This window comes from Pseudoduganella rivuli, assembly GCF_009674485.1.
Taxonomy (GTDB): domain Bacteria; phylum Pseudomonadota; class Gammaproteobacteria; order Burkholderiales; family Burkholderiaceae_D; genus Rugamonas; species Rugamonas rivuli_B.
This window is the reverse complement of the sequence record NZ_WKJJ01000014.1, coordinates 113,616-171,286: the sequence shown is the minus strand read 5'-3', so window position 1 is coordinate 171,286 and position 57,671 is coordinate 113,616. Positions and strand designations below refer to the sequence as shown.

44 protein-coding genes (2 of these 44 cut by a window edge) are annotated in these 57,671 nt (G+C 62.7%); 26 read left to right on the top strand and 18 right to left on the bottom strand.

The features are described from left to right. A protein-coding gene (locus GJ700_RS22060; protein ID WP_371868068.1) for an AMP nucleosidase crosses the window boundary here: on the top strand, nucleotides 1–1,145 show its 3' portion. Its footprint begins 343 nt before the window's first position; the window shows 1,145 of its 1,488 coding nt (coding positions 344–1,488); the start codon falls outside the window, past its left edge; it ends in the stop codon at nucleotides 1,143–1,145. 147 nt (nucleotides 1,146–1,292) lie between these two features. Here the strand turns inward: GJ700_RS22060 and GJ700_RS22055 are convergent, their stop codons facing one another. Continuing rightward, entirely contained in the window at nucleotides 1,293–3,083 is a 1,791-nt protein-coding gene (locus tag GJ700_RS22055; RefSeq protein WP_154377921.1) for a thiamine pyrophosphate-requiring protein, read from the bottom strand. A 155-nt stretch (nucleotides 3,084–3,238) separates the two neighbouring features. Between GJ700_RS22055 and GJ700_RS22050 the strand changes: the two genes are divergently transcribed. Next, a complete protein-coding gene (locus GJ700_RS22050) occupies nucleotides 3,239–4,378 on the top strand; it encodes an HAF repeat-containing protein (protein ID WP_154377919.1) in 1,140 nt (379 codons plus the stop codon). A gap of 9 nt (nucleotides 4,379–4,387) precedes the next feature. On the opposite strand, the gene GJ700_RS22045 is transcribed toward GJ700_RS22050, so the two are convergent. Next, nucleotides 4,388–6,463: a TonB-dependent receptor gene (locus GJ700_RS22045; RefSeq protein WP_154377917.1), complete on the bottom strand. Its 2,076-nt coding sequence runs from the start codon at nucleotides 6,461–6,463 to the stop codon at nucleotides 4,388–4,390. A 265-nt stretch (nucleotides 6,464–6,728) separates the two neighbouring features. On the opposite strand from GJ700_RS22045, the gene GJ700_RS22040 reads away from it, so the two are divergent. From GJ700_RS22040 to GJ700_RS22015, 6 genes are read left to right on the top strand one after another with little or no spacing between them, the layout of a single operon-like run. Beyond that, nucleotides 6,729–7,937, top strand: a complete 1,209-nt coding sequence (locus GJ700_RS22040) for an ATP-grasp domain-containing protein (protein ID WP_154377915.1) — start codon at nucleotides 6,729–6,731, stop codon at nucleotides 7,935–7,937. After that, nucleotides 7,934–9,715, top strand: coding sequence for an IucA/IucC family protein (locus tag GJ700_RS22035; RefSeq protein ID WP_154377913.1), 1,782 nt, complete (start codon nucleotides 7,934–7,936; stop codon nucleotides 9,713–9,715). Before GJ700_RS22040 ends, GJ700_RS22035 begins: the two co-directional genes overlap by 4 nt. Continuing rightward, the gene (locus tag GJ700_RS22030; RefSeq protein ID WP_229507166.1) at nucleotides 9,712–10,941 is read left to right on the top strand and encodes an MFS transporter; all 1,230 of its coding nucleotides are present in this window, start codon (nucleotides 9,712–9,714) and stop codon (nucleotides 10,939–10,941) included. Before GJ700_RS22035 ends, GJ700_RS22030 begins: the two co-directional genes overlap by 4 nt. Beyond that, complete coding sequence (locus GJ700_RS22025; protein WP_154377911.1) at nucleotides 10,928–12,733, top strand: IucA/IucC family protein; 1,806 nt, start codon at nucleotides 10,928–10,930, stop codon at nucleotides 12,731–12,733. Before GJ700_RS22030 ends, GJ700_RS22025 begins: the two co-directional genes overlap by 14 nt. Continuing rightward, nucleotides 12,724–13,977, top strand: a complete 1,254-nt coding sequence (locus tag GJ700_RS22020; protein WP_154377909.1) for a type III PLP-dependent enzyme — start codon at nucleotides 12,724–12,726, stop codon at nucleotides 13,975–13,977. The genes GJ700_RS22025 and GJ700_RS22020 overlap by 10 nt, the downstream gene beginning before the upstream one ends. After that, complete coding sequence (locus GJ700_RS22015) at nucleotides 13,964–14,731, top strand: HpcH/HpaI aldolase family protein (RefSeq protein WP_154377907.1); 768 nt, start codon at nucleotides 13,964–13,966, stop codon at nucleotides 14,729–14,731. Before GJ700_RS22020 ends, GJ700_RS22015 begins: the two co-directional genes overlap by 14 nt. Nucleotides 14,732–14,739: 8 nt before the next feature. Here GJ700_RS22015 and GJ700_RS22010 read toward each other — a convergent pair whose 3' ends face one another. Continuing rightward, nucleotides 14,740–15,534 (bottom strand): substrate-binding periplasmic protein, encoded by a 795-nt coding sequence (locus GJ700_RS22010; RefSeq protein WP_154377905.1) that lies wholly within the window; start codon nucleotides 15,532–15,534, stop codon nucleotides 14,740–14,742. Nucleotides 15,535–15,604: 70 nt separating this feature from the next. Then, on the bottom strand, nucleotides 15,605–16,825 hold the full coding sequence (locus tag GJ700_RS22005) for an MFS transporter (protein WP_154377903.1): 1,221 nt from the start codon (nucleotides 16,823–16,825) through the stop codon (nucleotides 15,605–15,607). A gap of 137 nt (nucleotides 16,826–16,962) precedes the next feature. Between GJ700_RS22005 and GJ700_RS22000 the strand changes: the two genes are divergently transcribed. The 5 genes from GJ700_RS22000 (at nucleotide 16,963) to GJ700_RS21980 (ending at nucleotide 25,061) form a co-directional block, all read left to right on the top strand. Beyond that, nucleotides 16,963–18,276, top strand: a complete 1,314-nt coding sequence (locus tag GJ700_RS22000) for an HD-GYP domain-containing protein (RefSeq protein ID WP_154377901.1) — start codon at nucleotides 16,963–16,965, stop codon at nucleotides 18,274–18,276. A gap of 290 nt (nucleotides 18,277–18,566) precedes the next feature. Continuing rightward, nucleotides 18,567–21,446, top strand: a complete 2,880-nt coding sequence (locus GJ700_RS21995) for a TonB-dependent receptor (RefSeq protein WP_154377899.1) — start codon at nucleotides 18,567–18,569, stop codon at nucleotides 21,444–21,446. A gap of 201 nt (nucleotides 21,447–21,647) precedes the next feature. Beyond that, nucleotides 21,648–22,988, top strand: a complete 1,341-nt coding sequence (locus tag GJ700_RS21990; RefSeq protein ID WP_154377897.1) for an MFS transporter — start codon at nucleotides 21,648–21,650, stop codon at nucleotides 22,986–22,988. A gap of 33 nt (nucleotides 22,989–23,021) precedes the next feature. Then, complete coding sequence (locus tag GJ700_RS21985; RefSeq protein WP_154377895.1) at nucleotides 23,022–23,978, top strand: glycoside hydrolase family 43 protein; 957 nt, start codon at nucleotides 23,022–23,024, stop codon at nucleotides 23,976–23,978. 9 nt (nucleotides 23,979–23,987) lie between these two features. Then, nucleotides 23,988–25,061 carry an aldose epimerase family protein gene (locus GJ700_RS21980; RefSeq protein ID WP_154377893.1) on the top strand — a complete coding sequence of 358 codons (1,074 nt, stop codon included), beginning with the start codon at nucleotides 23,988–23,990 and terminating at the stop codon, nucleotides 25,059–25,061. A gap of 136 nt (nucleotides 25,062–25,197) precedes the next feature. Here the strand turns inward: GJ700_RS21980 and GJ700_RS35595 are convergent, their stop codons facing one another. From GJ700_RS35595 to GJ700_RS21960, 4 genes are all read right to left on the bottom strand, one after another. After that, nucleotides 25,198–25,878, bottom strand: a complete 681-nt coding sequence (locus tag GJ700_RS35595; RefSeq protein ID WP_229507165.1) for a GNAT family N-acetyltransferase — start codon at nucleotides 25,876–25,878, stop codon at nucleotides 25,198–25,200. A gap of 156 nt (nucleotides 25,879–26,034) precedes the next feature. Further along, the gene (locus GJ700_RS21970; protein WP_154377891.1) at nucleotides 26,035–27,249 is read right to left on the bottom strand and encodes a BT3233 family polysaccharide utilization protein; all 1,215 of its coding nucleotides are present in this window, start codon (nucleotides 27,247–27,249) and stop codon (nucleotides 26,035–26,037) included. Nucleotides 27,250–27,261: 12 nt separating this feature from the next. Further along, nucleotides 27,262–28,668, bottom strand: a complete 1,407-nt coding sequence (locus tag GJ700_RS21965) for a glycoside hydrolase family 88/105 protein (protein WP_154377889.1) — start codon at nucleotides 28,666–28,668, stop codon at nucleotides 27,262–27,264. A 190-nt stretch (nucleotides 28,669–28,858) separates the two neighbouring features. Beyond that, entirely contained in the window at nucleotides 28,859–29,560 is a 702-nt protein-coding gene (locus GJ700_RS21960) for a FadR/GntR family transcriptional regulator (RefSeq protein ID WP_154377888.1), read from the bottom strand. 101 nt (nucleotides 29,561–29,661) lie between these two features. On the opposite strand from GJ700_RS21960, the gene GJ700_RS21955 reads away from it, so the two are divergent. The 13 genes from GJ700_RS21955 to GJ700_RS21895 all read left to right on the top strand — a co-directional run bounded on the left by GJ700_RS21955 (nucleotide 29,662) and on the right by GJ700_RS21895 (nucleotide 45,774). Continuing rightward, on the top strand, nucleotides 29,662–30,288 hold the full coding sequence (locus GJ700_RS21955; RefSeq protein ID WP_154377886.1) for a VOC family protein: 627 nt from the start codon (nucleotides 29,662–29,664) through the stop codon (nucleotides 30,286–30,288). Nucleotides 30,289–30,296: 8 nt separating this feature from the next. Next, entirely contained in the window at nucleotides 30,297–30,653 is a 357-nt protein-coding gene (locus GJ700_RS21950; RefSeq protein ID WP_154378034.1) for a translation initiation factor Sui1, read from the top strand. 116 nt (nucleotides 30,654–30,769) lie between these two features. Continuing rightward, complete coding sequence (locus GJ700_RS21945) at nucleotides 30,770–31,129, top strand: hypothetical protein (RefSeq protein ID WP_154377884.1); 360 nt, start codon at nucleotides 30,770–30,772, stop codon at nucleotides 31,127–31,129. Between the two features lie 133 nt (nucleotides 31,130–31,262). Next, nucleotides 31,263–31,622 (top strand): hypothetical protein, encoded by a 360-nt coding sequence (locus GJ700_RS21940; RefSeq protein WP_154377882.1) that lies wholly within the window; start codon nucleotides 31,263–31,265, stop codon nucleotides 31,620–31,622. A gap of 199 nt (nucleotides 31,623–31,821) precedes the next feature. After that, the gene (locus tag GJ700_RS21935) at nucleotides 31,822–33,564 is read left to right on the top strand and encodes an IlvD/Edd family dehydratase (protein ID WP_154377880.1); all 1,743 of its coding nucleotides are present in this window, start codon (nucleotides 31,822–31,824) and stop codon (nucleotides 33,562–33,564) included. A 16-nt stretch (nucleotides 33,565–33,580) separates the two neighbouring features. Beyond that, nucleotides 33,581–34,573 (top strand): AraD1 family protein, encoded by a 993-nt coding sequence (gene araD1 / locus GJ700_RS21930; RefSeq protein WP_154377878.1) that lies wholly within the window; start codon nucleotides 33,581–33,583, stop codon nucleotides 34,571–34,573. Continuing rightward, nucleotides 34,570–36,159 (top strand): aldehyde dehydrogenase (NADP(+)), encoded by a 1,590-nt coding sequence (locus GJ700_RS21925; RefSeq protein WP_371868067.1) that lies wholly within the window; start codon nucleotides 34,570–34,572, stop codon nucleotides 36,157–36,159. Before araD1 ends, GJ700_RS21925 begins: the two co-directional genes overlap by 4 nt. Nucleotides 36,160–36,337: 178 nt before the next feature. Next, nucleotides 36,338–37,105: an SDR family NAD(P)-dependent oxidoreductase gene (locus GJ700_RS21920; RefSeq protein ID WP_154377876.1), complete on the top strand. Its 768-nt coding sequence runs from the start codon at nucleotides 36,338–36,340 to the stop codon at nucleotides 37,103–37,105. A gap of 108 nt (nucleotides 37,106–37,213) precedes the next feature. After that, nucleotides 37,214–39,157, top strand: a complete 1,944-nt coding sequence (locus GJ700_RS21915) for a glycoside hydrolase family 97 protein (RefSeq protein ID WP_229507164.1) — start codon at nucleotides 37,214–37,216, stop codon at nucleotides 39,155–39,157. 32 nt (nucleotides 39,158–39,189) lie between these two features. Next, on the top strand, nucleotides 39,190–40,725 hold the full coding sequence (locus tag GJ700_RS21910) for an alpha-N-arabinofuranosidase (protein ID WP_371868066.1): 1,536 nt from the start codon (nucleotides 39,190–39,192) through the stop codon (nucleotides 40,723–40,725). 3 nt (nucleotides 40,726–40,728) lie between these two features. Beyond that, nucleotides 40,729–42,294, top strand: a complete 1,566-nt coding sequence (locus GJ700_RS21905; protein ID WP_371868065.1) for a glycoside hydrolase family 43 protein — start codon at nucleotides 40,729–40,731, stop codon at nucleotides 42,292–42,294. A gap of 103 nt (nucleotides 42,295–42,397) precedes the next feature. Continuing rightward, complete coding sequence (locus tag GJ700_RS21900) at nucleotides 42,398–43,405, top strand: arabinan endo-1,5-alpha-L-arabinosidase (RefSeq protein ID WP_154377872.1); 1,008 nt, start codon at nucleotides 42,398–42,400, stop codon at nucleotides 43,403–43,405. Nucleotides 43,406–43,410: 5 nt separating this feature from the next. Continuing rightward, nucleotides 43,411–45,774 (top strand): glycoside hydrolase family 127 protein, encoded by a 2,364-nt coding sequence (locus GJ700_RS21895; protein WP_154377870.1) that lies wholly within the window; start codon nucleotides 43,411–43,413, stop codon nucleotides 45,772–45,774. Between the two features lie 50 nt (nucleotides 45,775–45,824). On the opposite strand, the gene GJ700_RS21890 is transcribed toward GJ700_RS21895, so the two are convergent. From GJ700_RS21890 to GJ700_RS21845, 10 genes are all read right to left on the bottom strand, one after another. Next, nucleotides 45,825–47,207, bottom strand: coding sequence for an extracellular solute-binding protein (locus GJ700_RS21890; RefSeq protein WP_229507163.1), 1,383 nt, complete (start codon nucleotides 47,205–47,207; stop codon nucleotides 45,825–45,827). After that, nucleotides 47,207–48,040 (bottom strand): carbohydrate ABC transporter permease, encoded by an 834-nt coding sequence (locus GJ700_RS21885; RefSeq protein WP_154377868.1) that lies wholly within the window; start codon nucleotides 48,038–48,040, stop codon nucleotides 47,207–47,209. The genes GJ700_RS21890 and GJ700_RS21885 overlap by 1 nt, the downstream gene beginning before the upstream one ends. Then, a complete protein-coding gene (locus GJ700_RS21880; RefSeq protein WP_154377866.1) occupies nucleotides 48,037–48,921 on the bottom strand; it encodes a carbohydrate ABC transporter permease in 885 nt (294 codons plus the stop codon). Before GJ700_RS21880 ends, GJ700_RS21885 begins: the two co-directional genes overlap by 4 nt. Then, nucleotides 48,918–50,036: an ABC transporter ATP-binding protein gene (locus GJ700_RS21875; protein WP_229507162.1), complete on the bottom strand. Its 1,119-nt coding sequence runs from the start codon at nucleotides 50,034–50,036 to the stop codon at nucleotides 48,918–48,920. Before GJ700_RS21875 ends, GJ700_RS21880 begins: the two co-directional genes overlap by 4 nt. Before the next feature lie 7 nt (nucleotides 50,037–50,043). Then, complete coding sequence (locus GJ700_RS21870; RefSeq protein ID WP_154377865.1) at nucleotides 50,044–50,499, bottom strand: hypothetical protein; 456 nt, start codon at nucleotides 50,497–50,499, stop codon at nucleotides 50,044–50,046. After that, on the bottom strand, nucleotides 50,496–52,190 hold the full coding sequence (locus tag GJ700_RS21865) for a hypothetical protein (RefSeq protein WP_154377863.1): 1,695 nt from the start codon (nucleotides 52,188–52,190) through the stop codon (nucleotides 50,496–50,498). Before GJ700_RS21865 ends, GJ700_RS21870 begins: the two co-directional genes overlap by 4 nt. Before the next feature lie 118 nt (nucleotides 52,191–52,308). Then, the gene (locus GJ700_RS21860; protein ID WP_154377861.1) at nucleotides 52,309–54,468 is read right to left on the bottom strand and encodes a peptidase domain-containing ABC transporter; all 2,160 of its coding nucleotides are present in this window, start codon (nucleotides 54,466–54,468) and stop codon (nucleotides 52,309–52,311) included. Nucleotides 54,469–54,490: 22 nt separating this feature from the next. After that, complete coding sequence (locus GJ700_RS21855; protein ID WP_154377859.1) at nucleotides 54,491–55,738, bottom strand: HlyD family secretion protein; 1,248 nt, start codon at nucleotides 55,736–55,738, stop codon at nucleotides 54,491–54,493. Further along, nucleotides 55,735–57,114 (bottom strand): hypothetical protein, encoded by a 1,380-nt coding sequence (locus GJ700_RS21850; protein WP_154377857.1) that lies wholly within the window; start codon nucleotides 57,112–57,114, stop codon nucleotides 55,735–55,737. The genes GJ700_RS21855 and GJ700_RS21850 overlap by 4 nt, the downstream gene beginning before the upstream one ends. A gap of 3 nt (nucleotides 57,115–57,117) precedes the next feature. Further along, on the bottom strand, nucleotides 57,118–57,671 hold the 3' portion of the coding sequence (locus tag GJ700_RS21845; protein WP_371868064.1) for an ABC transporter ATP-binding protein. Its footprint extends 148 nt past the window's final position; only the last 554 of its 702 coding nucleotides appear in the window; its start codon lies beyond the right edge, outside the window; the stop codon is at nucleotides 57,118–57,120.

Here is a 57,671-nt window from a genome sequence, read left to right as displayed (position 1 = left end):
TGAGTTCGCAGCCGATCCCGATCCACTTTTCGTTCGCGGAGCACGACCATATCGAAGGCAGCATGGGACCGGAGCGGCGCCTGCTGATGCGCGACGTGTTCGACTTGCCGAACCTGGCGGCCATGGATGACGGTATCGCCAACGGCACGCACGAAGCACCGTTCGGCGAAGCGCAGCCGCTGTCGCTGTTCACGGCGCCCCGCGTCGATTATTCGCTGCAGCGCTTGCGCCATTACACCGGCACGTCGCCCGCGCATTTCCAGAAGTTCGTGCTGTTCACCAATTACCAGTTCTACGTCGATGAATTCATTCGCCTGGGGCACGCGCTGATGCAGGCGCCGGCGGCCGGCGACGACGATTACATTGCGTTCGTCGAGCCGGGCAATATCGTCACGCGCCGCGTGGGGACCGCCGCGCATCCGGACGATGCGCTCGGCGTGGCGCCGCCACGGCTGCCGCAAATGCCGGGCTACCACCTGGTGCGCGGCGACGGCACCGGCATCACGATGGTCAATATCGGCGTCGGTCCCGCCAACGCGAAAACCATCACCGACCATATCGCCGTGCTGCGTCCCCATGCGTGGCTGATGCTGGGCCACTGCGCGGGTTTGCGCAATTCGCAGCAATTGGGCGACTACGTGCTGGCGCACGGCTATGTGCGGGAAGATCACGTGCTCGACGAAGACTTGCCGTTATGGGTACCGATCCCGCCGCTGGCCGAAGTGCAGGTGGCGATTGAAAAAGCCGTGGCCGATGTGACCCAGTTGTCGGGCCTGGAACTGAAGCGCGTGATGCGCACGGGGACCGTGGCCAGCACGGATAACCGCAACTGGGAATTGCTGCCGCAACGTACGCCAGAGCGCCGCTTCAGCCAGAGCCGCGCCGTGGCGCTGGATATGGAAAGCGCCACCATCGCCGCCAACGGCTTCCGTTTCCGCGTGCCGTACGGGACCTTGCTGTGCGTCAGCGACAAGCCGATGCACGGCGAACTGAAATTGCCGGGCATGGCCAACCAGTTTTACCGCGAGCGGGTCGACCAGCATTTGCAGATCGGGATCCGGACGGTGGAGCTGCTGAGGGGCCTCGGTGTGGACCGATTACATAGCCGCAAGCTGCGCAGCTTTGCCGAAGTGGCGTTTCAATAACCGGAGGCCGGTGACCTCAACTCCGTAGGGCGGTTTCCGCCGGGCGGAAGCCGCCATGCATGCGCAGCCAATACAGCATGCGTGAGTGGTGGCGCCGGCATGGCGCAACCGACAGGACGAACGTTATCGCCCGGGATACAGCGCGAGTCAATGTGCTTTGGGCGGGAACCACGCATCCCACGTTTCCCGCATGGTCGCCTTGATGACGCCTACGGATTCCGCATCGCCCTTGAACAGCGCGGAGAAAAACGCGCCCGCCTGTTTCAGGGACACGCCCGGCGGCAACGGCGGCACGTTCGGGTCCGTCACCATCTCCAGCAAACACGGCTTGTCGCACGCCAGCGCCACGCTCCACGCGGGACCCACGTCGTCCGGTTGCGTCACCTTGATGCCTTTCAATCCCAGCATTTCCGCATACGCCGCGTAGGGGAAATCCGGCAAGCCCTGCGACGGCGCATAGCGGGGATCGCCCGCCGTGGCCCGCTGTTCCCATGTGACGAGGTTCAAGTCGTTATTGTTGAGCACCATGACGACCAGGCGCGGGTCTTGCCACTGGCGCCACAGGCGTGCCACGGTGATCAAGCCATTGATGCCATTCATTTGCATGGCGCCGTCGCCCGCCAGCGCAATCACCGGGCGGCCGGGAAACGCGAACTTGGCCGCCACCGCGTACGGCACGGCCGGCCCCATGGTGGCCAGGCCGCCCGACAGGCTGGCCATCATGCCGCGCCGCAATTTCACGTCGCGCGCATACCAGTTGGCCGATGAGCCGGAATCGACCGTGACGATCGCATCGTCCGGCAGGCGCGACGACAGTTCCCAGAACACGCGCTGCGGGTTGACGGGATCCGCCGCATTCATCGCGCGCGCTTCCAGCACTTGCCACCAGCGCGCCACGTTGCGCTCGATCTGCTCGCGCCAGCCACGGTCTTGCTGGCGCTTCAGCAGCGGGATCAAGGCCCGCAGCGTGGCTTGTGCATCGCCGATGAGGTTGTATTCCATCGGATAACGCAGGCTGGTGCGGCTGGCGTCGATTTCGATTTGCACGCCCCGCGCATGGCCTTCCTTCGGCAGGTATTCGGCGTAGGGGAAGGACGAGCCCACCATCAGCAGCGTGTCGCATTCCGCCATCATGTCATGGCTGGGCTTGGTGCCCAGCAAGCCAATGGCGCCCGTCACATAGGGCAAATCGTCCGGCACCGCGGCCTTGCCCAGCAACGCTTTCGCGATGCCCGCCCCGAGGATGTCCGCCACTTCGATCAGCTCATCGGTGGCGTGCAGCGCGCCGGCGCCGGCCAGGATCGCCACCTTTCTGCCGCTGTTGAGGATATCGGCGGCCGCCTGCAACGCTTCGGCGGGCGGTTGCAGGCTGCGCCGCAGGGCGCCGATGCCGGTGTGCACGCTGCCGTGTTCGCGGGGTGGCTTCGCCACGGCGGGCAATTCCTGCACGTCGTTGGGAAAGATGATGCACGTGACGGTGCGCTGTTCCTGCGCGATGCGCATGGCGCGGTCGACCAGGTGGCGTACCTGGGCCGAATCGGTGGCCATCTGCACGTAGGCGCCCGCGACGTCCTTGAACAGCGTCAGCAAATCCACTTCCTGCTGGTAGTCGCCGCCCAGCGCCATGCGCTGCTGCTGGCCGACGATGGCCACCACCGGCTGGTGATCCATTTTCGCGTCATACAGGCCGTTCAGCAGGTGGATCGCGCCGGGGCCGGACGTGGCCAGGCAGACACCGGTTTCGCCCGTGAATTTCGCGTGGGCGGTGGCCATGAAGGCAGCCATTTCCTCGTGGCGCGGCTGGACGAATTCGATCGTCTCCTGCCGCCCGAATGCGCCGACGATGCCGTTGATGCCATCGCCCGGATAACCGTAGACGCGCCGCACGCCCCACTGTGCCAGCCGCTGCAACAGGAAATCTCCCACCGTACTGCCCATGATGCGCTCCCGAGATATTTGTTGCGGCCATGGTAGGAGGGGCAATCGTGCGGTGGCGCACGGAACGGCGGCAGGGCCGCGACCGTCAAAAACTTAAGAAGATCTTCATGCACCACACGTTATATTTTGGCAACTGAAGATTCTGGAGAATTCCCATGCGCAAGACCTCATTGGTCGCCACCCTGGCCGCCATCCTGCTGACGCTCCCGCTATCCGCGTCCGCCGCCACCGGCCGTCCCGGCTTTGGCGAATTGCCGGGCGAAAGCAGCCAGGCCTACGACGCCAACCGCGCCGGCCAGGTGGTCGGCATGATCGAGGGCGAGGATGGCAGGCGCCGTGCCGTGCTGTACGAATACGGCAAGGTGACGGAACTGGGCACCTTGGGTGGCTCGGACAGCGAGGCGCGCGCCATCAATGCGTCCGGCATGATCACGGGCGCCGCGCAAAACAAGGAAGGGCGCTGGCGGGCGTTCATTTATGAAGTCAGGAAAGGCATGACGGATTTGGGTTCGCTGGGTGGCGGCGGGTCGTCGGCCGTGGCGATCAATGCGTCGGGCCAGGTGGTGGGGCACTCCGATTTGCCCAATGGCGACTTCCACGCGTTCGTGACGGAAGACGGCGTCATGAAAGACCTGGGCACATTGGGCGGCAAGACCAGCTATGCGTCCGCCGTCAACACGGCCGGCATGGTGGTGGGCACGGCGCAAAACCCCGACGGTTTCCGCCGCGCATTCCTGTCCGTTCCCGGCCAGCCGATGCGCGAAGTGCCGGGACTGGGCGGGCGCATCAGCATGGCCAGCGCCATCAATGACGCGGGTCTGGTGGCGGGCGCGGCGGAAACGCCGGAGCGGCGCTGGCACGCGTTCACCTGGGACGGCAAGCGCCTCGTCGACATCGGCGCGCTGCTGCCGAAAGGTGTCAACAGTTTCGCCACCGGCATCAATGCCGCGGGCCACGTGGCGGGCACGGTGACGGCCGAAGGGTATCAGCCGCTGACCTTTGTCTACAAGGATGGCAAGGTGTCGGTGCACCCGCGCGAAGCGGGGCTGTACTTGACCAGCAAGATCAGCGACAGCGGGCTGGTGGTCGGATCGAAGTTCACGGGCCAGCGGCTGGCCGCTTACGCCGTCGATGAAACCGCGCCGGTACAGAAAACCAGCCTGCTGGACTGGGCCATCCGCCTCGGCATCGCAGCCGGCGTGGCCCTGACGGCGTGGCGCGTGCGGCGCCGCACCGAGGGGCCGATGTTCCCCTCGTCGCAGGTGAAGATCATCGCCAACCGATTCACAAGGTAGCCGGGACGCTCAGAAGCGGTAGCGCGCCGTCAACTGCACGGCGCGCGGCGCGCCCGGCAGCATCAGGTGCTTGCTGCTGCCGTGGCCCGAGCTGATGTACGCGCGGTCGAACAGGTTCGTCACGTTCAGTTGCAGCTCCAGCGCCCGGGCGCGGTAGTATGCCATCGCATCGGCCGTCGTATAGCCGGGCAAGGTCACCGTGTTGCCCGGGTTGGCAAAGCGGTCGCCCACGTAATTGACACCGCCGCCCACACCCCAGTTGGCGGCCAGCGCCTTCGTCAGCCACAGGTTGGCGCTGTGTTCCGGCGTCAGCGTGGGACGCTTGCCCTGCACCAGTTGGCCATCGTCTTTGGCGATGGATTTGACCATGCGGCCATCGAGCCACGCATAGCCGGACCAGATTTGCCAGCCGTCGCCGAGGTCTCCGCTGAGCGTAAGTTCCAGTCCGTCGGTGCGCTGCGTGCCCATGGAAATCACGCGGCTGGTGGCGGGATCAGTGGATTTCATGTTGGTGCGTTCGAGGCGGAACAGCGAGGCGCCTGCCGTGGCGCGGCCGCCGAACAAGTCGATTTTCGCGCCCACTTCATGGTTGGTGGTGCGTTCCGGCGCCAGGTCGGCATTGCTGGCGGCCAGCGCGAAGTTTTCGCCGGACGGCTGGAACGATTTACTGAACGACGCGTAATACGACTGCTCCTGTGACGGCTGGTACACCAGGCCGGCGCGCGGGCTCCACGCGCGGTCGGTGCGCGCCAGGTCGGGCTGGCCGGCGCGGCGGTCGTGGGTTTCCTGTTTGAAGCGGTCGTAGCGCACGCCGGCCAGCACTTTCCAGTGGTCGGCAATGGCAGCCAGGTCTTGCACATAGACGCTGCCGGTGCCGAACTCGGACAGGCTGTTGGCGGTCGGGGCGCCGCCCGCCGTGAACGGCACCGTGGCGGGCTGCGGGTTGAACAGCGAGACCGTGGCCGCGTTGGCTTGCGAGCGCACCAGCTGGTCCTTGTCCTGGCGGCCGAATTCCACGCCATACAGCACCTGGTGCGCGATGCCGGCGAACTGTACGCGCTGTGTCAGTTCGGTCTGGTTGAACCAGCCATCCTCATCGCGCAGCACGTTGCCGCGGGTGAGCGACACGGTTTTTACAGTCTCATTGACGGAACCGATCAGCGTATTGTTGCGGTCCAGCTTGTAGTTGAAGGCGCGGAATGCGTTGCGCAGCGACAGCGTATCGCTGAAGCGGTGGTCCAGCGTGAAGCCCAGCGCATGCACGCGCGCTTCGCTGTAGTCGAATTTGTCGGCCTGTGCGGAGCCGTAATACGTGTTGGCCGGCACGTCCACGGGGCGGCCCTGGTACGACGGAATGCCGAAGTCGGTCAGGCGCTTGTCGTGCAGGTATTCGCCCTGCACCAGCAGGGCCGTGGCCTGGCCCAGGCGCAATTGCACCGATGGCGACAGCGCTTCCCGTTCAAGGAATTGCTGGTCGCGGTAACTGTCGGCGCGCTCGATGGCGCCCGTGACGCGGAATGCCGCGCCGGGGCTGTCGAGCCGGCGGCCCAGGTCGACTTCGGCGCGGCGGCCGTGGTGGCTGCCGACGCGCAAGGTGGCTTCGCTGACGTCGGCGCCGGGTTTCTTGCTGATGCGGTTGATCATGCCGCCGGACGACCCGCGGCCATACAGCACCGACGCGGGGCCCTTCAGCACTTCCACCTGTTCGATATTGGACAAGTCGCGGAAATACAGCGCGTCGTCGCGCAGCCCGTCAATGAACTGGTCTGATATCGCGGAAAAACCCCGGATGGTGACCTGGTCGCGCTGGCCGTCGCCGGTCGACAAGCCGACGCCGGGCACGGATTTCAACACGTCCTGCAGCGATGCCGCGCCCTGGTCGCGCAGCAACGCTTGCGGCACCACGTTGACGGTCTGTGGAATGTCGCGCAGCGGCGCGTCCAGCTTGGCGGCGCTGGTGGAGGACGGGTTGTACGCGGTGTCGGCAGTGGCCGTTACGGTGACGGCAGGCAGCGTGGTGTCGGCGGCGAAGGCGGGGGGGCTGGCGGCCAGCAGCAGCGCCAGGGGGATTTTTTTGAGTCGCATGGCAAGTTCCGAGTGGTGGAAGCTGGCTGGCGGCGATGCTGGCTTGCTGAATGAGAATTATTAGCATTATGCGCAACATCGAACATTTTCACAAGTTGCCATTGCAATTGAGACTCATTCGCATTAATATGGCTGCATCGTTGCCATTCAAGCCATAGTGCTTGTTTGGTAACGCCTTTCTTCAGCCAGCTATTTCCCTATGGGACAGCCAGTCGACCATGCAGCACGGTGGCGACGCCGGCCGTGCCTACTCTCAGGGAAAAACATGCAAGAACTGATCATCCTGGCCCATGTGCCAACCGACTCCGTCAACCTCGGCTTCCTGCCGGCCGCCCGCGCGCTGGGCTTGTCCGTGGTGCTGGTGACCGACCATGCCGATGCCCACCGCGCGCATTTCAGCCGTCCGGATTTGCCGGCCTATCCCGACGACATCGTCGCCTGCGACGTATTCAATCCGCTGGCGGTGATCGGCATGCTGACTTGCCGCGACCAGGCGCCGGCCGCCGTGTTTTCCAACAGCGACCACCTGCAGGCGGGCACCGCGCTGGTGGCGGATTACTTCGGCCTGCCGCACAAGGACTGGCACGTCGCGTACCGCGCCAAGAACAAGGCGGAAATGCGCAGCCGGCTGCGCGGGCAGGGGCTGGACCCGCTGTGGTACGGGCTGGCTTGCCATGCCGCCGACGTACGGCGCCTCGCTGCGGAAGCGCCATTCCCGTGCATCGTCAAGCCGCGCGAAGGCGTGGCGAGCCAGCTGGTCAGCCTGGCCGGCACGGCGGCGGAACTGGAAGCGCAGTGCGCGGCCATCTGGACCACGCAGCCCGGCTTGCCGCTGCTGCTGGAGGAGTACATCGCGGGTCCGCTGTATACGCTGGAAACCCTGGGCGATGGCCATGATATGTGCGTGCTGGGCGGCTTCGAAGTGACGCTGTCGCCGCCGCCGCATTTCGTGGAACTGGAAGCGCGCTGGGGCACCGGCCTGCCGCCGGAAGCACAAGCGCGCGTGCTGGACATGGTGCGCGCCTTCGGCGTCGGCTTCGGCGCCTGCCATACGGAATTCGTCATGAGTCCCACGGGACCGCGCCTGATTGAAATCAATTACCGCAACATTGGCGATTACCGCGAATTCCTGTTGCAGGAAACGCTGGGCATCCCGTTGTTTGAAACCGTGTTGCGGCTGTACCTGGGTCAGCCGCTGCCAGCGCTGCAGCGGGCATCCAACGCCGCGCATATCCGCTATTTCACGGCGCTCTCCGAAGGTACTGTACAGGCGTGCCCGGAAGCGTATGAACACCGAAGTGATGGTGTGCGCCTGCAATACCAGCCGCTGCGCGCGGTCGGCGACGTGATCGCGCTCAGCCACTCCAACAAGGATTACGTCGGCGTGTTGCGCGGCGTCGGCGGCAATGCGGCCGAACTGGCCCGTGCGATGGACTCCGCCGGCCAGGCCCTGCGCTGGGAGATCGCGGCATGAGGGACGTGACCGATCACCGCACCGTGGCGCAAGATACGATCGCCGCCAGGGTGCTCGATGCGCTGCTGCGTGAAGATGTCCGTGGCTGCGTCAGCCAGGCGGCGTTGCACGACGATGGTCCGGCGTCGGCATCCGGGCATGCCGGTCCCTGGCTGGCAGTCTCGCACCTGGGCGATGGCGTGCTGTGGATGCCGGTGCAGGCCGCGTCGTTCATGCAGGACTGGCGCAGCGCCGGCTGGCCGATCCTGCATGGCGCCGATGGCGCGTGGCGTGCGCTGGATGCGATAGAGGGTGTGCTGGCCGTGTTCGCGTCCGGCGTGGCCGGTGACGGCGCCGCGCTGTTTGGCGCCTTTGCCGATGAGTGCAGGCTGGCGGCGGAACACCGCGTACTGGCCGATGCGGAGCGCGGCCGCTGGTTTGCGCAGCCGCCCGAGCAGCCGGACGATTGGGCCGCGTCGCTGCTGCATTACGACCGCCTTGCTTCATTCCACGACCACCCGCTGTATCCGACCGCGCGCGCCAAGCTGGGTTTCGACGCGGATAACCTGGCCGCCTATGGCCCGGAACACCAGCGCCCATTTGCGCTGCGCTGGCTGGCGCTGCCCCGCGCGCTGGTGCACGGCAGCGGCCATCCGCCGCCCGCCGCACCGTGGCCGGCGTTTGCCGACGTCGGCCTGGACCCGTCGCTGGCCGCCAGCCACGCGCTGATGCCGGTGCACCCGTTCGTGTGGGATGGCGAATTGCAGGCCATGCTGGACGGCGCCGGGCTGGCGCACAGCGCCATACGTGCGCCGCGCGCGTTCCTGACAGTCTTGCCGACACTGTCCGTGCGCACTGTCGTGCTGTGCGACGCGCCGCAGTGGCACGTGAAAGTGCCGCTGACGATACGCACGCTGGGGGCGAAGAATATCCGCACCATCAAGCCTTCGACGATCGCCGACGGCCACAGCGTGCAAACCTTGCTGGGCACGATTGTGGCGGACGAGCCCGCGCTGGCGGGCCGCGTGCTGTTGACGGACGAGCGCCACGGCGTCCATGCGGACGGCCGCAATTTCCTCGGCTATATCCTGCGCCGCTATCCGTCCGAAGCGCTGCACGGCGCCGACGTGGTCCCGGTTGCCGCGCTGGCGGCCCCGGCGCCGGAAGGTGGCCTGGTGGCGCAACAACTGGCGCGGCGCTGGTTCGGCGGCGACCTGTCCGCGCTGTTCGGCGCTTACCTGGACTTGACGCTGGAACTGCACCTGACGTTGTGGCTGCGCTATGGCGTGGCGCTGGAATCGAACCAGCAGAATTCCGTGCTGGTGTTCGACCGCGCGCAGGGCAGGCCGCGCCTGCGGCTGCTGCTCAAGGATAACGACGCGGCGCGCATCCACGTGGCCTGGCTGGCGGGGCGCCGGCCGGACCTGGCGCGGCACGTGGCATCGCTGCACGACGCGCGCATTGCCGTGGACGACGAGCTGCCGCTGGCGCAAATGTTCACCACGATTACCTTGCAGCTCAACATCGCGGCGCCGGTGGAAAGCCTGGCGCCCGCGCTGGAGTTGCCGCCCGCCGCGCTGTACCGCCAGGTGCGCGACCGCGTGGAGGCGCACCTGGCGCGGCTGGCCGCCGATGGTGAAGACACGGCGCTGGCGCGCCGCGTGCTGCTGGACGACGAGCGCCTGTACCTGAAGCGCCTGCTGGTGGCCGCCACGCTGGCGGGAAAAAGCGAGACGGGGGCGGCCGACGTCAACAAGTTCTACGGCCACAGCGCGCCCAACTTCCTGAGGCAGCCATGATGGCGCCGGCCGCCGTGCGGCCCGGGCAGGCCCGGGTCGTCGGCGCGGTGATGGCGTGCCATTTCGTCGCCGCGTTCGCCGCGCTGGGCATGCCGCCATTCTTCTCGCTGATCCTCAGCCGCTCGCTGCACAGCGACGCGGCATGGCTGGCGGGCTGGCTGTACATCGTGCCGACGTTCTTCACGGCCTTGAGCAGCCCGTGGTGGGGCCGGCTGGCGGACCGTTATGGCAAGAAGCGTTTGCTGCTGCGCGCGCAGTTCGGCCTGGCCGCGAGCTTCGCGCTGGCCGGCGTGGCGCAGGATACGGCCACCTTTGCCCTGGCGCTGGTGCTGCAAGGCTTGCTGGGTGGGACCTTTTCCGCTTCCAACGCGTACCTGGCCACCGTGGTCCAGGGCCCGGCGCTGATGCGCAGCCTGACGTGGATGCAGTGGTCGGCGCGCGCCGCGCTGTTCGCCGCGCCGGCGGCGCTGGGCGTGGCGCTGCCGCTGGTGGCAGCGCCGCTGGCGCTGTACCGCTGGCTGGCGTTGCTGCCGCTGGCGGCCGCGCTGTGCATCTGGTGGATGCCGGAGTTCGGCAATCCGCAGGCGGGCGCACGCGCGGCGGGTGCGGTGGCGGCGCAGGCCGCGCCATCCGCCCCTGCCGCCAGCGCACGCCAGCTGTACGCGTTGCAATGGCTGTTCGTGTTCGCCACTGTGCTGACCTTCCCGTACTGCGTGCCCTGGCTGCATGAAGCGGCAGGGGCCAGCGTGGCGCAAGCCAGCCTGCTGTTTGGCCTGCCGCACCTGGTGTACCTGGCGTGCGCGATCCCGCTGACGCGCTGGCTGGGACGCGCGCGCCTGTTGGCGACGCTGGGTGCAGCCTTCGCCTTGCTGGCCGTGGCGCTGCCGGCGCAGGCGTGGTCCGCCGCGCATGGCTGGCCCGCGCTGGCGGCTTGGCGCGTAGCCATGGGGTTGGGCATGACGGCTGCCTACCTGGCGCTGCATGGCCTGATCGCCGCCATGGTCAACGGCGGCAACGCCGGCCGCACGTTCGGCTGGTTCGAAAGCAGTTCCAAATGGGGCGCCGTGGCGGCAGGACTGGGCGCCGGCGTGCTGGTGCAGGCGGCCGGCATGCGCGCCCCTTTCATTGCAGGCGGAGTGGCCATGCTGGCCGCAGCCTGCTTCACCGCGTGGATAGCCTCCAGCCAGTTCCACATGAATAACCGGAGTCGACATGCAAACGATTAAACAAACTGCAGCCGCGCAGCGCGCTGCACACCTGGCCGGGCGGCGCGCACTGGAAGTGCTGCTCAATTGCTATTGCCGCGAAGTGGCGCAGCCCCGTGGCGAACTGACTGTGGGGCCGCTGTTCGGGCAAAACGATTGGCCGCAATCGGTGCGGCTGGCGCTGCATGGGGGCGGCGCCGCGCAGCGCGCCATGCACATCGTCCTGCCGCGATCGCAGGCGCGCCTGCTGGTGGTGGTGGCGCGGCCTTCGGCGACCGGCAATTACCGCTACCGCTCGCCGCTGTATTGCAAGGCCGAAGCGCAGCCGTGGGTGCTGCTGGACTGGCGCGCGCTGGCGGGCGCGCTGTTGCGGGAACTGGCGCTGCAAACAGGCACGCCGTACAACGATGAATTGATGCGGCAGATTGCCGACAGCGTCGGCGTCACCACGGCGCTGGCGGAATATGGCCGGGCGGCGCCGTTCTCCGCGCGCCCGGAACAGGCGTTCATCGAATCCGAGCAATCGCTGTTGTATGGCCATCCGTTCCACCCCGCGCCGAAGAGCCGGCAGGGCGTGGACGCCGCCGACATGCTGCGCCATGCGCCGGAAACCGGGGCGCGCTTCCCGCTGCATTATTTTGCCGTGCGGCGCGATTGCGTGCGCCAGCAGTCGCTGCTCGATATGCCTTGCGATGCCCTGGTGGCGGCGCAGGCGCCGTCCGCGCTGGCGGCCGACGATGGTTATGCGCTGATCCCCGTGCATCCGTGGCAAGCCGGTTACCTGCTGGCGCTGCCGGCCGTGCAGGCGGCGCTGGACGACGGCCGATTGCGCGACCTGGGCGCGCAGGGCGGCGACTATTTCCCGACGTCGTCGATCCGCACGCTGTATGCGCCGGAGAACCCGTATTTCTACAAGTGTTCGCTGAATATCCGCATCACCAATTGCGTGCGCAAGAATGCCCATTACGAGCTGGAAGGGGCGCTCGAAGTGACCCGCGTCATGCGCGCGCTGATGCCGTCGCTGCGCAGCCGCTTCCCCGGCCTGGGCGTGCTGGAAGAACCGGCGTACATGACGGTGGACCTGCAAATGGCGGACGAAGGGGCGGGGCGCGAAGTCAGCGAAGGTTTCGGCATGATCCTGCGCCGCAATTGGTCCGGCAGCGTACGGCCGGGCGTGGCGCCGCTGCTGGCGGGCGCCCTGTTCGGCAACCATGATGATGGCGCGCAGCGGCTGCGCGAAGCCGTGGCGCAGGCGGAGGCGGTGGAACAGTGGTTCTCACGCTACGTGGAATTGCTGATGTATCCGGTGCTGTATTGCTACTTCGAGCATGGCGTGATCTTCGAGCCACATTTGCAGAACGTGCTGGTGGGGCTCGACGCGACGGGGCCCGCCCAGGTATGGCTGCGCGACTTCGAAGGCGTCAAGCTGGCGCGCGAACACTACAGCGCCCAGCAACTCGATGGTGTCAGCGAAGCGGCGCGCAATGCGCTGTGGTACAGCCTGGAACTGGGCTGGCAACGCATCGCCTACTGCCTCTTCGTCAATAACTTCTGCGAAGCGGTCATGCACCTGGCCGGCGACGATGGGGCCATGGAAGCGCGCCTGTGGGGCACCGTGCGGGGCCACGTGCAGCGTTACCAGCGCCTGCATGGCAGTACGGCGTCGGTGCAACGCCTGGACGCCTTGCTGGATGGCGAACCGCTGCCGGGCAAGACCAATTTGCTGAACCGCTTCTTCAAACGGGCCGACCGCGCCACCACCTATGTCCCGGTGGCCAACCCGATGGCGGGAAAGGAGGAGCCATGGTATTGAACCGGCATCCGGATCCCGCGCGGGCCGCGGCCCATGTGCGTGCGGCGCTGGCGCGGCAGACGGAAGAAGGCGGCGGCGATCCGCTGTGCGCCTACCTGTACGACTTGCCCGCGCTGCGGGAACACGCGGCCGGCGTCGCCGCCGCGCTGCCCCCTGGCTGCGAATTGTTTTATGCCGTCAAAGCCAATGCGGAATTACCCATCCTGCATACGTTGGCGCCGCTGGTGGCGGGATTCGAAGTGTCGTCGGGCGGCGAACTGGCGTGGGTGCGGCAGCATTTCCCGGAGCGCCCCGTGATCTTCAGCGGCCCGGGCAAGCTGGACAGCGAGCTGGGGGCGGCGCTGGCGCAGCAGGTCGAGTGCGTGCACGTGGAAAGCCTGCACGAGATCGACCGGCTGGCCGCGCTGGCGGCGCGGCGCGGTGTCACGCAGGACGTGCTATTGCGCGTCAACCTGGCGCTGGATGCGCTGGCGCCGACGCGGCTGATGATGGGCGGGCGGCCCACGCCGTTCGGTGTGCCGTCCGCCGCGCTGCCGGCCGGCCTGGCGCGCCTGCGCGACTATCCGCAACTGCGGCTGCGCGGTTTCCACTTCCACTTGCTGTCGCACCAGCTCGACGCGCAGGCGCACCTGGCGATGATCGCGGCCTGCCTGCGCCAGGTGCGCGCATGGTGCGAGGCGTACCGGCTCGACGTCGGCCAGGTCAACGTGGGCGGCGGCATCGGCGTCAATTACACCGACCCGGCCGCGCAATTCGACTGGAACGGCTTTTGCGCCGGGCTGTCCGGCGTGCTGCAATCCGACGGCATGCCGGGCGTGACGCTGCGCTTTGAAATGGGCCGCTTCATTTCAGCGTGGTGCGGCTGGTATGCGGCGCAAGTCATCGACGTCAAGGACAGCTATGGCAAGACGTTTGTTGTCGTGCGCGGCGGCACCCACCACTTCCGCACGCCGCAGGCGCAGGGACTCAGCCACCCGTTCCACGTGCTGCCGGTGGACGCCTGGCCCTATGCGTGGCCGCGTCCGCAAGCGGGTGATGGTCCCGTCACCGTGGTGGGGCAACTGTGCACGCCGAAAGATGTGCTGGCCTTCGATGCGCCGGTCGCGCGCGTGCGGTGCGGCGACGTGTTGCTGTTCCCGCTGGCCGGCGCCTATGCGTGGCACATTTCGCACCACGATTTCCTGCGTCACCCGCATCCTCAACAATGGTACCTGCCGCTGGAGGACGACCATGCTGCGGGCTAACCCCCTGTTGCAGGCGTTAGCGGATGGGCGTGCGATTCACGGTGTGCTCAATGCGATGCCGTCCGCGCTGATGGTGGAAATGGCGGGCTATGCCGGCTACGACTTCGTCATCCTCGACATGGAGCATGTGTGCGTCAATCCGGAAACGCTGGAACACATGGTGCGCGCGGCCGAATGCGCGGGCATCACGCCGCTGGTGCGGGTGCCGGGGCCGGACGAGGGCGCGATCCTGCGCGCGCTCGATTGCGGCGCCATGGGCATCGTGGTGCCGCGCGTGCGGGGCCGCGCCGATGCGGAACTGGCGGTGGCGGCCAGCCGCTATTGCCCGCTGGGACGGCGCGGCGTCAGCGGCGGCCGCACCACGGGGTTCGGACGGTTGCCGCTGGCGCAATACATGGAGCAGGCCAACCGCAACGTCCTGGTGGTGGCGATGATCGAAGACCGGGACGGAGCGGATGCCATTGACGACATCCTGGCCGTGCCGGGTATCGGCATGGTGCTGGAGGGGGCGATGGACTTGTCGCAGTCGCTGGGTGTACCCGGCCAGGCGCAGCATCCGGCCGTGCAGGAAGCCATCGCGGCGGTGGCGCGGGCGTGCCGGGCGCGGGGTGTGCCGTATTGCGCCATGCCGCGCGTGGCGGGCCAATACGCCATGTGGCGCGAGCGGGGCGTCCACGCGTTCCTGCTGGGCGATGACCGCGGCATCGCCTTCCGCGCGCTGAAAGCCCACCGGGACAACGCGCCCGGCAACTGAAAGGCCTGTTACCGCGCGCAGGCGGGGACCACGATATCCGTCTTGTGCGCCATCGCTTGCCAGTCCGGGTTGCAGGGCAGGGTGGCCAGCGCTTCGTTGATGGCGGCCATCAATTCCGGCCGGTCGCGCGCCACGAACACGTGGCGCGCGAAGCTGTTCGGGCCCGGCGTGCGCACGTAGGACAGCTTGCCGGCAAACTCCGCTTCCGAGGCGACGTTGCGGTACATGAAACGGTTCATTTGCGTGAAGTCGATCCGGCCCGCCAGCAGCTTGCGCAGGTTCGAATGTTCATCGTTGGTCAGGTCGAGCTGGATCACGCCGTCCGCGATCATGGTTTCCAGTCCCATGTAGCGGTAGCCGCGTATGGTGCCATAGCGTTTGCCCTTCAGGTCGGACAGCAGGCGCACCGGCGGTGGCGTGGCGCCGGCAAATACCAGCACGTTGTAATCCTCGAAGATGGGCGTGCTCCACAGGTAGCGCGAGCGGCCGTCGTCATCGATGAAATTCGGCGCCAGCATCAGGCCCACCGCGTCGAAATGCAGCGGCGCATCCAGGTGCGCACGCAGCAGCCGCATGCGGGGCAAGTGCTGCAATTCGAATTTATAGCGGCCTTTCAATTGCTGGTTCAGGTGCCGCACCAGGATGTCGCACAGGCCGCTGCCATCCGGATAGAGGAACGGCGGGTAGCGGTACGTGTTAATCGCGGTCAGCGCGATTTCCCCGGCGACCGCGCAACTGCCCGCCAGCAGCAGGAAGCAAGCGGTGCACAGGGCGGCAAGCAGGCGTGTCGGTCGCGATGTCATGGGCGGGCTTGATCGGGTTGGGCACAGAACAGTATAGGACAGGAAACAACGGGAAACATCGGGAACATTGTCAGTGGCGTATCGCCAGCAGATAGCAAGCCAGCGACGCCAGCGCGGCCACCAGCAACACCAGCAGCAACACGGCGGGCGAGCCGGCTTGCACCAGCGCCGCCACGGCCAGCGGTCCCGCCGCGCGCGACAGCAGCGACGGTCCGGCCAGCGCGCCGGAAATCGCGCCGTAATGGCGCCGCCCGAACAGCATTTGCGGGATCGTGCCCCGCACGATGGTGAGGATGCCGTTGCTCATCCCGTACAGCACGCAAAACGCGGCGGCAGCCCAGCCGTGGCGGCCGAACAGCAACAGAGCCAGCAGCGCAGCCGGCAGGGCGCCAAAGGTGATCTTGCCGATGGTTTGCGGCAGCGCGCGGCGGCCCACGGTCATTTCGCCAATACGTCCCGCCACCTGCATCGGCCCCACCAGCGCGGCCAGCGCCACGGCCACGCCGGCCGCGTGGCCATATTGTTGCAGCAGCGGGATCAGGTGCACGGACAGCGCGGCAAAAATAAAGCTGTTGGCTGAAAACGCGAAGCCCAGTTTCCAGAACGCGGGGTGGCGCACGGCTTCGGCCAGCGTGTGGTCGCGCGGGGCGGTATCCGGCGTGGCGGCTGTTGTCGCTGTGGCAGCGGCGGAAGTAGCGGAAGCCGTGCCGGGATTGGCGACCGGCGGCAGGCGCTCCCCCGGTTGCAGCAGCAAATGCAGCGGCATGCATACCAGCCAGTGCGCCACGCCATAGCACAGCCATGTCTCGCGCCAGCCGAGCGAACCCAGCAAATGTTGTGTCAGCGGCCAGGACACGGTGCTGGCGAAGCCGCCGAACAAGGTCAGCGTGGAAATCGCTTGCCGGCTTTGCATGCCGAATTCGCGGTTAATGGTGGCGAACGCGGCTTCGTACATGGTCATCGCCATGGCCACGCCCAGCACCGTCCAGGCTGCGTAATACGCCGCCACCGTGTGCACATTGCTGAGCGCCGCGAAACCCGCACCGCACAGCAGGGAACCCGCGCCCATCACCCAGCGTCCTCCGTGGCGGTCGATCAGCATGCCGACCGGTGTGGCCGCGGCGCCCGACACCAGCAAGCTCCATGAAAACGCGCCGATCACGGTTTCGCTGCGCCAACCCAGGTCGTTGGCCATGGCGGGCGCCAGGATGGCGATCGCGTAATACAGCGCGCCCCACGACATGATTTGCGTACAAGCCAGGATTGCGAGATTGATGCGGCGGAAAGGCATGAGCAATAAACAAATGACAAAGGGCAAGTGTATCTTGTTATCGTTTTCGCGATTCCAACAAATTTATTAAATTGCAGCATCGTCGCAATTGGCATAGCATGAAACCGGATTGGTTTCCGTATGGAATGAGGGACAGTATGCTGAAGAAGATTTCCGTACATCAATTGAAGCTCGGTATGTATATCGAGAAAATAGTCGGTTCCTGGATTGCCTCGCCGTTCTGGCAAAAGCATATATTGCTGGAACGGCTCGAGGATTTACAGCGCATACAGGCCAGCACCATCAAGGAAGTGTGGGTCGATTTCAGCAAGTCGCGCCCGTCGGCGCCAACGCCGCAAGGAAGCGATGCCGGCCACGGTGACGCCGATGCGCCGGACGAAGACGGTGACGTCGAAGCGGAAGGCGATGCGCCTGAGACCGTCGTATCTGCCGCAACGCCTGCCCCTGCACCGGCGCCACGTCCCGCGCGTGCCCCGCTGCGCTCGATCGCGCCCGTCAGCATGGCCAGTGAACTCAAGCACGCGTCGGCATTGATCAAGAAATCGCGCGAAGCCGTGCACTCGATGTTTACCGAAGCCCGCATGGGCAAAGCCGTGACCGTCGACGCGGCGTTGCCGCTGGTGGAGGAAATTTCCGAATCCGTGATGCGCAACGCGGGCGCGGTAATCGGCCTGGCGCGCCTGAAGACGGCGGACGATTACACGTACATGCATTCGGTGGCCGTGTGCGCGCTGATGATTGCGCTGGGCAAGCAACTGGAACTCGATGACGAACAAATCCGGCAGGCCGGCCTGGCCGGATTGTTGCACGATATCGGCAAGATGGCGGTGCCGGCGCCGATCCTGAACAAACCCGGCAAGTTGACGGACGAAGAGTTTAATGCCGTTAAGCAACATCCCGTCAAGGGCCACCAAATGCTGCTGGAAACGCCCGGCATGCTGGAGGCGGCGCTCGACGTCTGCCTGCACCACCATGAAAAAATCGATGGCAGCGGCTATCCGGAAGGGCTGAAGGGCGACCAGATCAGCCTGTTTGCACGCATGGGCGCCATTTGCGACGTGTATGACGCCATCACGTCGAACCGTCCGTATAAACAGGGCTGGTGTCCGGCCGAGTCGCTGCGCCGCATGGCGGAGTGGAGCAAAGGCCATTTCGATGAGCACATGTTTGCCGCCTTTATTAAATGTATCGGTATTTACCCGGTCGGCACCCTGGTGCGGCTGAAGTCTGAACGGTTGGGCGTGGTCGTGGAATTGCCGGTCGGCCAGTCGCTGATCAAGCCCAAGGTGCGGATTTTTTATTCGGCCAAGGCGCGCGGCTACGTACGCCCGGAATTGATCGACCTGGCGTCGCCTGCCGTGACCGACAGCATCGTGGCACGCGAAGATGCGTCCGCGTGGGGGTTGCAAGACATCGACCGCTATTGGTCAGGCGCCATCGAGTTTGCATAAATCGTAGCATTTGTTGCGCTTCAGACACAGTCAGATTTTCCGGCGGGTCGTCCGCCCGCCGGTTCCTCCCCCCTCTGTTTTCCCTTGCGGCGCCTATATCCATCCTGTAAGGTTGGCGGTTGTCGTACAACCTTTGGCCGTGATGAATATGTTATGCGATATCGAAAACGATATCAAAAAGCGCAAAAATTTGATTGGATTGAATTCAGTCCCGACAATTAATATGGTTTCCAGGCAGACGGGTTTGGCAAGGGCCCGGAATCGATAACTAAAATGGTATTGGAGACCAAATGGAACGGACACAAGGCCCAGTTGCGGCCGCACGCAATCCTTTCATGTTAAAAGTAACTGTGGCATCGCTGATGGCAGCCGGCCTGCTCAGCAGCGCTTCGGTGTGGGCCCAAGCGGCCGCCGAAAAGACGGAGCCGACTGACGCCACGACCGTGGTCGTCACGGGCGTCAAGGCATCGATGATCAAGAGCTTGGCCAACAAGCGCACCAACGACCAGGTCGTGGAATCGGTTGTTGCCGAAGACATCGGCAAGCTGCCTGATAGTAATGTCGTCGAGGCGCTGCAGCGTGTGACGGGGATCCAGGTCACCAACCGCGCCGGCGGCGAAGTTGGCACCCTGTCCATCCGTGGCCTGCCCGACGCCCAGACAACCTGGAACGGCCGCAATATTTTTACCGCGTCCGGCACGCAGGTCGCGCTTCAGGACATTCCCTCGACCCTGGTTCGCCAGATTGACGTCTACAAAACGCGCGACGCCAGCCAGTTGGAAACCGGTATTGCAGGCCAAGTTGACGTGAAATCGCTGCGGCCGTTCGATTTCAAGGGGCCGAAAGTTTCGCTTTCTGCGCGTGAAACCTATCTCGATCCCGCGAAAAAGGCGAACCCGCAGCTCAGCGCCATGTTAAGCAACCGCTGGGAAACCGGCATCGGCGAAGTCGGCGCCCTGGTCAATCTGTCGGCCAGCCAGACGAAATACCGCAATGAAAGTGTGACGCCGGGTGCCATGGTGCCATTTGTCAGCCCGAATGCCGCCGAAGATCCTGCAGGCTATACGCCCTTGCAGCGCATCTTCGACAACAATATCTGGACGCCTGGTACCCATACCGGCTTGCCGATGGCGGCGGGTTCAACGCTGAATTTCAACGGCAAAGCTTATCCATATTACCTGGCGCGTGACGCCGTTTTCCAGAGCGATGTCGAGGGCGAACGCAAGCGTCCTGCCGCCAATATCGCCTTGCAGTGGAAACCAAACGGGGATTCGGTCTACACCTTCGAATCGATGTACAACGGCTATCGTGACAAGTCCTTCAACCGGTTGCTGTTCAGCTTTGTTGACTGGTGGGGTGATCTCGGCAGCAACCCTGCGGGGTCGATCACGACGTTCCCGGGAACGAACGTTATCAAGAGCCGTTCAGTCAATAACGTCTATGGCTTCAACAGCGGCGACTACACCACGTCGGCGACCGATTCCCGCATTTATGCCCTGAATGGCAAGTGGGACCTCGGCGACCGCCTGAAGCTGGAAGGTGATCTGTCGTACCAAAGCAGCAGCTATCACTCGGAATTCACTGCCACCCGGATTGATCGCGTTGCGCCGTCTATCAACGTCGACTTCAATGCCGGCGGCAACAACACGGCGTTCCATTTCAATAATGACGCCGACCTGGCCAACCCGGCCAAGTGGAATGTCGCGCAGTTCTACGATAACGCCAACCGCAATAAGGGCAGCGCCGCGACGGCCAGCCTGTCGGGCGTCTACGATGCCGACTGGGGGGCGTTGCAGACGATCCAGTTCGGCGTGCGCTTCGACGACCGCAAAGCGTCGGAGGCTAACCGGACGCAATCGGGCACCCTGAACCGCAACCTCGCCTCGCTGGGCCCGGAGTATTCGTCCACCAACTCGAATTTCGGCACGGGCATCTCGGACGTCCCGCGCTCTTGGGTGGAGCCCAATGCCTACTACATCCGCGACCATATCGACGACTGGCGTAAGCTGTATAACTCGGTCGATCGGAACTTCCTGACAACGGACAAACTGAGCCTGCAGAAGACGTTCGAGGTCGATGAAAAGACGAACAACCTCTTCCTGATGGGGAATACCCAAAACGAACTGTTCGGCCATCGCCTGCGCGGCAATTTCGGCGTGCGCTACGTCAAGGTCGATACCGACATGACCTTCTACAAGGTTGATGCCACCACCAAGGCGGTCACGTCGTCCAGTGCCAGCAAGTCGACCAGCAAGGTCCTGCCGAGCATGACCCTGATTTACGACCCGGCCAAGGACGTGGTGATGCGCTTCAACTACGGCGAAACGCTGCGCCGCCCGAACTTCGGTGATCTGAATCCTGTCTTGCAACTCGGTGACGACGTTTCGAAGGTGGGTTATGGCTCGGGCAGCGGCGGCAATCCGGACCTGAAACCGACGCGCTCCAAGAACTTCGATTTGACGGGTGAGTGGTATTTCCAGAAGGACAGCGCAGTCTACGGCACTTTGTTCAATCGCAAGATCGACGGCCTGGTCGTGAACTTGCGTCACAAGGTTCACGTCGATCCGGCGAACGACCCGTTCCGCAACTCGACCTCGGGCGGCAACCATACGAACGGCTATGACTACGTCATCAACTCGCCGGTCAATGCCTCCAACGGCACGATCAAGGGCGCCGAGCTCGGTTTGATCTACTTCCCGAAAGGGCTGCCGAGCCTGCTGGACGGTATGGGCATCCAGGGCAGCTATACGCGCCTCACCTCGTCGCAGAACGTGCCCGACGCCAATGACGCCGGCGTTATCGTCGCCCAGCTCGAGACACCGTTCTTCGGCGTGTCGAAGAGCTCGTACAACGCCACCCTGGCTTATGAAAAGGGTCCGATCAGCGCGCGCTTGTCCTATGTCTGGCGCTCCGGCTTCCTGGCCAGCAACGAAGCCGCCCTGTTTGCAAATCCGATTGGTATCTGGCGTCATCCGGAAAAGAGTGTGGACATGCAAATCTCCTACAAAATCAATGACAACATGTCGTTCGATATCAGTGGTGTCAACTTGACCAACGAAATGCAGCAGCAGTACTACCACTTCGGCAATGCGGGTAACGCTCAGGTGACCAATTTCGGTACGGTCCAGATCGGACGTTCGGTCTCGGCTGCCTTGCGCTGGAGGATGTAAAGGGAGTTGTATGAACGGCTGTGCCGCCGAGGTCAGAGGCGGTGGCATGGCCGGTCCGGCGCTGCAATCGGGGCAGCGCCAGCCGCAAACCCGCATGGCGGGTTTGCAAGATCCGCCCTACGGACTCAAACTCCGTAGGGCGGTTTGCTTGCAAGCCGCCATGCCGGCCGACGGCGTCAAACAAGGTAACTGGAGCATCAGATGCACACGCAAAAATTAACCACGCTGGAAAAGGTCGGCTTCGGCGCGGGCGACATGGCGCTGAACGTGGTGATCTCGTCGATGATGTTGATCATCACCTTTTATTACACCGATATTTTCGGCCTGAAGCCGCTGGACATGGCCACGCTGTTCCTCGTGGTGAAGTTCATCGGTGCGCTGGCCGACCTGGTGATGGGCCAGATCACTGACCGCGTCACCACGCGCTGGGGACGCTACCGCCCGTATTTCCTGCTGCTGGCCGTGCCATACGGTATCAGCGTGTTTTTCGTTTTCACCACGCCGTCGTGGGGCTATGACGCCAAGCTGCTGTGGGCGTATTCGACGTACATCCTGATGACCGTGATGACGGCCGGTGTCGGGATTCCGTATATTTCACTGCCCAGCAGCCTGACGTCCGACCCGCAGGAACGCCTGTCGGCCAACGGCTACCGGCTGTTCTTCGCCAAGATCGCCGGTTTCCTGGTCACCATCGTGGTGCCGATGCTGGCCAGCCGCTGGGGCGGCGAAGACAAGGCGGCCGGCTACCAGCTGGCGATGGCGGTGATGGCGGTGATCGGCGTCGGCCTGTTCCTGTTCTGCTTTGCCACCACCACCGAGCGCGTGCCGCACGTGGTGCAAAAGCAGTCGCTGTGGGCGCAGCTGCAAGTGCTGCTGCGCAATGACCAGTGGCTGATCCTGTGCGGCGTCTGCGTGACGGGCACGATCGGCTACGTGCTGCGCGGCTCCGTGGCGATGTATTACGCCAAGTATTACCTGGGCGGCGACACCGCCGCTGTCTCGGCCTTCATGTCGCTGGGCGTGGCGGCCGCCATCCTGTCGATGATCGCATCGACGTGGATCACCAAGTTTTATTGCAAGGTCAAACTGTTCCGCTACTCGCAAATCCTGGTGGCGCTGCTGTCGGTGGCGATCTATGTATTCGTCAAGCCGGGCGACATGGTGCTGGCATCGGTGCTGTACTTCATGCTGTCGTTCGTGGTGGATTTGCATGCGCCCGTGTTCTGGTCCGCCATTGCCGAGACCATCGACTATGGCCAGCTGAAAACCGGCCAGCGCGTGTCCGGCTTTGCCTTCGGCGGCATTTCCGTGTGCCAGAAGGCGGGCATGGGGATCGCGGGCTGGCTGGTGGGCGTGCTGTTTGCGTACTTCGATTACCAGCCGAACCAGGAGCAGACGGCGGTTGCGCTGAACGGCATCGCGCTGATGCTGTCCGTGCTGCCCGGCTTCTTCCACTTCCTGATGGGCGCCCTGATGTTCAAGTACCGCATCAGCGACGACTACTACACGGAAGTCAAGGCTGAGATGATGCGCCAGGCGTAATGACCAAGCATGTGGCAAATTGAATTTCTGGAAATGGAGAACCCTGTGGCTGAAATCCTGAAGCCCCTGATCGAGCAACGCGCCGATCCTTACATCATCAAGCATACGGACGGCTATTACTACTTCACGGCATCCGTGCCACAATACGACCGCATTGAATTGCGCCGCTCGAAAACCATCGCGGGACTGGCGGATGCGGACAAGGTCGACGTGTGGCACAAGCCGAACGTGGGCCCGTACAGTGAACTGGTGTGGGCGCCGGAACTGCATTACAACCAGGGCGCGTGGTACGTGTACTTCGCGGCCGCCCCCAGCCGGGAAATCAAGGACAAGCTGTTCCAGCACCGCATGTATGCGATCCGCAATGCGAATCCCAATCCACTGGAAGGCGAATGGGAATTCATGGGCCAGATCGATTCGGGCATCGACACGTTCTGCCTGGACGCGACCACTTTTACGCATAATGGCCAGCTGTATTACCTGTGGGCGCAAAAAGATACCGCTATCGAAGGTAATTCGAACCTGTATATCGCGCCCATGAAAACGCCGTGGGAAATCGAAGGCAAGCCGGTGATGCTGACCAAGCCGGAATTTGACTGGGAAATCCGCGGCTTCTGGGTCAACGAAGGCCCGTCGGTATTGAAACGCAACGGCAAGATCTTCATCAGCTATTCGGCCAGCGCGACGGATGAAAATTATGCGATGGGCTTGCTGTGGGCCGATGAAAACGCCGACTTGCTGGACCCCGCGTCGTGGACCAAGTCGGCCACGCCGGTGCTGCAAACGTGCTTCGAACACGGCGTCTATGGCCCGGGCCATAACAGTTTTACCGTGGGTGACGATGGCGAGGTGCTGCTGGTGTACCACGCCCGCACGTACACGGAAATCGTCGGCGATCCGCTGTGGAATCCGGACCGCCACACCTATGTCAAGCCATTGCGCTGGGATGACCAGGGCATGCCGGTGTTTGGCCGGCCATCGGTGGCGTAAGGACTTCCCATGATGAAAACGCTGCACATTTCCGAAGCGCCGTTCGGCGCCACGCAAGCCGGCGTGCCGGTCAAGCTGTTCACGATGGAGAACGGCAATGGCATGAAGGTGAAGGTCACCAACTATGGCGGCATCATCACCGAATTGCATGTGCCGGACCGGGACGGCAAGCTGGCCGACGTCACGCACGGTTTCGACAGCGTGACGCCCTACGAGGGTGACGTGCCGTATTTCGGCGCGCTGATCGGCCGCTATGGCAACCGTATCGCCAACGGCAGGTTCTCGATCGACGGCAAGGAGTACCAGCTGGACGTCAACAATGGCGCCAACCATTTGCATGGCGGCGCCCAGGGCTTCCACAAGCAGGTGTGGAAAGCCAAGGCCTTCACGCGCGCCGATGAAGTGGGCGTGGCGTTGCAATACACCAGCGCCGACGGCGAAATGGGCTATCCGGGCAAGCTGCAGGTGGAAGTCGAATACCAGCTGAACAACGCCAACGAACTGAAGGTGGTGTACCGCGCGACGACCGACAAGGCCACGCTGGTGAACCTGACGCAGCACGCGTATTTCAATTTGTCCGGCGTCGCGGAAAAGGACAGCATCCTGGGACACCAGCTGCAGATTTGCGCGGACCGCTACACGCCGGTCGATGCCGGTTTGATTCCGGTGGGCGGCCCCGTGGCCGTGGCGGGCACCCCGTTTGACTTCCGCAAGTCGCAAGCCATCGGTTCGCGCATCGGTGTGGACGACGAACAGTTGCGCCGTGGCCTGGGCTACGACCATAACTGGGTCTTGAACAAACCGGTGCCGGGCTTGCTGGCGCTGGCCGCCACGCTGCGCGACCCGGCATCGGGCCGCGTGCTGGAACTGTACACGCGCGAACCGGGCTTGCAGTTCTACAGCGGCAATTTCCTGGACGGGACCCTGAAGGGCAAGGGCCGCACCTATGCCTACCGCAGCGGCATCTGCCTGGAGCCGCAGCACTTCCCGGATTCGCCGAACCGGGCCGATTTCCCCCCGACCGTCCTGCGGCCGGGGGAAACATACGCGACGGAGTCACTCTACCGGTTCTCGGCAGCGTGATGATGGTTGTGTAGGGTGCGCCTGCCGGCGCCGTGAACAGCACCGGCAGGCGCGCCGTTGTAGTAGTTGTACTTTCTTCTGTGTGATGTCTTTGGGGCCGGGAAGGGTGACTTTTCCGGCCGTTTTTTTGCCGGTGTCAGCGCGGATTCATGAACACCATTTCATAGGCATCCTCAGTTTCGTCCGTGACCGTAAAACCCAGCCGCGTATATAACCGCAGCGCCGGATTGACCTTGAAGACGCTGAGTTTGACCGATACATCGGATGCCATGGCCTGCGCGATCAGCCCGCGCAGCAAGCGCTCGCCCAAGCCTTTCCCCTGCGCGGACGGCGCCACCTGGATCTGGACCAGGTCCCACACTGGCGCGTCGCGCACCACCTTCAGCAAGCCTACAGGCTGGTCCGCCAGCAGCACGATGTGGGCGGATTCGAACGCATACAGCACGCGCTGCATATGGGCTTCGTCGGATGGCGTCTTGCCGGCCGCGATCATGGTCGCGTCCATGGTTTGATGGCGCAAGTCCAGCAAGAATGGAATGTCGGCCTCGGTTGCGGGCCGCAGGACTGGCTTGCTCGAGGGATCGTGGAAGCTGAAGCTTTCGTCCGGAAAGCCCGCGCGCACAGCCTGGTAAATGATCCTGCCGACAGATTCATATCCCGCACCTTCGTCCGTGATGAAGTTCAGCAGCGGCGGCGGGGTGCGCTGTGCCGCTTGTTCCAGGATCGGATAAGCATCCAGCGGCGCCAGCGTGACGCCGGCGATGGTCACGGTCTGGTTGGCGTGGAACTGCACGTCGATGGTATCGCGGGTCGGCATGGCGCGGCTTTCACATGTAAAGAGCGCAATTTTACGATGTTATCGTTCTTGCATCAAAGGCGGGACCTAAATAAAAAAAACAGGCCGGAGAGTTTCCTCGTCCGGCCCCAAAGACATCACACAGAGATACAACAACTACCGACTACAAAAACACTGTCACTTCGCTTGCAGGCTGACCCGCACCGGGCTGTTCAACCGCGCCGCCGCCTGCGCCACGTACGTTTGCCATTGCTCGCGCGTGGTGATCTCGCCGGCCCGGCTCCACGCCGCGCCCACCAGGTAGCGCAGCGGTTTGCCGGATTCCACCGGTGCCACGATCAGCTGGTTCAGTGCATCTTCCGCGTAACCGGTCGACGCGGGCAGCACGATGGCGACGCCGAAGGCGCCGTTGGACGCCTGTTCGACCCATTGCAGCAGCGCGTGCGACTTCGTGTCGCGCTCGACGCCGACCACGGGATTCTGACCCTTGTCGGTGGGCGTCTTGTTCAGGCCCGCCGCCACGTCGAGTTTGGCCGGGCCGCTGAACGTGAACGTGCTGTCGATGGTGTCGAACTGGTGGCCAGCGTCCACCGTGAAGCGCTTGGTTTCCGACACTTGGGTACCGGCCGCATCCCAGCCGTTGTAGCGCAGTTCGAAGATGGCCCGCACCGGGCCGTTGGCCAGCACTTTCCATTCGGCGTAATTGGTGCTGTTGTACAGCGTCTTCCCATCCCACACGCCAACGCCGCCGGCGCCGCGCGAGCGGCCCACGTTGTACATGTCCATGCCTTCGCCTTCGTCATGGTGGTAGTGGTCGTGGCCCTTGTTGTACCAGCGGTCGACGATCGGGTAGCTGACGCGCTTGAACCAGATATCGAGGCCGCTGGTGACCAGCACTTCCTTGCCGCTGCCGGCAGGGGCGGGCGCCGCCAGCGCGGGACCATAGGTGCGGTGCGCGATCTTGTCGTTTTCCCAAGCGAAGTCGTCCAGCCGTTCCTGCACGTAGCGGGCCGAAACCTTGGTTGGGAACACGGGCGCCAGCGTGTCGGTCTTTTCCACCGTGAAGGTGGCGCTCTTTTCGCCAGGGGCGAAGCTGTGCTGGAAAATCAGTTCGCCGTAGGCGATACCGACGTTGTTCGGGTCTTTCGCCTGCGGCGCCACGTTCGTGACCTGGTGCGGCAGCACGCGGCCCTGCGCATCCTTGACGGCGATGCGCTGGATCAGCGCGTTCGGCAACGCCTTGTTGACGTCCGCCCAGGGAATCGTGATGGTTTCCGACGGGCGCGCGATGTCGAGGTCATGGCTGACCGTGACGGACAACGTTGCCGCCCACGCGGGCGCCGCAAACAGAAGTGCGACCGCGGCGGTGGTGACTGGGGTAATGCGCATCATGGCCGCTCCGTATCAGTGGTGTTCGCGGTAATCGGTGGCGCCATTGCCTTTCGGCTGGTAGTGGTAGGTGCGCACCTTGTACTCGATGTTGACGTTCGGGCTTTTCAGCATTTTGAGGATTTCCGCGCCCGCCATCAGCGTCGGGCCATAGCCGTGCAGCGCGTGCACGCTGGTGGGGCGGTTGTAGTAATACGTCTGGTCGCCCGCCAGCGTGGTGCCGACGCAGATGCCTTCGATCTCGCCCTTGGCCGTGATCTTCGCCGACAGCGCCTGCCAGCCGGTCTGCGCGATGGAGCCATACGTGGTGGGGCTGATCCAACCCTGGTTGATCGCGTGCGCGATGGTGTACACGAACATGGCGCTGGCCGACGTCTCCAGGTAGGAGTCGTTACGGTCGATCATCTGGTGCCACAGGCCCGCGCCCGACTGGCGTTCCGCGATGCCTTTCAGGCTGGCGCGCAACTGGTTCAGCACCGGTTCATAGCCCGGGTGGTCCTTGGGCAGCACGTCCAGCAAGTCCGACATGGCCAGTACGGCCCAGCCGTTGGCGCGCGACCAGTAGAAACGGGGCGAATCCGGCGCATTCTGGTGCCAGCCGTGCGTATAAATGCCCAGTTGCGGGTTGAACAGGTAGCGCGACATGTTCAGCACATTGTTGACGGCGTCGTCGAAGTATTTGCGCTCGCCCGTCATGCGGCCCAGTTCCGCCAGCGCGGGGATGCCCATGTACATGTCGTCGCCCCACAGCGACACCGCTTGCGGGCGCTTGCGCGCCAGCGTGCCGTCAGTCAGGCGGAATTGTTTATTGGCGACCCAGTCGCTGCAGGAAGCGATCATGGCGGACAAGTCCGGGCCGACTTTCGCATGGCGCACGCGCATCAGCGCCGCGCAGAAGGAGCCGGCATCGTCCAGCGAACGGGGATCGAGGAAGCGCGCGAAACTGTTGGCGCGTTCCAGCTTGAACTGTTTTTCCTGGGCCGCGAAGTAGGGCAGCTTGTCCTTGAAGAAGGCGAAGTGGCGCTCTGTCATGGCCAGGTAGCGCTTGTCCCCCGTGGCTTCCGCTGCCTTCAGCAGGCCGGAATGGAACAGGCCCATTTCATAGACGAGGATGCCGTAATCCCCCTTGGCTGGTTCGATGATGGCGTCGGCCACCGGCTTGCTGAAATCCGTGATTTCCGCGCCGGTTTTCTTGTTGATGACGCGGGTCGGCGTGGTCGATTCCATGTAACCGCGGATGCGGTCCAGCGCACCGGTGATCTCGGCGGCCACGGGCATCTTGTACGGAATCGGATAGGTGCCCTCGGAGACATCGTCGAGGTTCTTGTTGTCCGTATTGCGGTAAGGGCCGGCGGCGTGCACGGAACCCAGCAGGAAGATGGCGGCGGCCACGCCGGTCAGCAGGTGCGGTAACTTTTTCATGGCGTCTCTTTGTAATTGGTCAGGCCATTCTAATGTGGTCCGGCCAAATTCGCAATCTGGACTAGCCAAAATTTTTTGGGACGGACGTGCGCATGCCGCTGTGGCGCCATGCCGCACCGGCAAACATTTCAACGAAATGGAAAGAGCGCCCCGGATGCACGCGCAGCGCATCGCAGGGCATGGCAGGAGCTCAGCCCCGCGAGAAGGTGCGCGTGACGCGCTCCAGGTGGGCGCGCATCGCCGAGCGGGCGGCGGGGCCATTGCGTTCGGCGATCGCGGAGAGGATGGCGCGGTGGTCGCTCAGCGTATCCTTGCGCAAATCCTCGGTGCGGTAATGTTCCTTGAGCCGGTGCCACAGGCTGCCGCGCTGGTCCCACAGGTATTCCACCACGCCGACGAACGCGGTGTTGCCGGTGGCGCGTGCGATCGCCACGTGGAAATTGCGGTCGGCAAGTTCATTGCTGGAGCGGTCGTCGTGGCTGCGCTCCATTTCCTCGACAGCCTTGAGGATCGCGTCGACAGCGGAATCGGTGGCGTTCTTGGCCGCGATGGCGGCGATTTCGCATTCGATCAGGCGGCGCGCGGACAGCACTTCAAACGGACCCGGGCCGACTTCGGGCACGGCGGCCGGCAAGGCCGCCTGTTCGCTGACATAGACGCCGGAACCGCCGCGCACTTCGACCACGCCGCCCAGTTCCAGTGCGATCAGCGCTTCCCGCAGCGACGCGCGGCTGACATTGAGTTTGGCGGACAGTTCCCGTTCGGCCGGCAGGCGCGAACCGGGGGCGATATTGTCGTCCTTGATCAATTGCTGGATGCGTTCCGCGACGACGCGGTACAGCCGTTGTTCGGGAGCGGGCGTGGCGTCCTGCGGTTCCTGGGGCTTCTTCATTGTTTTATCGGGTAATGGCTGCGTGTGACCGGCTGATTGTAGTGGCGTGTGATGCTTCTTGCAATGAAAGGCTTGCCGGCCCATGCCATATAATCGCGTCCATGCTGATTGATCACATTTTCATCGCCGTGCAGCCCGGCGCGCCGCAAGCCGCCGTGCTGGCGGACTTCGGGCTGGCAGAAGGCAGCGGCAACCGCCATCCGGGGCAGGGGACCGCCAACCGGCGCTTTTTCTTCGATAACGCGTTCATTGAACTGCTGTGGCTGGAAAATGCCGCGGAAGCGCAGAATGATGCGACCCGGCCCACCATGCTGTTCGAGCGGCTGACGGGCGGCGGTTCGCCATTTGGCATCTGTTTCCGGCCGTCGCCAGGCGATGACAGCCCGTTGCCGTTTGCCGCCTGGCGCTACCAGCCCGCCTACTTCCCGCCTGGCGTCGCATGCGATATCGCGCTGGCCCCCTTGTCGGAACCCATGTTGTTTCATATTGCGCCAGGCGGCAGGCCGGACGCCTTGCCGCCCGAACGCGCGCAGCCGCTGGCGCACCGTGCGCCGCTGCGTGAAATCACGGGTGTCACCGTGGTGCAGCCGCGCTGCCTGCCGCCGGTGGCGGTGCCGGTGGTCTTTGCCGCGGGCGATGCGCACCTGCTGGAAATTGAATTCGACGGCGGCGTAAGAGGCCGGTCGCACGACTTCCGTCCCGCCTTGCCCCTGATTTTTAAATATTGACGCCCATGATGAAAAACCGTTCCCAGGGAGGCCTGGTCTATTCCACCGAAACAGGCCGCATGTGCCCCGAATGTGGCAAGCCGGTCGCTGACTGCGTTTGTAAATCCAATGCGAAAGCCGCGCCGCGTGGCGACGGCAATGTGCGGGTATCGCTGCAAACCAAGGGCCGGGGCGGCAAGGCCGTCACGCTGGTCAAGGGTGTGGCGCTGGACGACGTGGCGCTGGCGGTGCTGGGCAAGCAGTTGCGCTCCGCCTGCGGCGCGGGCGGCACCGTCAAGGATGGCGTCATCGAAGTGCAGGGCGATCACCGCGAATTGCTGATCGCGGCGCTGGTGAAACTGGGGCATAAGGCAAAAGCAGGATAATCCGGGGCGCGGCGTGCCAGATACTGGCGCGGTGTGTTGCAATTGCGACAGTTGGTATTTGTCGTGCGCGCCAATGCATGGGAGGATATGCAAGTCAGTCCTAAACCGGAGACGCCATGAAACGCCATCCAGCTGTCGCTGCACTGCTTGCCGGCGCCTTGCTGTGCCTCCCGGCCCTCGCCGCCGTCAGCACCCTGAAATTCAGGATCGCGGTGGAGCCGGACGAAATGGCCAGCATCACCTGCATGGAAGCCACCGGCGGCGCCTGCACGCTCGCCACCGGTGCGCAGCAAGACCTTCACCCCGCCATGCACCGTATCGCCACCGGCGGCACCATCGAATTGAAAAATCCGGGCGGCCGGCTGCACTATTGCGTCACCGTCAAGGACCAGGTCGAGTGGCCATCGTGCCTGAGCGGTTCCGATACCGGCCTGCTGAATGCCACACGCACCGTCAATAAAGTCCTGTGGGATTGAGCCGGATGCGGCGCCGAGCTATGCCATTTTTGATATTGCTTTAGTCAAAAAATTGATTAGTACCTGAGCGGTTGGCGGACAACAATGGGAGGACAAGCCCGAAAAGGGTACAACCTCATAAGAAGGAGACACCGTGATCCGCAATCCTGCCGCCGCCGCGCTGCTCGCCGGCGCATTGTTGTGTACCCCGGCCACGGCCGCCATCAGTACCCTGAAATTCAAGGTTGCCGCCGACGACATTGAAACCTCCAGCATCACATGCGTGGAATCGACCAGCGGCGGCTGCACCGTCATGACGGGCATCCAGGGTGACACCAGCCCGGTGACGCACCGGATTGCCAGCGGCGGCACCATCGAGCTGAAAAATCCCGGTGGCCGCCTGCATTACTGCGTGGCGCTGAAGGACCGGATCGAGTGGCCGTCGTGCCTGGATGGCACCAACGCCGGCCTGCTGGGCGCCTCGCGCACCGTCAATAAACTGTTGTGGGACTAAGCCGGCAGCTGGTTCGGCCTTGCAATCCATGGCGCCTTGATGGCGCCATGTGCTTTTCTTGTGTTGATACCATTTTTAATATCGATTTTGATTTTTAATTCATTGGAAACATATCGATAGCAGCTTTAGTATTCCTACATCGCAACCCGCGCCGTGCGCCTCTAGCGGCCAGAGCGGGACAACTACAGGAGAAATTTGCATGTCGGAGACTAAGAAGAAAGTAGCCCTGCGCTCTGCCGAGTGGTTCGGTACGCAGGACAAAAACGGTTTCATGTATCGCAGCTGGATGAAAAACCAGGGCATTCCCGACCATGAATTTCAGGGCAAACCCATCATCGGCATTTGCAATACGTGGTCCGAACTGACTCCGTGCAATGCGCATTTCCGCAAGCTGGCCGAGCACGTCAAGCGGGGCATCCTGGAGGCGGGCGGCTTCCCGGTGGAATTCCCCGTGTTTTCCAGTGGCGAATCGAACCTGCGCCCGACGGCTATGCTGACCCGTAACCTGGCGGCCATGGACGTGGAAGAGTCGATCCGCGGCAATCCGATGGATGCGGTAGTGCTGCTGGTCGGCTGCGACAAGACCACACCGGCCCTGCTGATGGGCGCCGCCAGCTGCGATATTCCCGCGATCGTCGTGTCGGGCGGCCCGATGCTGAACGGCAAGCTGAACGGCAAGAGCATCGGTTCCGGCACCGCCGTCTGGCAGTTGCACGAACAAGTCAAAGGCGGCGAAATCTCGATGCACGATTTCCTCGCGGCCGAAGCGGGCCACTCGCGCTCCGCCGGCACCTGCAACACGATGGGTACCGCGTCCACCATGGCCTGCATGGCCGAAGCGCTGGGCACGACCTTGCCGCACAATGCCGCGATTCCCGCCGTCGATGCGCGCCGCTATGTGCTGGCCCACATGTCCGGCATGCGTATCGTGGACATGGTGTGGGAAGACCTGCGCCTGTCGAAGATCCTGACCAAGGAAGCGTTTGAGAACGCGATCCGCGTGAACGCCGCCATCGGCGGTTCCACCAACGCCGTGATCCACCTGAAAGCCATCGCGGGCCGCATCGGCGTGCCGCTGGAGCTGGAAGACTGGACCCGCGTCGGCAAAGGCACGCCAACCGTGGTCGACCTGCTGCCGTCGGGCCGCTTCCTGATGGAAGAGTTTTACTATGCGGGCGGCCTGCCGGGCGTGATCCGCCGCCTGGGCGAGTCGGACCTGGTGATGCACAAAAATGCGCTGACCGTGAACGGCAAATCGCTGTGGGACAACTGCAAGGATGCGCCGATCTACGACGACGAAGTGATCCGTCCGCTGACGAAGCCGCTGCTGGACGATGGCGGCATCTGCATCCTGCGCGGCAACCTGGCGCCGCGCGGCGCCGTGCTGAAGCCATCGGCCGCGACGCCGGAACTGATGCAGCACCGCGGCAAGGCCGTCGTGTTTGAAAACTTCGAACACTACAAGGAACGCATCATGGATCCGGACCTGGATGTGGACAAGGATTCCGTGCTGGTCATGAAAAATTGCGGCCCGAAAGGTTATCCGGGCATGGCGGAAGTGGGCAACATGGGCCTGCCACCGAAACTGCTGGCGCAAGGCGTCAAGGACATGGTCCGCATCTCCGACGCGCGCATGAGCGGCACCGCTTATGGCACCGTGGTCTTGCACGTGGCGCCGGAAGCCATGGCGGGCGGTCCGTTGGGCATTGTCCGGGATGGCGACTACGTGGAACTCGATTGCGCCAACGGCAAGCTGAACCTCGATATCTCCGACGCGGAGATGGCGCAGCGCTTGGCGGCCCGCGCTGAAGAGCACGTCGAAGGCGCCAAGTCCGGTTACCAGCAGCTGTACATCAACCACGTGCTGCAAGCGGATGAAGGCTGCGACTTCGACTTCCTGGTCGGCATGCGCGGCTCCAAGGTTCCCAAGCACTCGCACTAATTCAAGGAAAAACGTTATGTTGCTCGTACAGTTCAAGAAAGAAAACGGAGAACGCCGCGTCGGCCTGCTGGAGCAGGACACGATCCGCGAACTCGAAGGCGTGGCCACCACCTATGCACTGGCGCAGGAAGCCATCCGCAGCAAAACCAGCCTGGCGCAACTGGCGCAATCCAAAGCCGGCGCGCAAACCCACGCTTATGCGGACGTATTGGCAGGCGGCCGTTTGCTGACGCCGCTGGATCACGAAGATAGCGCTCACACCTACGTTTGCGGCACCGGCCTGACCCACCTGGGCAGCGCCGATACCCGCGACGCCATGCACAAGAAAATCGGCGGCGACGTGGAAACGCTGAGCGATTCGATGAAAATGTTCCGCATGGGCGTCGAAGGCGGCAAGCCCGCATCGGGCACCCCTGGCGTGCAGCCGGAATGGTTTTACAAGGGCGACGGTTCCATCGTGGCGGCCAACGGCGAAGCTTTGAAGATGCCGGACTTCGCGCTGGACGGCGGTGAAGAGCCGGAAATCGCCGGCCTGTACGTGATTGGCGACGATGGCCAGCCATACCGTGTGGGCTTTGCGATCGGCAATGAATTCTCCGACCACGTGACGGAGCGCCAGAATTACCTGTACCTGGCCCACTCGAAACTGCGCGTGTGCGGCCTCGGCCCGGCGCTGCTGGTGGGTGAGTTGCCGCAGCATGTCTCCGGCGTGTCCCGCATCCTCGACAAGGAAGGCAAAGTGCGCTGGGAAAAAGCGTTTGTCAGCGGCGAACAAAACATGTCGCACACCATTGAAAACCTGGAATACCACCACTTCAAGTATGGTTTGTTCAACCGTCCGGGCGACGTGCACATCCATTTCTTCGGCACGGCGACCCTGAGCGTGGCCGACAACATCAGCGTGCAGGCCGGCGAGACCTTTGAAATCGAGTCCCCGGCATTCGGCCCGGCGCTGCGCAACAAGCTGGAAGTTATTGAAACCAAGTATGCAAAGGTAAACGCACTGTGAGCACGACTGTAACCGGACAAGCATTCATCAACGGCCAGGCCGTGCAAGGCAACGGCGGTTCGTTCCAGGCCTTCGATCCATCGCAGCGCAAGCACCTGGAACCGTCGTTCCACATGGTCGACGTGGAACAGATCAACGAAGCGTGCGCGCTGGCCGGCGCCGCCTTCGATACGTTCCGCGCCGTGCCGGATGCGAAGCGCGCCGACTTCCTGGAAACCATCGCCGCGGAAATCATGGCGCTGGGCGATACGCTGATCGAACGCGCAATGGCGGAATCGGGCTTGCCCCGCGTGCGCCTGGAAGGTGAGCGTGGCCGCACCTGCAACCAGTTGAAACTGTTCGCCGACCTGCTGCGCGAAGGTTCGTGGCGCGACGCCCGCATCGATACCGCGCTGCCGCAGCGCACGCCGCCGCGCCCGGACTTGCGCATGCGCATGATCCCGGTCGGCCCGGTGGCTGTTTTCGCGGCAAGTAATTTCCCGCTGGCGTTTTCCGTGGCGGGCGGCGATACCGCGTCCGCACTGGCGGCCGGTTGCCCCGTGGTGCTGAAGGCCCACTCGGCGCACCCCGGCACGTCGGAACTGGTGGCGCGCGCCATCGTCAAGGCCGTGGAACTGTGCGGCTTGCCGGCCGGCGTGTTCGCGCTGTTGACGGGCACCGGCAACGGCATCGGCCAGGCGCTGGTGGCGCATCCCGCCATCCAGGCGGTCGGCTTCACGGGTTCCCGCTCCGGCGGCACCGCGCTGATGGCCGTGGCGGCCGCGCGTCCGCAACCGATTCCCGTCTACGCTGAAATGAGCAGCATCAATCCAGTCTACCTGTTGCCGGAAGCGCTGGCGGCCCGTGGCGACGAGATTGCCAAAGGCTTTGCCGGTTCGCTGACCATGGGTGTCGGCCAGTTCTGCACCAATCCCGGCCTGGTGCTGGGCCTGGCCGGTGCGGCGTTCGACCGCTTTGCCGCCGTTGCCGCCGAAGCGCTGGGCGACGTGCAGGGCGCCACCATGCTGACGCCCGGCATCGCCGGATCGTTCCAGCGCGGCGTGGCTTCGCTGGCCGGCCAGTCGTGCGTGACGACGCTCATCAACAGCAACGACAGCACGGTGCAGGAAAGCGGCAAGGGCGCGCCCGCGCTGTTCCAGACCAAGGCGGCGGACTTCCTCGCCACCCATGCGCTGCATGAAGAAGTGTTCGGTCCGTCGTCGATGCTGATCGCGTGCGCGGACGTGGCGGAAATGGTGGCGGTCACGGAACGCCTGGAAGGCCAGTTGACGGCAACCCTGCAGCTGGATGAAGGCGACTTCGCCGCTGCCGAACAATTGCTGCCGGTGCTGGAACGCAAAGTCGGCCGTATCCTGGCCAATGGTTTCCCGACCGGTGTCGAAGTGTCGACCGCGATGGTGCACGGCGGCCCGTTCCCGGCCACGGCCGATGGCCGCAGCACGTCGGTGGGTACCGGCGCCATCAACCGCTTCCTGCGTCCGGTCTGCTACCAGAACCTGGCGCAGGCGCTGTTGCCTGAGTCGTTGCGCGATGGTAATCCGTCCGGTATCTGGCGCCGGGTTGATGGCGCGCTGGGCAAGGCGTAACAGTAGAGGTAAGCACGCATGGCGGCTTAAGCGTTCCGCTTAAACCGCCCAACGGAGTTGGCGGCGCGTCACAGGCCGCATTGGTCGCCATGCCGCCGGCGGCGAACCCGTAGGGCGGTTTCCGCAACGCGGAAGCCGCCAGCATCACGCAGAGTTACAATAAGATTCAGGAGACAACATGACAAATCTGGCCAAATTCGGCAGCTTGCAAGGCAAGCGCGTATTCATCACGGGCGGCGGCACCGGCATCGGCGAATCGCTGGTGGAAGCGTTTGCCGCGCAGGGCGCATCCGTCGCCTTCGTCGACATCGCCAGGGACGCCAGCCTGGCCCTGGTCGAGCGCCTGCGCGCCGCCGGCTACCAGACGCCGCAATTCCGCTATTGCGACATCACGAATATTCCCGCGCTGCAAGCGGCCATGGCCGAATGCGCGGAAGAGCTGGGCGACTTCGACGTGCTGGTCAACAATGCCGCCAACGACCAGCGCCACAATATCGAAGACGTCACGCTCGAATACTGGAACGAACGCATCGCCATCAATCAGCGCCCGATGTTCTTCACCTGTCAGGCCGTGTTGCCGGGCATGAAGAAAAAAGGCGGCGGTTCCATCATCAATATCAGTTCGATTTCGTGGAAAGCCAAGGGCGCCGGCTATCCCGTCTACGCCACCACCAAGTCGGCCGTCATCGGCCTGACGCGCAACCTCGCGCGCGACCTGGGCCCGCACAATATCCGCGTCAATACCGTGACGCCGGGATGGGTCATGACCCAGCGCCAGATCGACCTGTGGGTCGACGAGGCGGCCGAAGAGGAAATCAAGCGCATGCAATGCCTGCCGGGCAAGCTGAAGCCTGAACACATTTCCTCGATGGTGCTGTTCCTGGCGGCGGACGACAGCGCCATGTGCACCGCGCAGGAATTCATCGTCGACGCGGGCTGGGTGTAATCCCCGTGGCAGGCTGACGGCCTGCCCGCCCGCGTTATCAGCAGAAGTAGCAGCGTACGCACCGCCGAATCGTCGCCGGTGCGGCGTCCGTTCACATGCCAACCTTCGATGACGAACATGATCCACCACCACATTGCACGTCCCGCATTGCCGCTGTCCGTCCTGGCCATGGCTGCATTGGTTGCCTCCCATGCCTGCGCCGCGCCGCTGGCCAGTCCCGATGGCCACCTCGCCGTCGACGTCAAGGTCGGCCCGGGCGGCATGCCCACCTATACCGTCGCGCGCGACGGCAAGCCGGTCATCCTGCCGTCCGCGCTGGGCCTGCGCCTGCAAGGCGCGGATTTTTCGCGCGGGCTGAAACTTGCGGCAACGTCGGACGCGGTCCGCGTCGCCGACAGTTATGACATGGCGGTCGGCAAGCGCCGCCACATCCAATACACGGCCAGCGAACAGACGTATACGCTGGAAAACGCCCGCAAGCAGCGCATCGCCGTAACGTTCCGCGTGTCGGACGGCGGCGTGGCGTTCCGCTACACGGTGGCGGAGCCGTCGCTGCCGAACAAGAAATTCATCGACGAAGCCACCAGCTTCGCCTTCGCCAAATCCGCGCAAGGCTGGCTGCAACCGATGTCCGTGGCGCAAACCGGATGGGCCAACACCAATCCGTCCTACGAAGAGCTGTACAAGATGGGCGTTCCCGTCGGCACGCCTTCGCCGCTGGCCGGATGGGCATTCCCGGCCCTGTTCAAGACGGGAGACACGTGGGTGGCGCTGACGGAAGCCGGCATGGACGGCACCTTCCACGCGTCGCGCCTGCAGGCGCAATCGCCGAACGGCGTATACCGCATCGGCGGCCCGGCCAAGCCGGAAGTGTTTACCGATGGCGCGCTGCTGGCGCAAACCACGGGCACGCTGACGTCGCCATGGCGCGTGATGGCGATCGGTTCGCTGGCGCAGGTGGCCGATTCCACCCTGGGCACGGACCTGGCCGCGCCTGCCGTTGGCGCGCCGATGGGGCAGCCGGGCCACGCTTCGTGGAGCTGGGCGATCCTCAAGGATGACGCCACGGTCTACGACGTGCAAAAGAAATTCATCGATTACGCGGCCGACATGCGTTGGGATTACACGCTGATCGATGCCGACTGGGACCGCAAGATCGGCTACGACAAGGTGCGGGAACTGGCGCAGTACGGCGCATCGAAAAAGGTCGGCGTGCTGGTCTGGTACAACTCGTCCGGCCCGTGGAACAAGACGGAATACTCGCCGAAAGGCAAGCTGCTGGAGCGCGATGCGCGCCGCGCGGAATTCGCTAAGTTGCGCGACATGGGCGTCAAGGGCGTGAAGGTCGACTTCTTCGCCGGCGACGGCAAGTCGATGATCGCGTACTACATCGACATCCTCAAGGATGCGGCGGAGTACGGCTTGCTGGTGAATTTCCATGGCGCGACCCTGCCGCGCGGCTGGGCGCGCACGTATCCGAACCTGATGACGATGGAATCCATCCGGGGCTTCGAGTTCGCCACGTTCGAGCAAGCCAACCAGGACGCGGTGGTGAAGCACGCGGCCATGCTGCCATTTGCCCGCAACCTGTTCGACCCGATGGACTTCACGCCCGTGGTCTTCGGCGACATCCCGAACATCAAGCGCGCCACGCGCAACGGCTTTGAACTGGCGGAGTCCGTGCTGTTCCTGTCCGGCATCCAGCATTTCGCGGAAATCCCGGAAGGCATGGCCACCGTGCCGCCTTACGTGAAAGCGTTCATGCAGGAGTTGCCGCGCAGCTGGGATGACAGCAAGTTTATCGATGGTTTCCCCGGCCAGTATGCCGTGATCGCCCGCAAGGCGGGCGACAGCTGGTACGTGGCGGGCATCAACGCGGAAGACGGCGCGAAAACCGTCACGCTGGATCTGTCGTTCATCGGCGCCCGCGAAGGTTCGCTGATGACCGATGGCGACGGTCCGCGCAGCTTTACGCAGCAAGCCATCCAGGCGGGCAAACCGATTCAAGTCACGCTGCAACCCCACGGCGGTTTCGTCGCGGTATTCAAATAATTAGATTTAACTGGGAGATCGACATGCATTTCATGAACAAAACCATTTTCGCCGTGGCGGCAAGCCTGCTGGCCTGCGCCGCCTGGGCTGAAACCGTCGTCACCATCGACGCCGCCAAGCCGGGCGCCGTCATCAACAAGAACGTTTATGGCCAGTTCGCCGAACACCTGGGCACGGGCATCTACGAAGGCATGTGGGTGGGGCCGGATTCGCCGATCCCGAACACCAAGGGCTGGCGTAACGACGTGGTGGACGCACTGAAGGAATTGCACGTGCCGCTGGTACGCTGGCCGGGCGGCTGCTTTGCCGACGAATACCACTGGCGCGAAGGCATCGGCCCGCGCAAGGACCGTCCGGTGAAGGTCAACACCATGTGGGGCGGCGTGGAGGAACCGAACTCGGTCGGCACCCATGAATTCTTCGACCTGGTCGAATTGCTGGGCGCGGACGCATACGTCAACGGCAACCTGGGCACCGGCTCCAACCAGGAAATGGCGGAATGGCTGGAATACATGACGTCCAACACGAAGTCCGGCCTGGCCGAACTGCGCCGCAAGAATGGCCGCGACAAGCCGTTCAAGGTCGCGTATTTCGCGGTCGGCAACGAAGCCTGGGGCTGTGGCGGCAACATGACGCCGGCGCATTACACCAACCTGTACAAGACCGCCACCACGTTCCTGAAAGCGCCGCATGACAACCGCCCGAAATTCATCGCCAGCGGCGGCAACGACCACGACCTGACGTGGACGTCGACCTTGTCCAAGGAAGTGAAGGGCAATATCGACGGCATCAGCTTCCACTACTACACGATCCCGACCGGCAAGTGGGAAGTGAAGGGCGCCGCCACCGGCTTTGGCGAAGGCGAGTGGATCTCCACCGTGAAGAACACGCTGGCCATCGACAAGATGATCGCCAATAACGTCAAGGTGCTGGACCAGAACGATCCGCAGAAGAAGATCGGTTTCATGGTCGATGAATGGGGCACCTGGTATGACGTGGAAAAAGGCACCAATTCAGGCTTCCTGTACCAGCAAAACAGCTTGCGCGATGCGGTGGTCGCGGCGCTGAACTTCAACATCTTCCACAACTATGCGGAACGCGTGCGCATGACCAACATCGCGCAAATGGTCAACGTGCTGCAGGCGATGATCCTGACCGACAAGGACAAGATGCTGAAGACGCCGACTTACCACGCCTACCACATGTACGTGCCGTTCCAGGACGCGACGACGCTGCCGGTGGCCATCAAGGATAACGCCAGCTACAAGCTGGGCAATACCGCCGTGCCGCAAGTGAGCGCGTCGGCCGCCCGTGGCAAGGATGGCAAGGTCTATCTGGCGCTGGTGAACACCAATCCGAACAAGGAAACGGAAGTCACGGTCAACGTCGCCGGCGGCAAGGCCGGCGCCGTGCAGGGCAGCGTGCTGACCGCTGACGCGATGGATGCGCACAATACCTTTGCCCAGCCGGAAGCGGTGAAGCCTGTGCCGTTCACGGCGCAAGCCAAGGGTGGCAAGCTGTCCGTGAAATTGCCGGCCAAGTCGGTTGTCGTGGTGAACGTGGAGTAAGTCGTGAAGAAGACTGCATTATTCGAGGCGCTGGCGCTGGCCGGTGTCCTGACGCTGGTTGGGTGTGGCGGCGGTGGGGGCGGCGCTTCGGCGCCGGTCGTATCGGCGCCGGTTGTTCCGACCACGCCGACGACACCTACCACACCAACGACGCCGACCGATCCGGTGACGCCGGCCACGCCTTCGCAGGCGGCGCTGACGTTTGCGAACGTGTCCGTGCACGACCCGTCCGTCATCAATGCGAATGGCACGTTCTACGTGTTCGGCTCGCACCTGGCGGCGGCGAAAACCACGGACTGGATGAACTGGACCAGGATCGCCGACGGCGCCACGGCCGCCAATCCGCTGTTCAACGACGTGACGAAAGAGCTGGCGGAAACCTTCGCGTGGGCGCAGACCACGACCCTGTGGGCGCCCGACGTGGTGCAACTGGCCGACGGCAAGTTCTACATGTACTACAACGCCTGCAAGGGCGATTCGCCCCGCTCCGCGCTGGGCGTGGCGGTGGCCGACAAGATCGAAGGCCCGTACGTCAACAAGGGCATCTTGCTGAAGTCCGGCATGTGGGGTGAAATCAGCGAAGACGGCAAGACCGTCTACGATGCGACCAAGCAACCGAACGTGGTGGACCCGCAAGTGTTCAAGGACAAGGCGGGCAAGCTGTGGATGATCTACGGTTCGTATTCGGGCGGCATCTTCATCCTGGAAATGGATGAAGCCACCGGCAAGCAAAAGCCGGGGCAGGGCTACGGCAAGCACCTGTTGGGCGGCAACCATGCGCGCATCGAAGGCGCCTACGTGCTGTACCACCCGCAGACGGACTACTACTACATGTTCACGTCGTGGGGCGGGCTCGATGCCAACGGCGCCTACAACATCCGCGTATCCCGTTCGCGCAGTGCGGACGGCCCCTACGTGGATGCCAAGGGCGTCGACATGGACACGGTGAAGGCCAATCCGGCCTTGCCGCTGTTCGACGACGCATCGATTGCGCCATATGGCCAGAAGCTGATGGGCAACCACCGCTTCGAACTGGCCGCGGGCGAGACGGGGACGCCGCTGGGTTACGTGTCGCCGGGCCATAATTCGGCCTATTACGACAAGAACACGAAGCAGACGTTCCTGGTGTTCCATACCCGCTTCCCGGGCCTGGGTGAAGCCCACGAAGTGCGCGTGCACGAGCTGTTCATCAATGAAGACGGCTGGCCGGTGGCGTCGCCATTCCGCTACGCGCCGCTGTCGAAGTCGCTGCCGCTGCAAGCGGCAACAGTGACGGCCAGCGATGCGGCAGGCAGCTACAAAATCATCAACCACGGCAAGGATATTTCCGCGGCCATCAAAACGTCGCAAAATATCAAGCTCAATGCCGATGGCACGGTAACGGGCGCGGTGACCGGCAAGTGGTCCCACAAAGGCAACAATAACGTTACCATCACGCTGGATACGGGCGGCGCGTTCAGCGGCGTATTGTCGAGGCAGTGGAATACCAATGCCAGCGCCTTTGTCGTGACGTTCACGGCGCAGTCGGCCGACGGCGTGTCGCTGTGGGGCGCCCGCACCGGGAACTGATGCAACGTGCCTGGGCACGAGGCCTCAAGCTCGTAGGGCGGTTTCCGCAAAGCGGAAGCCGCCGCCCCGGCCATCGGCATCACCGAAGAACCAAGGACCCACGATGAAGCACTTCACATTACTGGCAACCGCCCTGGCCCTCAGCGCCACCGCCCACGCCACCCAGGTCGACGTCCACGACCCCGTCATGGCCAAGGAAGGCAACAAGTACTACGTCTTCAGCACCGGCCCCGGCATCACGTTCTACAGCTCCACCAACATGGTCGACTGGACCCCGGCCGGCCGCGTCTTCGAGGGCCAGCCCAAGTGGGCCAAGTCGGTGGCGCCATCGTTCGACGGCCATATCTGGGCGCCCGACATCCATCACTACAACGGCAAATACTACCTGTATTACTCCGTGTCCGGCTTTGGCAAGCTGACGTCCGGCATCGGCGTGACGGTCAATAAGACGCTGGACCCGAAATCGCGCGACTACAAATGGGAAGACCAGGGGATGATGCTGCAATCGATCCCGGGCCGCGACCTGTGGAATGCCATCGACCCGAACATCGTCATGGACGACAAGGGCACGGCATGGATGAGTTTTGGTTCGTTCTGGACGGGGCTGAAACTGGTCAAGCTGGACGCCAGCCACACGAAGCTGGCGGAACCGCAGGTATGGAAGACCATCGCGGCGCGCGCCCGTCCCGCCTTCACTGCCGACGATTCCGGCGGCCCGGCGGAAATCGAAGCGCCATTCATCTTCAGGAAGAACGGGTATTACTACCTGTTCGCGTCGTGGGGCCTGTGCTGCCAGAAGGAGAAAAGCACGTACCACGTGGTGGTGGGCCGTTCGCGCGACGTGACGGGGCCTTATGTCGACAAGGATGGCAAGGACATGGCGCAGGGCGGCGGCTCGCTGGTCATTGGCGGCGACAAGGACTGGAAGGGCGTCGGCCACAACAGCGCCTATACGTTCGACGGCAAGGATTACATGGTGCTGCACGCGTATGAAACCGCCGACCGTTACCTGCAAAAACTCAAAGTGCTGGAAATGAAGTGGGACAAGGAGGGCTGGCCGGTGGTGGAACAGTCGGAATTGAACCGTTACAGAAGCAACCTGGTACGTTGACCATCATGAAATTAAAAAACCTGGCCATCGCGCTCGCGCTGTCGGCAATGTCCGCGCAAGCCGCTTCCCTGTTCCCGCTGAGCGACGTCCGCCTGCTGCCCGGCCCCTTCCTGGAAGCCCAGCAAACCGACTTGCAATACCTGCTGGCGATGGACGCCGACAGGCTGCTGGCGCCATACCTGCGCGAAGCGGGTGTCACGCCGGTCAAGGACAGTTACGGCAACTGGGAATCTTCCGGCCTCGATGGCCACGTGGGCGGCCATTACCTGTCCGCGCTGGCGCTGATGTACGCCTCCACGGGCGATGCGGAAGTGTTGCGCCGGCTGAATTACTTTGTGGCGCAACTGAAGGTGGCGCAGGACCGGCAGCACGACGGCTACCTGGGCGGCATCCCCGGTGGCAAGGCGGCGCTGGAACAGATCGCGCAGGGCAAGCTGCAAGCCGATAATTTCTCTGTCAATGGCAAATGGGTGCCGTGGTACAACCTGCATAAAACCTATGCGGGCCTGTATGACGCGTGGCGCCTGGCCGACAATGCCGATGCGCGCGCCATGCTCGTCAAGATGGCGGATTGGGCGCTGGCGCTGGCGCAGCATTTGTCGCCGCAACAGATGGAAGCCATGCTGCGCAGCGAACATGGCGGCATGAATGAAGTGCTGGCGCAAGTGTCGCAAATGACGGGCGACCCGAAATACCTGGACCTGGCCAAGCGCTTTTCGCACCAGGCGATCTTGCTGCCGCTGGAACAGAAGCGCGACGCGCTGACGGGCTTGCACGCGAATACGCAAATTCCGAAAGTCATCGGTTTCCACCGCATCGGCACCCTGGCGGGCGACGCGCAGTACAAGGAAGCGGCGAAATTCTTTTGGCAAACCGTGGTGGACCACCGCACGGTGGCCATCGGCGGCAACAGCGTCAAGGAACACTTCCACGACGACAAGGATTTCAAGCCGATGGTCGACGAAGTGGAAGGCCCGGAAACCTGCAACACGTACAACATGCTGAAGTTGACGGAGTTGCTGTACGAAGACGACCTGCAGGGTACTCAGCAGGGTAAATATGCGGATTATTACGAGCGCGCTTTGTACAACCACATCCTGTCGTCGCAGCGTCCCGGCACGGGCGGCTTCGTGTACTTCACGCCGATGCGGCCCAACCATTACCGCGTGTATTCGCAAGTCGACAAGGGCATGTGGTGCTGCGTGGGTTCCGGCATCGAGAGCCACGCCAAGTATGGCGAATTCATTTATGCGCACGACGATGACCAGGGCGATGCGGCGCTGCTGGTCAACCTGTACATTCCATCGACGCTGGAGTGGAAGGAAAAGGGCGTGCGCCTGCGCCAGGAAACCCGTTTCCCGGATGAAGACCGTTCCACCATCACGGTGGAGCGGGGCGGCGCGTTCACGCTGAAATTGCGTTATCCGGGCTGGGTGGCGAAGGGCGCGCTGGCGGTGCGCGTGAACGGCAAACCCGTCAAGGTGACGGCGCAGCCGGGCGGCCAGGTGGCGCTGAAGCGCAACTGGGTGGCCGGCGACAAGGTGCAGATCCACATGCCGATGACGACGCGCCTGGAACAAATGCCGGACCGCTCGAATTACTACGCGGTGCTGCACGGCCCCATCGTGCTGGCCGCGAAAACGCAGCCGTTCGCCAATGAAAAGCTCAATTTCCTGGCCGATGACAGCCGCATGGGGCATATCGCGCAGGGGCAAGTCTGCCCGCAGGAAGCGTCGCCGCTGTTCGTCAGCGACAGCAAAGCATTCATGAGCAAATTCAAGCCGGTGAAAGGCGAGCCGCTGACCTTCACGGCGCCGGGCCTGGTGCAGGGCAAGGATGCAGCGTCGATGCGCTTCATCCCGTTCTTCCGCCTGCACGATTCGCGCTACATGCTGTACTGGCAGCACACGACGCCCGCCAACCTGGCCTTGATGCGGGAAGCGACAGCCAAAGCGGAAGCGGAGCGCCTGGCGCTGGACGCCCGCACCATCGACCAGGTGGCGCCGGGCGAACAGCAGCCGGAATCGGACCACTTCTTCAAGGGAGAGGGCGCGGACGCCGGTGTCAACAAGGGTCGCCACTGGCGCCATGCGACGGGCTGGTTCAGCTATGAATTGAATGACCGTGAACAGCGGGCCCGGGTATTGCGGCTGGCATTCTCACCGGGCGACGCGGGGCGCAAGTTCGACATTGTCGTCAATGGCCAACTGCTGCAAACCGTGGAGCTGGCGGGCGGGCAGGGCGATGCGGTTTATACCCGCGACTTTACCTTGCCGGTCGGCCTGGGGACTAACATCAGCGTGAAGTTCGTGGCGCAGCCGGGGTCGATTGCAGGCGGATTGTATGGGTTGCGGTTGCTGAAGGATTGACTCCGCTGGCGGCGGACAGGCCGCTCTGCATTGCAACCGTCGCCGCAGGTCTAGCGGCGCGCCTTTTTCAATAGGCGATTGACGCGCGTCTCAACCGCGTCCTGCACTTCACCGAGCGGCCTGCCGGACACCAGCAAATTACCCACGCCCGCCCCGATTTCGAATTCGACGAGGCGTTGCGTGGGAACATTGCTGGGAATGGCGATGCCGGTGTGAGTGATCTCGGCCAAGCTATCGCGAAACGGCAACTTGCGGAAGTTCTCGCTGGTGACCACCGACTGACGTGCCGGCAGATTGCCGGACCGCGCCCATTGACTGCTGTGATCCCAGATGAACTTGAGTAATTTCACGCCAGCTTGATGTGTTTTTTCATCGGGCGAACCGGCCTTGAGCATCACCCAGGAATGTCCATCGGCGAATACGGCCTTGCGCTGGTAAAGCTGGGGGAATGGAAAAATGGTATAGCTGCCGTACAAAGGCGAACTGGCCAGGCCCGATTCGTTCAGGAACTGGTCGATCGCCCAGGTCCCCACCACAATGACACCTGCGTCCCCCCGCAAAAATGCCTGGTTGGCGCCAGCGTAATTCAGGTTCGGTTTGACATGTCCCTCGGCATACAACTGCTGCATCAGAGTCAACGCATTGTCGACGGCTGGCTGGTGCATATTGATCGACTTTCCGTTCTCTCCAAACACGAGGGCGTTCTGCTGGGCCACCAGGGTGAGAAAAGTCCGGGTATTTGAGGCAGGCTCATTCGCAGTTGCCCATGCAAAATATGGCTTACCTGTGGCACGGCGGAATTGCCGCGCATGAGCCAGGAGTTCCTGTGGCGAACCCGGCACAAGTGGGCGCCCCGCCGGATCCAGCAGACCGGCTTGCTTCATCAGGGAAGTATTGACGTGCCATAGCCATGACCAGGAATCAAAGGGCAGTGCATAGGTGCCCCCGGCAATCGTCACGCCACGGCGCGCATGCGCCGTGAAATCACTGGTAGCGATGCCGGCGGCCGCGAAGTCTTTGTCCAATGGCAGCACGAGATTGCGGCGTACATAATCGCCAAGTGCGGACTCATGCATCACTGCCACAGTTGGAACATCTTTTGCCACGATGCGCGCGATTAGTTGATCGTAGTATGGCCCCCACTCGACTACTTCGGTCCGCACTACAATGCCATCGCTGTTGGTGGCGTTGAATTCGTTGACCAGGGTTGTGATGATGCCGCACTCGCCCTGGCCTTTGGCAACTTCGTTTACATGGGCATACTGGCCATCGCAACTGCCAAAAAAACGCATCAGCGTAATTTCGGTTTTGGCCGGGCCGACGTTATTGCGCGCCTCGCAGCCCGACAGCAATACCAGGAGACCCAGCGCCATCAGACGGGCGGAATTCACCTGGAAGGCTGCCGCAGCCGGCCAATTCATCCGTCGCATCATTAACGCCCCTTCCCGACCGCCACGGCGACCAGATACTTTTGAAAAAATACGTAGATCGTCAGCGCCGGCAGCGCAGCGAACATCGCCTGCGCCATCAGGAACCCCAGTCCTTCGGACTGGGCAAAGTTTGTCTGCGTACTCGCTAGTCCACGGGTGAGCGTGTACATTTCCGGTTTGGTGCCGATCACGAGCGGCCATAGATAGTCATTCCAGCAACTCAGGAAGGTAAATATACCGAGTGTTGCCTGGGCAGGCAGGGTCTGCGGCAAGATCACCAACAGGAATGTTTTGAGACGCGAGGCGTTGTCCAGCATAGCCGCTTCTTCCAGCTCAACCGGGATAGCCCTGAAATACCGGGCCATAAGGTACACGCCGAACGGTGCAGCGACGCCCGGTAACACCAGACCGGCGTATGTATTTTGCAGGTTCCAGTCGGCGAACAGGCGGTGCAGGGGAATAAATGTCAACTGGCCCGGCACAGCCAGGCCGAACATCACGATGACGAACAGTATCTTTCGTCCAGGAAATGCCGTGCGCGCGAAACCGTACCCCGCCAGCGATGACAGGACCAGCACGCCAAGCGTTTGGCACAGCGCGACGATTGCGCTGTTGGCCAGCCAGCGGAACACGTGCGACACGCGGGCGATATCGAAATAATTTGCGATGGTAAATGGCGGAGAGAAAATCAAATCGGTGCGGGTTTGCAGGAACATGTTGGGCTTGAACGACAAGCCGAGTACCCATAGCAAGGGCGACATCCACGCCAGAGCGACCAGGGTCAACGCCGCCATCAAGATGCGGTCGCGCCAGCCACCGCGCACAATTGCGTTCATTGCGGCGCCTTCCGTTCACGTTCCAGCCATAACTGCAGCGACACCCCAAGCAGCATCGCTGCAAACAGCACATGGGACGCGGCCGATGCATAACCCAGCGACAGATCCATGTAGGCTTGCTCATAAACGAATTGGACGATGGAGCGGGTTGAGTTGTTTGGCCCGCCGCCGGTCATCAGCCACATTTGCGGAAACACCTGGGCTTGCCGGATGATTTCAATGACCGCCACAAGCGCAATCGTACGACTCATCATGGGCAAGGTGATCCGCGTCAGCGTGCGCCAGCGGCTTGTATTGTCCAGCGCGGCCGCTTCGTAGATATCGGCCGGGATTTGCTGCAGCGCGGCCAGGAATACGATCATCGGCAGACCTATGATCCACCATACCGTCACCACGGCGAGCATTGGCAGCGCCAGCCAGTCGCTGGCGAGCGGCGTTACCTCGGGCAGGCCGAGAAAAGCCAGTAATTGCGCGATCAGACCCCGTTCGGGCATCAGCGCCAGGTTCCACACGAGCGTCACGATCGTCACCGAGAACACCGACGCGGAAAAAAAGGTGCCCCGCAATATGGCGCAAAGCTTCCCGGGCCGATTGAGCGCCAGCGCCAGCGCCAGCGACACCACGACAAAGACCGGTGTACTGATGGCCACAAACGTCAGCGTATTCCAGACAACCCGCCGGAATCCGTCGTCGCTGCCGAGCTCCACGAAGTTTTGCATGCCGACATAGAAACTGTCATTCGACAGCAAGTCGTAGTCCTGCAGGCTGATCGCCACTCCTTTCAACAGGGGCCACAGTACCAGCACAGCGTAAGTCACCACGAACGGCAGAACAAACAAGCCATTCGCGGGATGCGAACGGTGTAACGCGAATCCGCTCATTGTATTTCAACCCGGGCATGGTGGGCACGGCCGCCGGCATCGAACAAGTGCGCTTCACGTAAGTCGATCGCAACCGTGATTGTCTCGCCGGGCGCTGGCCGGGTGCCGTTCAGCGTGACCGTGACAGTGCTGCCATCGGCAAGCGTCAGGACCGCGAGCGAGCGTTCGCCCAGGAATTCCACGGCCTCGACCTGGCCGCTTAGGGGACCGGAGGCTGCCGGGTACAAATTTTCTGGCCGGATCCCCAAGCTCAGTTCACCATCGCCCCCTGCATGTGCGGACAGGCCCTGATCGGGCACGCAAGTCGTGAGGAGGCTGCCATCCGGCAAGCGAACCACTGTAAAACCTGCCGCTACGCCACAGCGTGCTACAGGAATGAAATTCATTGCCGGGGTGCCGATAAAGCCCGCAACGAAGCGGGTCGCCGGCCGACGATACACCTCGACCGGCGTTGCGACCTGCTCGATGGAACCGCCATTCATGACGACAATCCGGGTCGCCAGCGTCATTGCATCAAGCTGGTCGTGGGTAACGAACAGCATTGTCGCGCCAAGCCGCCGATGCAACCGGGCCAGCTCGACCCTGGTCCGGCTGCGCAGTGCCGCATCGAGGTTGGACAGCGGCTCGTCGAACAAAAAAATGGCTGGCGCCTTGACCGCCGCGCGCGCGATTGCGACCCGCTGGCGCTGCCCGCCGGATAGCTGACCGGGCTTGCGGTTCAGCAGCTCAGTCAGTTCCAGCATGCGGGCCGATTCCGCGATGCGCCGGTCGATCTCGTCCCCCTTCAAGCGTACGTTACGCAAGCCGAACGCCAGGTTGTCGCGTACAGTCATATGCGGATACAGCGCGTAATGCTGGAAGACCATGGCCACGTTGCGCTGGCCGGGATGGGTCAATGTGACATCTTTCCCGTCAATGAACACCCGCCCCCCGGAAACTTCCTCCAGCCCGGCCACCATGCGAAGCAGACTGGTCTTGCCGCAACCGGACGCGCCCAGGAGCACAATGAATTCCCCGCGGTGAATTTCGAGCGAAAGCTCGTCGATGACTTGTGTGGCGCCGTAGCGCTTGCTCACCTGTTCCAGTTTTAATGCAGACATCATAGTTCCGGTCATCAGGTGCTCAGTTTGGGCCAGGCTCCGCTGGCGCGGCGGCATCGAACCGCCGCCGCGCCACCAAACGCATGCGTCCTTGGCTGCGTGCATATATGTGTACGCAACCGCGGCGCAGGAAAACGACGGCCCTGCGCGTCGCAAACAACCGCTCGAGGCTGGTCCGCAACGCGTGCCGCTGTGCCCGTGCCAGCGCAATGTCCAACAGCAACAGCAGGCGGCCTTCGTTCCATTCGAACGCATAGCTGGGCAGCCGTCCACGTTCGCACAGCGCCCGCCAGCTCTCCTTGTTAATGTCAGCCCAGGCCACGTAACCATTGGCCCTTCCCAGCTCGTTATGCAGCACATCGAAAGTGCCGGACTGCGCGCAATTGCGCAGCGCCTGCAAGGTGGCATGTGGGGTATCGAGTTGCAGTTCGCAGCGTACTGCCAGGATTGCGTGCAGGTTGTCGTTTGCCTGGCTCATTCCAGATCTCCATTGATTTGTTCGATGGCCACTGCCGTGCGCAACATGCGTTGCAAGTACACGGTGAAGTCGAATTCATGCTGCACAAAGACGCTGCGTTGGCTGTCCTGCACGAAGCACAGCAATTCGCGGGCGCTGGCAAAGCGGCGGCTGCCGCCCTGGACCAAGCTGTGGTGGATAAAGTATCCGCTGGCGCGCTCGAATGCCAGGGTGCTTTGAGGCGAACGGTACAGCGTAACGACCGTATCAGCCGCTTCAAAGGCCCAGTCGCCGATGGCGATCGAGTCGCTGATCACAGCCGCCATGTGGGCCGGATCGCCGCTGGCGATGGCTGGCCTGATTGTGTGGTATTCCAGCCGGCCGTGGTAGAAATACTCCGGCAGCGCCGCGCGCTTGAACGCGGTCAGGAAGGCTGCCAGCACAAAGCTTCGCCGGCTGCCGCCACTGGTGTCGGCCGCGTACGCGGCATCGAACAGCGTCGCCAGCGCAGTGCCGAAGGCGGCGCCGTCGCGCACACGGGCTGCGCCTTCGTGCGCCATGTGGGCGCCGGCCGCAGCGGGTTCGGCCACAGCCATGAAGCTGCGTTCGATGAAACCGAGCACCGGATCGTCCATATCGAGCACGAGCGGCCATGCGTTACGTACGGTCTTGCCTGTCGACAGGATCGCCGACACATCGTCCTTGACGTATTCCAGCTGGTTTTCCTGCAGATCCGGCGCCAGTTGAGACACCGGCAGGGCGAACAGATAACCCATGTGGAACCGGAAGCAGGCGTTCAACTGCTTGAAGTAATAATTTGCTAGCGCCGCGAACTGCAGGTTGGTGCCGTTGTACTTGTTGAAGGTGTCAATGTTTTCGCGCAGGAAGAGCAGGGGAGCGGTATTCTCCTCAAAAAACGAAGGGATATTCGGGAAGAAACCGGCGGTGTTCTGGTCTGATGGCAGGAACTGGGTCAGCGTCAGGTCGACCCAGCGTCCGTCGAAGCACATATTGGACGGGCTGATAGAGGCATGCATGATGCGCGCCACGCGGGCAAAGGCGAGCTGGTTGGCGCAGCGCATCATGAAGTTGCCCAGGAACTGGATCACGGCGTTGACGCTGCCACATGTCTGCAGCAGGCCGCGGTTGACCATCCGCACCCGGCCGACATCCGAATACATCGTGCGGGCCATGGCGCCGGGCGGGGCGTAGGTGCTGGCGCGCAGAAAGTGGGCCGGACGCAGGACGGTGTCGCGCACCATCAGTGCGCCCCAGCTGCGTTCTTCGGCGCGGCCGATATTGAAGGCCGCACGTGGGCCAGTCAGGATCACGCCGTGGACGCGCGCTACGCCGACCGGCAGGATCTTTTGCAGGACATTCGCGTAGATGGTTTCGAAGAGCGCGTCGACGGCGGACAGCCCACCATAGCTATGCGCCAGGTTGCCGGTGTCACCGACCAGCGGGTTTTGGCCGATGCCCTTGATCTGGTATTTGCCTACGTTACCGCAGCGTACGCCCCCACCGTTGTAGCCGATGCCGACGCCGCCATAGCGTTCAGCCTGCATTGTAACGGTGTCACTGCTGTCGAACTGCAGTTCGTCGAAGCACATGCCGCCTGGAATCATGTAAGAAAACATGTTGCCGAATAGCGCGTGGCGACCGGCCTCGTCCATGCCGGCGCCGCTGCCTTCGCTTTCGAAGTCGGGCGCCACCCACAGCGTCTTGCCGCTGGCCAGTCGGCTGGCGGAAAAAGGGTGGAACAGGCTGGTCAGGCGCGCATTATTTGTATAGTCCATAGGTGTCACGGGTGAAGTTGAATGAGGCGAGGGGCTAGGCGGCCTTGTCGACTTGCACAGATCCTGGCGCAGCCGGGGGCGGGAGCGCCGAGTCCTGGACGATCTTGCCGCCGTACAGGACGATTACCCGCTGTGCGCTGGCTATCGTTTCCGGACGATGGGCAATGATCACACGGGTCATGTTGAGCGCGCTGACCGCCTGGTTGACCTCGTGTTCCTTGGCCATGTCCAGATGACTGGTGGCTTCGTCAAGGATCAGTATCCTGGGGCGCTTGTAGAGTGCGCGTGCCAGCAGCACACGCTGCTTCTGCCCTCCGGAAAGCACCGTGCCCATATCGCCCACCAAAGTGTTATAGGCCATCGGCATGGCCCCGATTTCGGCATCAATGGCTGCCATGCGGGCGCACTCGGCCACCCAGGCAGGGTCGGCATCGGGGTCAAAAAAACTGATGTTGTCGCTGATCGAACCGGCAAACAGCACATCGTCCTGCAACACCGTGCCGATCAACTGGCGGGTACGCTCGAGGCCCGCCTGGCGTGCGCTCACCCCGCCAATCAGCACTTCGCCTGCGGTGGGCGGCAAAATGCCGAGCAGTACATTCATCAGGGTCGACTTGCCGCAGCCTGATGGCCCCACGATCGCGACCGACTCGCCGGGCCCGATGGTAAAGCTGAGGTCGTTGAGTACCAACGGCTCGTGTTCGCTGTAGCGGTATTGCAGGCCGCTGACCTGCAGCGCCATGGCGGGCTGGCCATCGTCAGGCAGCGCCAGGCCGCCGTGCAACCGCTCTGGTTCAGCCAGCACGATATCGGCCAGGCGCTCCCCCTGTAACTGCAACATCTTGATTTCGAAAAATTTGTCGATCAGTGAGCCGACCCGCATATCAAACTGTTGCTTGTATGCCATAAATGCCATCAATACGCCCACGCTGAAATTGCCGTCGAGGACAAGGCTGGTGCCGAGCCAGATGATCAGGATATTTTGCCCGCCGAACAGCAGGCCGTTGATGGTTTTTGCCAGCAGCATCAAGCGCTGCGTGCGTAATTCGGCATTGACCTGGTCCACTACCAATGTCAGCCAGGAAGCACGGCGTTCGTTTTCGCGCAGGAACAGCTTGATCGGCTTGATTCCCCGCACCGTTTCCAGGAAGTGCGACTGCTGCTTGGCCGCATGCACGATCTGCCCTTCAGTGGCGCTGCGCAGCGGCGTGTACCAGACCCAGCGCGTCAAGGCGTATAGGGCCATCGTGATGACCGCGATCCAGCCCAGGGCGGGACTGTAAATAAACATCATGGTTAACGTGACCGCGGTCATAAGGCCGTCGAGCAGCGCCTCCAAAAACGAAGTGGTGAGGGTGTGCTGGATCTGGTCTATGGAGCCAAAACGCGACACCACGTCGCCCAGATGGCGCTTGGCAAAGTAGTTGACCGGCAAGCGAACCAGATGGGAAAACACATTGGCGCGCCACTGGATGTTGAGGGTGGTGCCCAAATAAATAATGACCCAGGAGCGAATTGCTGCGGCCGCCTGTTGCAGCAGCATCAGCAGGCCGAAACCGATCGCGAGCGTACTGAGCAGGTCGCGGTCGGCCGCCACGATAACGTTGTCGATCACCCACTGCATGAAGAAAGGACTGACCAGGGAAAACACCTCCAGCGCCAGCGCCAGCAGCAGGATCTGGGTGAGCGAGCGGCCCAGGCCGGTAATGCGGCCCATCAGGCTGCGCAGCTTGATGTCCTGTTTGTGCACCTGGGGCTGGAAGGCAGGATTGGGCCACAGCTCCAGGGCAATACCCGTGAAGCCCTTGGAGAGTTCAGCCATGCTCAGCCTGCGTACGCCGAAGGCCGGGTCGTGCACTATGGCGCCAGTGGGGCTGGTCTCGTGCAGCACGACAAAATGGTTGAAATTCCAGTGCAGGATACATGGCAGTTTCAACTCAGCCAAGTGTTCCAGTTCGACCTTGAGCGGGCGCGTGGCCAGGTCCATCTGGCCGGCGATGCGCATCAGGTCGGCCAAAGTGGCGCCCTTGAGCGAGACGGAAAAACGCTGGCGCAGGCTGGCCAGGTTGGCGTGGTGGCCGTGGAAGCCGGCTACCATGCCCAGGCAGGCGAGGCCGCATTCGGTGGCTTCGGTTTGCAGGATGAGCGGCAACTTGCGGCCGAGGCCGAAGGCCAGTTTGTCGAGAAAAACCATGGGGAATAGGATCAATGCTGGATCAGAGCTTGCCGGTGAGGCTATACAGGGGTTCGAGCACCCATTCGTACAGGTTGCGTGTCTCTTGCAGGATATCTGCTTGCAGGCGCATGCCTGGCTGCAGCGGTTGTTCGCGGCCATAGGCCCTGACGCTCTGGGAAGCGAGCGCCACGGTAATGCGGTACATCGCTTCGCCGCCGGCCTCGCCCAACAGCTCTGAGCTCGACAGGGCGGCTTTCGATACCGACAGGACCTTTCCGCGGGCATGGCCGAATTTCTGGTACGGGAAGGCTTGATATCGCAGCATCACCTGCTGGCCAGGATGGATGAAGCCAATTGCACTGCTTGGCGCATACAGGTGGGCCTGCAGGGTGGCTCCAGCGGGTACGATGTTGGCCAGTACCTTGCTGGGGTCGACCGTTTGCCCTGGTTCGGCGACCAGTGCGGTGGCGGCGCCTGCCTGGGGGGCAGTGATCACCAGCCGCCGCTTCGCCTCGCTTTCGGTGAATTCCTGATCGACGCCTGCCAGGGCACGCGCCAGCTGGGCCAGTTGATTCTGCTGGCGCAGGGCCAGGCTGCTCGCCTCGGCGCGCTGGGATTTCAGTTCGCGCGCCAGCGCCAACTGGTCGCGCTCGAGGACCTGCAAGCGGGCCCGCTGGTCGAGCAGGTCTTCATTACGTTGCTGCAGCTGTTCGCTTGAGATGAATCCCTGCTGCGACAGGCTCTGGTAGCGGGTATAGTTTGCCTCGGACAGCTTGACGCGGCTCTTCTGGCCATCGATTTGGGTACGTACCTTGTCGGCTTCCCACTCCAGGCCTTCGATGCGCGCATTGAGCGCTGCGCGCTCTTCGCCGTGCAGGGTACGGGTCTTGGCCTCCTCGGCTTGGAGCGACTCAAGCCTTGCGTGCACCTGGGCACTGACGCTGGCCTGAACATCGCTGCCGCCGCTGCCGTAGCGCTCGCTGGAAATTACATACAGCACATCTCCCTGGCGTATCTGCTGGCCTTCTTCGACCGCCTTGCGCTCGATGATGCCGGGTTGGGCCGCGTATACCTTGATCAGCCCATTATCGGGCACAAGCTGACCGATAACTGTGCTGCGCTTGGTATAGGTACCGAAGCACAGGAACAGGACCAATGCGACGGCCGCGCCCACGGCCATGGCGGTCAGCGTGCTGAAAGAGACCGGGCGCGCCAGTACGATGTCGCCGATCCAGCTGATTTGGCGGGCATCCAATGCATCCTGACGGTAAAGTTGTTTACGGCTCATGGATAAAGCAATCGCGAAAGAAGTAATGCCGCAAGGCCAAAACATAATATGGAAAAGGCTTGGGCAACAACGATAGGCCCTGGCTGCGCCGTACCTGTAGCTATTCGAAGAGACTTCTTTCGAAACGCCATAACGGTATTCAACGCAACGGTGGTGGAAACTGCTGGAACCCCGACCACGCAAGAGACGAGGGACAGCTTGAGATTGTTGAGGCCATAACCCAAGCAAATCGTCAATAGCGCCGCCACAGGTAATATGCCTGCAGCAATGACTTTTGCCCGCAAGACTTCCGAAAACGATCGTGGTGACGATGCAATCAATTCGGACGCCTTTTCTGTCGCAACCATTAACCAGCTAATGTCATTCGCCATGATGCAGCAGGCAACGACGATCGCAGCCGCAACGACGGGCATACCATATCCGGTTTTATACAGGAACCCGGCCGCGATTAGAATAACGAAAGTAATTCGGACGAAATGCAACCAGAAATCGGAGTCGCGTAGCACCAGCCGCCACTCTTTTTTAAGAATCGCCCAGAGGAAGCTGGAGGAAAACCGGGAATCGACAACGGACGATTTTTTCGTTAACTCCTGGCTAAATACGACGTGTAACAACATCTTGTGCTGAGTAACTGAAATTGTGGCAAGCGCAATACATGCGGCCAAGACCAAGACCAAAAGGGGCAGCGGGTTTCCCATTATGGAGCTTGATAGCCAAACGATTCCGGAGGGCAAAGCGCTACTGCTGATGGCTGGTATCCCGATGTGTAGGGTGTGACGGGTCGCGGTAACCATTCCAAAGGCGAGGGCGGCAAACAAGCCGGCGAAACTGGCTACTATTTTGCTGCTGTTCACTCCGATTGTCCGCACACTGAGAGAAAAAACTGCGGTCCACATGCACGACACCAGGATCGAAAGCGCAACTGTGGCTGGAATGAAACCCCATAATTCGTACTGCCCCCGGAAAATGAATTGATTCAGGATCGGCGTAATAATAAATAAAGGGAGCAATGCGGTTTTGCATGCTGCAGTCAATATTCTCGCGAAGAGCACGACGCTGGCGGGAAACGGGGAAAGAAAGATCAGCAACGTGTCGCGCCGCATCGCCACTAATTGAAAAATCTGGTTGGCAGACAGTACGGAAAACATAACAGCTAGCAGTACCGCCGAGATCACGAGGATGTCGGGATTCGCGGCCAGGCGCAACGCCTCGGGCGGGAGAAGCAGGGAAAAAAGACCATTCAAGACCAAGTAGAGAAGTCCGGCACCTGCCGCCATCAACTTCAACCCCGTGTCGCCCGCGTATTGAGCGGCGCTGCGGATCGCCAAACGCATTTCAAGGCGTAACAGCCAAGCTACTTTCCTAAGATTGCGCATGATCTATGCGCCTACGACGCGAATGAACAGGTTTTCAAGATTATCGAAATTTCCCAATTTCTGCTTAAGCTCCGCGAATGAGCCTTCTTCAACCAGTTTGCCACGGCTAATGATGCCAATTCGATCTGCTATTCGTTCGGCAACGTCGAGAATATGGGTTGTCAATATAATTGTGATGCCTTGCTTTACCAGATCCTGGAGGATATCTTTCATTTGCTTTGCAGCAATTGCATCCAGTCCAGTCAGCGGCTCATCCAGAATCAGAATTTTCGGATCATGCAGCATGGCGCCTGCGAACGAGAGCTTTTGTCGCATCCCACGTGAGAACGACTTGACCAATTTACCCCGATGCTCCCACAAGTTAAATTGTTGCAATAGTTCTTCAGACCGTCTTTTTGCCACCGTGGGCTCGATAGACCAGAGGCCAGCAACGAAGTCCATATATTCCACCGGCTTTAAAAGATCGTAGAGCAATGGTTCGTCGGGTAAATAAGCAATATGGGCATTCGTGCGCGCGTAGCCATCGGCAACATCCTGGCCGAGAATATTGATTGTTC

Coding starts and splice junctions, on each gene's coding strand:
- GJ700_RS22055 (WP_154377921.1), bottom strand. CDS start 3,083: ATGGGCAGTACGGTGGGAGATTTCCTGTTGCAGCGGCTGGCACAGTGG.
- GJ700_RS22050 (WP_154377919.1), top strand. CDS start 3,239: ATGCGCAAGACCTCATTGGTCGCCACCCTGGCCGCCATCCTGCTGACG.
- GJ700_RS22045 (WP_154377917.1), bottom strand. CDS start 6,463: ATGCGACTCAAAAAAATCCCCCTGGCGCTGCTGCTGGCCGCCAGCCCC.
- GJ700_RS22040 (WP_154377915.1), top strand. CDS start 6,729: ATGCAAGAACTGATCATCCTGGCCCATGTGCCAACCGACTCCGTCAAC.
- GJ700_RS22035 (WP_154377913.1), top strand. CDS start 7,934: ATGAGGGACGTGACCGATCACCGCACCGTGGCGCAAGATACGATCGCC.
- GJ700_RS22030 (WP_229507166.1), top strand. CDS start 9,712: ATGATGGCGCCGGCCGCCGTGCGGCCCGGGCAGGCCCGGGTCGTCGGC.
- GJ700_RS22025 (WP_154377911.1), top strand. CDS start 10,928: ATGCAAACGATTAAACAAACTGCAGCCGCGCAGCGCGCTGCACACCTG.
- GJ700_RS22020 (WP_154377909.1), top strand. CDS start 12,724: ATGGTATTGAACCGGCATCCGGATCCCGCGCGGGCCGCGGCCCATGTG.
- GJ700_RS22015 (WP_154377907.1), top strand. CDS start 13,964: ATGCTGCGGGCTAACCCCCTGTTGCAGGCGTTAGCGGATGGGCGTGCG.
- GJ700_RS22010 (WP_154377905.1), bottom strand. CDS start 15,534: ATGACATCGCGACCGACACGCCTGCTTGCCGCCCTGTGCACCGCTTGC.
- GJ700_RS22005 (WP_154377903.1), bottom strand. CDS start 16,825: ATGCCTTTCCGCCGCATCAATCTCGCAATCCTGGCTTGTACGCAAATC.
- GJ700_RS22000 (WP_154377901.1), top strand. CDS start 16,963: ATGCTGAAGAAGATTTCCGTACATCAATTGAAGCTCGGTATGTATATC.
- GJ700_RS21995 (WP_154377899.1), top strand. CDS start 18,567: ATGGAACGGACACAAGGCCCAGTTGCGGCCGCACGCAATCCTTTCATG.
- GJ700_RS21990 (WP_154377897.1), top strand. CDS start 21,648: ATGCACACGCAAAAATTAACCACGCTGGAAAAGGTCGGCTTCGGCGCG.
- GJ700_RS21985 (WP_154377895.1), top strand. CDS start 23,022: ATGGAGAACCCTGTGGCTGAAATCCTGAAGCCCCTGATCGAGCAACGC.
- GJ700_RS21980 (WP_154377893.1), top strand. CDS start 23,988: ATGATGAAAACGCTGCACATTTCCGAAGCGCCGTTCGGCGCCACGCAA.
- GJ700_RS35595 (WP_229507165.1), bottom strand. CDS start 25,878: ATGCCGACCCGCGATACCATCGACGTGCAGTTCCACGCCAACCAGACC.
- GJ700_RS21970 (WP_154377891.1), bottom strand. CDS start 27,249: ATGATGCGCATTACCCCAGTCACCACCGCCGCGGTCGCACTTCTGTTT.
- GJ700_RS21965 (WP_154377889.1), bottom strand. CDS start 28,668: ATGAAAAAGTTACCGCACCTGCTGACCGGCGTGGCCGCCGCCATCTTC.
- GJ700_RS21960 (WP_154377888.1), bottom strand. CDS start 29,560: ATGAAGAAGCCCCAGGAACCGCAGGACGCCACGCCCGCTCCCGAACAA.
- GJ700_RS21955 (WP_154377886.1), top strand. CDS start 29,662: ATGCTGATTGATCACATTTTCATCGCCGTGCAGCCCGGCGCGCCGCAA.
- GJ700_RS21950 (WP_154378034.1), top strand. CDS start 30,297: ATGAAAAACCGTTCCCAGGGAGGCCTGGTCTATTCCACCGAAACAGGC.
- GJ700_RS21945 (WP_154377884.1), top strand. CDS start 30,770: ATGAAACGCCATCCAGCTGTCGCTGCACTGCTTGCCGGCGCCTTGCTG.
- GJ700_RS21935 (WP_154377880.1), top strand. CDS start 31,822: ATGTCGGAGACTAAGAAGAAAGTAGCCCTGCGCTCTGCCGAGTGGTTC.
- araD1 (WP_154377878.1), top strand. CDS start 33,581: ATGTTGCTCGTACAGTTCAAGAAAGAAAACGGAGAACGCCGCGTCGGC.
- GJ700_RS21920 (WP_154377876.1), top strand. CDS start 36,338: ATGACAAATCTGGCCAAATTCGGCAGCTTGCAAGGCAAGCGCGTATTC.
- GJ700_RS21915 (WP_229507164.1), top strand. CDS start 37,214: ATGACGAACATGATCCACCACCACATTGCACGTCCCGCATTGCCGCTG.
- GJ700_RS21910 (WP_371868066.1), top strand. CDS start 39,190: ATGAACAAAACCATTTTCGCCGTGGCGGCAAGCCTGCTGGCCTGCGCC.
- GJ700_RS21900 (WP_154377872.1), top strand. CDS start 42,398: ATGAAGCACTTCACATTACTGGCAACCGCCCTGGCCCTCAGCGCCACC.
- GJ700_RS21895 (WP_154377870.1), top strand. CDS start 43,411: ATGAAATTAAAAAACCTGGCCATCGCGCTCGCGCTGTCGGCAATGTCC.
- GJ700_RS21890 (WP_229507163.1), bottom strand. CDS start 47,207: ATGATGCGACGGATGAATTGGCCGGCTGCGGCAGCCTTCCAGGTGAAT.
- GJ700_RS21885 (WP_154377868.1), bottom strand. CDS start 48,040: ATGAACGCAATTGTGCGCGGTGGCTGGCGCGACCGCATCTTGATGGCG.
- GJ700_RS21880 (WP_154377866.1), bottom strand. CDS start 48,921: ATGAGCGGATTCGCGTTACACCGTTCGCATCCCGCGAATGGCTTGTTT.
- GJ700_RS21875 (WP_229507162.1), bottom strand. CDS start 50,036: ATGACCGGAACTATGATGTCTGCATTAAAACTGGAACAGGTGAGCAAG.
- GJ700_RS21870 (WP_154377865.1), bottom strand. CDS start 50,499: ATGAGCCAGGCAAACGACAACCTGCACGCAATCCTGGCAGTACGCTGC.
- GJ700_RS21860 (WP_154377861.1), bottom strand. CDS start 54,468: ATGGTTTTTCTCGACAAACTGGCCTTCGGCCTCGGCCGCAAGTTGCCG.
- GJ700_RS21855 (WP_154377859.1), bottom strand. CDS start 55,738: ATGAGCCGTAAACAACTTTACCGTCAGGATGCATTGGATGCCCGCCAA.
- GJ700_RS21850 (WP_154377857.1), bottom strand. CDS start 57,114: ATGCGCAATCTTAGGAAAGTAGCTTGGCTGTTACGCCTTGAAATGCGT.